Raw genomic sequence first — 45677 nt, forward strand, 5'->3', positions numbered from 1 at the left:
TGTAATCCAAGGGACATAACAATTCATGCGAGTTGCGATCGCAGGTGGAGGTCTGGCAGGTCTCTCCTGTGCCAAATATTTAGTTGACCAAGGGCATACTCCCATCGTTTTAGAACGGGCCTCTGTCTTAGGGGGCCTAGTAGCCGCCTGGAAAGATGAAGATGGAGACTGGGTAGAAACAGGTCTGCACGCTTTTTTTGGGGCTTATCCCAATATGCTCCAGTTGCTCAAGGAGCTGGATATCGAAGATCGGCTGCAGTGGAAAAAGCATGCCTTGATTTTCAATCAGCCCGAGAAGCCAGGGGTGTTGTCACGGTTTGATGTGCCGGACCTACCGTCCCCCATTAACGTGATTATTTCGATTCTCCGCAACAACGATATGTTGAGTTGGGAGCAGAAGATCCGGTTTGCGATCGGGTTGCTACCGGCGATTGTTCGAGGGCAAAAATACGTCGAAGATATGGATCGTTACTCCTTGCTGGAGTGGCTGCAAAAGCAAGGCATCGATGACCGGGTGAATTCCGATATTTTTATCGCCGCCTCCAAAGCCCTAACCTTTATCAATCCCGATGAAGTCTCAGCTACCATTCCCCTAACGGCGCTCAATCGATTCTTACAAGAGCGTTACGGCTCCAAGATTGCCTTTTTGGATGGTGCGCCACCCGAGCGGCTTTGTCAGCCCATCGTCGATTATGTGACGGAACGGGGAGGCGAAGTCTTGGTTAATGCCCCGCTAAAGAAGATTGTCCTCAACGAAGATGGCAGTGTGAATCATTTCTTGATGAAAGGATCGGCTGATGCGGAAGAGTACACCATCACCGCTGATGCTTATGTCTCGGCCATGTCTGTTGACGCCATGAAGCTGATGATGCCCGATGAGTGGAAAGCCAAACCCTATTTCCAACAGCTCCAGGAGCTGGAAGGAGTGCCCGTCATCAGCATTCAGCTCTGGTTTGATCGCAAGCTCAGCGACGTAGACCATTTACTCTTCTCTCGGTCACCCTTATTAAGCGTCTATGCTGATATGAGTAACGCTTGCCGAGAATACTCTGATCCAGATAAGTCGATGTTGGAGCTAGTGCTGGCCCCAGCAGAAGACTGGATCAGCCGATCCGAGGAAGATATTATTGAAGCCACTCTAGGGGAACTCGCCAAACTTTTCCCAGATGAAATTCCCGATCAGGCCAAAGTTCTGAAAGCCCGAGTAGTAAAAACGCCTCGCTCGGTCTATAAGGCGATTCCAGGTCGGCAACAGTTCCGTCCGGTGCAAACAACACCTATCTCCAACTTCTTTCTGTCTGGAAGTTACACCATGCAACGTTATCTGGGCAGTATGGAGGGGGCGGTGCTTTCTGGTAAGCTGACAGCACAAGCGATTAACAGTGCCAAAGCTCTTTCGTCCTCAAATAACGCTTCTGTAACGTCCAAGCCAGTTTCCCAGTCAATCCCGAATGCTGCAACTGCCTGAAACTCCAAGACCCACAAAAAAACTGGCGTCTCTTGAAGACTCCTACGAACAATGTCGGCAAGTGACCGCCGATTATGCCAAGACCTTTTATCTGGGTACTCAGCTGATGTCGCCCGAAAAGCGGCAAGGCGTTTGGGCCATTTACGTCTGGTGTCGGCTGACGGATGAATTGGTTGACGGTCCCCAAGCGGCCTTTACCACCTCTGAGACCTTAGATAAGTGGGAAGAACAGCTTGAATCTGTGTTTGCAGGTCATCCTGTGGACGATCCGGATGTGGCCCTTGTGGATACCGTAGAACGCTATGGGCTGGATATCCAGCCGTTCCGGGATATGATTGCCGGACAGCGGATGGATTTAGTCCGCGACCGCTACGAAACCTTTGAGGATTTGCGCCTTTACTGCTACCGAGTGGCCGGAACAGTCGGTCTAATGTCAGCCCAGATTATGGGGGTAGAACAGTTTTGCGATCGCCTGCAGGCGCCCTGGAGTCCTCCTAGAATTCTCAACAATCCCGTCAATACCATTAACAAGGCTGTCGATTTAGGCATTGCTAATCAGCTCACTAATATTCTCCGGGACGTCGGTGAAGATGCTCGACGCGGGCGAATCTACCTGCCTCTAGAGGATTTGGCTGCCTTTGACTATACCGAAGCGGACCTATTTAATGGCGTCGTCGATGATCGTTGGCGAGCCTTTATGAAGTTCCAAATTCGTCGGGCACGCCAGTATTTTGCTCAAGCTGAGTCAGGCATTGGCACCCTGCAAAGGGATGCCCGCTGGCCCGTATGGTCGGCCCTGGTGCTCTACCGCCAGATTCTAGATGTGATTGAGCAGAACCAATATGACGTCTTTACCCGCAGGGCCTATGTTCCTAGTCGACGTAAGTTGATGTCCTTACCCCTGGCTTGGCTTAAGTCCTTGTAGGGGTTCGGTTTCCCCCAGAGAATCTAAACCATAGGTTAAAATATTAAGAAATATTATCAGTGCCGTGTCTCTAACTGAAGAACGGCTGTTGCTACGGTGTGCCTTGTTATGAAATGTGTCATCCACCGACGAGCTGAGTTTTCTGCCAGCCATCGGTATTGGTTACCTGAGCTATCTGCATCAGAAAATCAGGAAAAATTTGGGCTATGTACGCGTTCCCCTGGCCATGGCCACAACTATGAACTGTTCGTGTCCATGTGGGGCGAACTCGATCAATATGGGATGGTCTTAAATCTCTCGGATGTCAAACAAGTGATTAAGCGAGAGGTCACAGACCCTCTCAATTTTTCCTATCTAAATGAGGTATGGCCCGAGTTTAAGGAAACGCTGCCCACGACCGAGCATCTGGCACGGGTGATTTGGCAACGGTTAGAATCTCACTTGCCGATCGTAAATATTCAACTTTTTGAACATCCCAAACTTTGGGCCGACTACAAAGGAGCTGGCATGGAAGCCTATTTAACTGTTGGAAGTCATTTTAGTGCTGCGCATCGATTGGCACTTCCCGAACTAAGTTTTGAAGAAAACTGCGAAATCTATGGCAAATGCGCTCGCCCCCATGGTCATGGCCATAACTACCACCTAGAAGTGACCGTCAAAGGTGAGGTGGATGCCCGGACAGGCATGATTGTGGATTTAGTCGCTCTCCAAAGCCTGGTCGACGATGTGGTCCTAGAACCCTTTGACCATACCTTCTTGAATAAAGACATTCCCTACTTTGAAAAGATCGTTCCCACGGCTGAAAATATTGCCTTCTATATCGCCAAACTCCTGCGAGAGCCGATCCTCAAAATTGGGGCGGAACTTCATCGCATCAAGCTGATTGAAAGTCCGAATAATTCCTGTGAAGTGCTGTGCTCTGACTTATTTGATACAGCGCCAGTACTCTCCGATCGAGTGGGTGAACCTGCATTAGTGGGCTAATTTTCGGACATTAAGTTCCCGCTGGCTCGGATCGCCTGCCCTACAACGGTTCACCAGCCAGATACTCATCAGATTCAATTTGGCCATAATCGAGTTTGATAATTCGATCTGCCAGATGGAAGAAATGGTCATCATGGCTGATCACCAGTAGGGTTTTGCCTCGCTGTTTGAGTTCAGCCAACAGTTGCGTGTAAAAGATCTCCCGAAAAATGGGATCTTGGTCCGCTGCCCATTCATCAAATAAGTAGATGGATCGATTTTCTAGATAGGCAGACAACAGGGCTAACCGTTTTCGCTGGCCTTGAGAGAGTCCTGTAGTGGATAGCTGTCCATCCTGTACAGAAACCTTCTTCTCTAGCTCTAGCTTGCGCAAATAAGTCTGGGCTTGTTTATCTAGAGTAGAGAAATCTTCGCTGATTAACCGCTTAAAGAGGTAATAGTCCGAAAAAACCGTCGAAAATAGCTGCCGATACCACTCACGATTGGTGTCTATGATGGGTTTTGAATCCAGACAGATCTCTCCTGATTCAGGGGTATACAACCCGGTAATCAGTTTGGCCAAGGTAGATTTACCACTGCCATTGCCCCCAACAATAAATATGAGTTCTCCTGAATTGATGGTCAGATCAATCGGCCCAACCGTGAACAGATGGTCGACTTCTGGGTCATGGTAGGTATGGACGACCTGGGCTAGTTTCAGCTGGTGCCACTGCTTGAGAGTGGGTTGTGTCACCACCGTGTCTATTTCTGCATTCTGAGACAGTGTTAATCCCATCTGGTTAACTTTCTGAATCGAAACATTGGCAGTTGCTAGATTCGGTAAGCGCTGGATAATATTGCCCAATGGTCCCATTAAATAAGTGAGGGTGAGGATATAGGCGGGTAACACGGCTTGAGTTGAGGGTAATACTTCGGGTACGCCAAACAGAAGTACGCCAATCAAAAGAAAGAATAGAAATTGCCCCCCGCCGCTGGATAATGCTGCAAACTTAAAAGCCGTTTTTTGTTGTCGACGGAAGGTTGCTGCACTGACCGTCAGATCTTCTTCAAAAAAGGTATTGCGACGGATAGCATGTAGCTTTAATTCTTTAATGCCATCGGTGATGCTGCGAAAATGAGTAAATAATTGATCTACTTCCTGGCGAGATAGGCGAATATGGCGATAGGCAAGACCAATCAAAAGCTGGACCAAGGCAATAGAGACCACCATAAAGGCCACCACAATCAAGAAGACCCAAACTGATAGCCAACCTAGATAGATTAAACAGCCACCCATCACTGCTAAGTCAATACAAAGGAAAGGAATGACAAATACAGTATTAGCAATCGCTTCTACGTCATTTGTCAAAGCCGCGAAGATTTGGCTCGGGCCTAATTGCTCCAACTGTCGTAAGGGAGCAGCGAGGATTTTCCGGCTGAGACGTAAACGCAGTTGATAAACAGAATTTTGAGACAGATCAATAAGTAAAAACTGGGATAGACTCCCGGTTACAAAAGCTAGAATGGCTAACCCTGCGAAGGCGATTAGCATTGGCTGGGTGGCATTTTGGCTAATCGCGGTATTAATTAGAGCAATTAGTCGTGCACTACAAACGCCACTGATAACTCCCGTCAGAATAGCCAAGGTTGCACTCAGCCAAGAAGCCTGAATGAGGAGCCAGATAATCCGCATGGAGGTCTCTAATAAAGTGCAATACCCACTGTACAGAAGCTAAGCCCAATCATGCCGTCGGCCTGAGCTAGCTGATGAAGATGGGATATCAACACAAATATATTGTATTCAAGACTCAAGGCTATTCTTTCAAGGAGGGATGCTGATTAAACAAATACCCCTTACTAAGGAGACTCTGACTTTTGTAGATGCTAACTGAAGGGGGATGAATTTATTAATGGCTATGTCCATAGCCATGCCCATGACTGTGCCCATGGCTATGCCCGTGACTGTGTCCATGGGCAAGATCATGCTCTTCAAAAGGATCAACTAATTGTCTGGAGGGCGGGCCAAAAGCTACGTAGATAGCAATACCAGTGAAGACAATTGTTACAACCAAGATGGTTACGATTAGAACTGATGCAGGATCAGAAATTATCATTATCTTTAGAGGTTAACTACTCAATAAAATATACAGTTTAATCTAGAAAAACTCTGTATTTTAAAAGGCATTGATTCATAAAAATCGAATGCAAAATAGTTAGCTTTTTAGCGCAAAAAAAGTATTAAAAGTTTTGGCAAATATCGCAAGATTAAACAAGGAAATCATGAATCCATATCTGTTGAAGAATCTGATCTTCATGTTGCTGAAAGAGATTCTAGAAAGAATTGTAGCTTATGCTATCCAAGGCTTCTAATGCATGAAGTCAATAAATTGCTTTTTGATTTTCTGATTAGTACAAATAACAAGCATGGACTATTTTATACATAAAAAGCGAGAGAACCCTCTCGCTTTGAATATAGACAGATTTTGGTGGTAAAAGCAGGAAGAACTATGTTGATTCGAAAAGCAAAAAAATATTGTTTAAAACCTGACTTGCTTTATGAATTCACCCTGAGACTTAGCTTTTTTAGTCAAGAGTTATAGTAAAGATCCTGAAAGAAGGTAGGCAACACCGATACCACAGATTCCTAATCCTGGATAAATTAAATTTCTATTGGAGGGGAGTAACTGTCTAGTGGCATAACAAATGATGTGACCAACCGCTAGTTGGGTAAGGGTGAAACTAATCAAAAAATTGATTTGAGTAGAGGCAGGAAAAGTCTCAAGTAAAGCTGCATGGGGATAACCATGGCAAAATCCTGCGATCGCAACTCCCGCTACCAGCAAGCCAGTTGTTACCGTATCTACTTGAGTCAGTAAGACTCCAATGAGAAATAGTGAGATTGAGATTACTAACATACTGGGAATCTGAACGCCGAGGATCGCAACCGCAATTCCCATCAGTGATGAACTGGTAAAAGCCCAAATCATCCCTTCTTTTTTACGAGATGCCAATAACCCTGCTGATGCGATTAAGGCCAAGTGATCTAAGCCCATTAGTGGATGAGTTATACCCACCCAGAAACCATTAACAGTGGTGATCTCTGCGCCATGGTGAGCAAATGCTGGTTTTATAAGCCCTCCAATTAGCAAGCTGATCACAATACCTAAACCGATCAACATCAGTCGAGCTATGGAATTAGCGTGTTGGGAAGCAGGCTGTTTCATGATTTATGACCTAAAATTTATTTGCACCTAAAATTGGAAAGCTCAAAAATTAAACCAGCAATTGCTCTAGCTGGAGAGAGCATTAAAGTAGCATTGTTCTTGCATATTTTTACTACAAGCTCATTGTCTTTAAGGCAATATGGGATCTTCAGAAAAAAATTGGTTCTTGGGCATGGAGAACTCAATTGGGATACGGAGAAATAGTCCATCCTTATCTGTTCCCTGCGACATCATCGATATCTCTGAGGTGAATAGCTGGCATAAATGTGATCTCACCTGAGGACCACATCAATGCTGCAATCAACCTATGGTTTATCAGCCACAGAAAGGATTTGCTGAAACCTTTAACTATTGAGAATATTCTTAATTCAAGATAAGGTTATTAATAAATTTTTTCAATAAGGCCGCATATAAGATTTCTGTTCTAAATTGAAAATTTCATAAGGAGAAGCTATGTATCACAGAATTATCGCCTTTTAGGCCACTACTTTAAGAGCTCTATATAAATATGAGTGTAAAATTTAGTTTTTATTTTATTGAGAATTATCTTGATAAAGAACAGGCTCGATTCAAGATTGTAACCATCTTGTTGGCATCAGAGGATGGAATAAAGAGCCGGTGTGTGGATATGGGTAATCCACACAGTGCAATGAGTATCAAAGCTTAAATACGACCATCAGTCATCACTCCTGCAAAATTCTAAGCAGAAATGATAGTGAGGAGAGGTTAATAATGCTGAAAAGTCGGGCTAGGAGACCAGCCGATAACCGATACACCTTATGTTGGCCAGATAACCGATACACTATGACTAACACCTAACAAGTCGTTTTTGGATATGGCTACAGACGCTATTGTGGTGATGGTTACCACCTCTTCCGAGGATGAAGCGGTTGCGATCGCAGCCCTTCTCGTTCGTGATCACCTGGCGGCCTGTGTCAGTCTATTTCCCATCTCATCTATTTATACCTGGGATAAAAAGGTACGCCATGATCAAGAATGGCAGTTGATGATCAAGACTCAACAGGATAAATTTGCGGATTTAGAAACGAAAGTGCGTGAATTGCACACCTATGATGTGCCAGAAATTATTGCCTTGCCCGTTACGGCAGGTTCGATGCCTTATCTCAACTGGATTTCAACCCAAGTCCAACCCTAATTACTCCAGGGAGTTTTTCTAATGCAGAATACCCGTCTCAATACCTTGGTTTCTGGTTTAGGACAGCAACTGAAGCAGGAGCTGCGCAACCCCTGGCGACGGATTTCGGTGCTGGTGATTGCGTTGTTGTTTGGGATTTATATTGGCGTATCTTTTGCTGCGATCGCAGGTCAGCTAGCCTACCTGGATATCACCGTAGCGGCTTTAGTTCTGCTGTTTACAGAAGTGGTGAACTGGATCTTTTATCGCAATCGAGGCAATGCTCGCAAAGCGCTCTGGGGAGAGGCCCTCAATACCTTCAAGTTGGGACTTACCTATGGTTTATTTGTAATTGCCTTTATGTTAGGGAGTTAAAAAATGCAGTATTTACCGTACTGTCGTGCATGCCAATTGATAGATTTCCATTAACAACTTGTAGTTTTCCTCTGCCGTATACTTTGTAAGGAATTCTGCTCTCGCGGCTTTCCGCATCCTTTGCCGCTGCAGTGGATGATCTACTGTCCAATTGACTTGATGGATTAATTCAGCATGATTGCCCGACTGAAAATGGAGACCTGTACGACCTGAGTCCACTAACTCTGCGATTGCACCAATATTTGAGGCAATCACAGGGGTGCCCTTAGAAAAAGACTCAATAACGACTCGCCCAAAGGTCTCGTACCATTCCGAGGGCATAACCAGAACCATTGCCCTACCCATCAGCTCGTACACTTCAGCTAAAGTTTTGGTGCCCAGCCACTCAACAGAATGACACTTAGAACTAGCAGCTTGAACCAAAGGAGCGAGAGGCCCCTCACCCACAATTTTTAAGGGAATCTTTGTATGCAGAGACTCCCACGCTGTTAACAATGTCCGTATCCCTTTCTCCGGTGTCAGCCTTCCCACAAATAAGGCATACCCCCCTTCCCCATCTCCCATACTGCGATCAGGATAAACAAAGTTCGGTTTGACAAAAATTTTATCTTCGAGAAAACCGCATTGGATAAACTTCTCACGCACAAAGTGGGTCGGTACAACGTAGAGATCCACCATACTTTGCCAAGTATTTAGAACATTGTGAACCCCGATTATTAGTGCAGCGGCAGAAGTAGCAGTCCAACTATTTCGATAGCAACGATGCAGAATGCTAGGCCATGGCATGATTTTCCCTTTGCAATCTTCACAAACCGCGCCTTTTCGAAAGAAAAGTCCACTAGGGCAAGAAAGACGAAAATTTCTCAGGGACTGGACGACAGGAACACCTTCAGCCCTAGCAGCAAAATAGACCGATGGAGATATCAGGGGAAAAAAGTTTTGAGTATGGACTACATCGTAAGTGGATTGTTGGAGTAGCGCCCGAATCGCTCGATAGCTGGGTTGAGACCAGATTGCATTCAAGCCTGTCTTCCAAAGTCCTAAGCTACTGATCGTTTTGTTATTTTCGACATAAGTTCCAACCTGATGTCCCCTCTGTCGTAGCAACTGGCATTCGGCAGAAAATGATTCGTCTTCTCCACCCCGAGCTAGGTAATGATTATGAATTTGAAGAATGTGCAATACTTTAACCGAATCTTTGACAGCTAAATGTTGAGCATTGATACTTGCTCGCACAAAAGCTCAAAAGACAACTAAATTGCAGTAGCCAATTTTTCTGTCAAAGAGTAATACTACTACTCTAGGACATTCATACCCCAATCACCCATAAGGTATAAATCCCCCTAGAACATTCTAAATTTGTTGTTAATTAAGGATTATTCATGATTAAAAAACTCCAGCAAGCTAGAAAGTTTTTTGCTTCAACTTTTCTCTGTAGAAGATAGGCAAGACGAATGCTTTCAATAACACCTCTTTGATGCCTTCTGGATCAATATGATGAGCTATGATCTCCACCAACTACAGAATGAAAAAAGCTAATAAGACTATCTGTTTGCCAATGCATTGCTTAAGGTCTTGAGCTTAGATGGTCTTTTCGCTAAGGTATTTCAAGTTTTAATAGAATTTATTCAAGGCATTTCAATTAATGCCAGTATATAATGACTCCTATTGTATAAAATAACAACCTTTATTGAAAAGGATTATCAATGTTTCTTTACAAAGGTACTGTAAATTTGTTCTAGTGTCCTCGTCTGTTGATATAAGTCAAATTTGATTAATACTTGTTTTCTCCCATTCGCACTGAATTCCTGACAAAGCATCGAGTTTTGTAAGAGATATAAAATATGTTGAGCAAGATATTGACAATGATGCTCAGGCACTAAAAAACCAGTTTTGCCATGAATAATCGCTTCAGGAATACCACCATGATCAGAAGCGACAATAGGTACTCCCATCGCTTGAGCTTCAAGGATGACCATTGGCAGACCTTCAGAATCTCCTACATCAGATGTCACACTCGGCACTACTAATAGTCTTGCTTTCTTCATCCATTCACGGACAACATGAGACGGTTGAGAACCCAGAAATTGATAGCATTTCAACGTATTGGCCGCTAAGTGTTCCAGCTCTTTCCTTAACGGTCCATCCCCAATAATGATAAGAGAGGCATCAGCGACGGAATCTTTCACCCACTTCATTGCCTTAATCAAGTATTCGCATCCCTTTTTCTCGATCAATCGCCCATTAAATAGAACAATCAATTGCCGGTTTGCCGTAATGTCTGCTTGATATAAATTTGTATCTACCCCGATATAGTGTACAAGCAATCTATCTTCTGGAAATCCTTGGTTGATCAGTTTATTTTTAATAAATTCGGATACACAAAGAAATAATTGAACCTTTGCCTTCAAGGTTTCTCTGCGACGTAAGTAAACACGAGTGCTGATAGAGTTCTGTCGAGCAAATTGATCACTCATCGTCGCATCCAGACCATGGTAGGTAACGACTAATGGGATATGTAATCTGTTTGCTAGTGGCAGGGCTAGGGTCCCGCAAACGCCAAAATGCGCATGCATCAGCACAGGGTCTATTTGGTGGACCCTCCGAGATAGGCTAGGAGAGATGCCCAACTCCTTGAACAGCAATTCAGCCCCTATACCTAACAGTCCGCCTCGATTGACGACTTGGGTGCGTTCCTGGGGTAAAGAAATGCCTTGAACAAAGCGAGTGCCCACATAATGGGGTCTAAAACTTTGTAATCCTTCTGCCTGTTTGTGGATAAACGTTTCTGAAATCGGCAGCAACCGACCACAAAAGATAGCCACAGCAGGGGGAGGACTCATATCTTGCCGCTATTGAGAATGTCGGCATAGCATTCGGCCCAGTATTGCCCTTTAGCGGTCCAGTTATAGTAATCCCGAACTCGCTGCTGCCCTGAATTGCCTAGGCGCTGTCGCAATGCCCCATCACTTCCTAAGCGAACCATCGCGTCAGCCAAATCTATAACCGCTTGATCGGGAGAATGAGCAGGGACTTTAATGCCCGTGGTATCGGTGACTTGCATTTGAGGACCACCCAAGTCTAGACAAATCACAGCCCGACCCATCGCCATGGCTTCTAGACAAACCCACCCACCAGAATCATGCAAACTGGGGTGAACAAGAACATGGCATGATTGCAGTTTCTGCAGGGCTTCGGAGCGGGGAAGTTGTCCCCAGAATCGAACTTGGTGCTCAATCCCCAACTGTTGAGCTAGAGATTGTAAACGATGATATTCAGGACCTTGGCCAACAATCCAATATTCAACTTGAGTAGGGAAATGAGCTGCCGCAAAGGCTTGCAACCCTAAGTGAAACCCTTTCCAATGCAGAAGCCTCCCCATACTGATGATCCTGAAGGGGGACTCCGCTGGTGTAGGTATTTGAGAGAACCCGGTTATTTCCTCACTAGAAAGACCTGCTTCAGAGGTAATACACACCTGGCTTGCCCCTAAATAGCGCAGACGCTCTGCAGTTTCGGCAGTGGTAGCACCCGCCCATTGCGATCGCTGAGCAGTCAAACGCACAAAGGGATCATATTCACCTAATCTCCTGGCCCAATTTCTCAAGTTTTCATAGAGTTTACCCCTCATGCTCCAGTCTTGGTAAAAGGGCTTTGGTGCAGACTCCGCTCCACCCACTGGTCCCCAGATAAAGGGAATGGGTAAAAGGGCTAAGAAACTAGGAGACCAATATTTTACATAGGTCACATGATGAATCAGATCAAAACCGATCTCGCGGTCCAGTCGACGAATTAACCCATAGGTTTTGAATTGCCAGAGGTAATAATGCAACTGAACTCCAAAATTCCACCAGCGTGTCCAAGGGAGATTGTGATAAATAAATTGAAGTTTTAGATCAGGCTGCTTCGCCAACTCAGCTTCGATAGCCCTGCGATTATCACTGCGAGTCACCACCCAAACCTGGCAATATTGGGCAATTTCCCAAGCTGTACTCCAGCCCACCTCTGCTTCAGAGCCCATATGAGGTCGACAGGCATAAGCAGAGATGAGAACTTTTTTATGACTTAAGTTAGTCATTTCCCAGTTCGATACATAGCAAAGAGCCGAAGTCTAGAGCTGCATAGGTTGTTTTAGCGAGCAAAGCATACCTTAACCTTATTCTGGCCTTAAGTGATTGAGATGCTCCATTGCGACTTTACTGATAATAAATCTATGTTTGTTCGCGGCAGTTGATTTTATCTGGTCAACTTGTTTCACCTGAACCTCAACCTGATCACCCAGAATATTGGCAAATTTTGTATTAATTTTATGTCTATTTGCTTCACTCAAAACAGGAGAACAAACCACCTTAATGAAAACCTTGTGCAGCGATTCTTGAATCGCCTGATATTGAATAATTTCTGGGAATGTTCGAAAGAACTCACTGAGTTCGACGCCGTTAATGATGGTTCCTGACGGACTGATAAAAACATCTCGCACTCTGCCGATAACGGGTGATAATGTGGCGGTACCCTGCTCAGGGAAGGATAGAGGATCCGTAACGAAGTCGCCAATCCGATAGCGAATTAACGGAAAGTCCGGGTTTCTAAGATTAGTTAAAACGAGTTCAAATAAGCCATCGGAGCTAGGGAGGGTCTCCAGCAGAGTCCCTCGTTCACAAACATGCAGTTTAGAATCTGGATAGGAAGCGGCGATTAGCCCTGCCTCAATGGTTCCATATTCGATCGCAACTGGGCATCCAAACACCTTTTCCATCAATTCTTGTTGATAGTCAAACAACGGCTCTCCCCCAACCATCACCAATTTAAGACAGGATGGTGGAGGTTGATCCTCGTTAGCTCTGGCCAATAAATAGGCTAGATTCGGCAAAGCATATAAAAAGATGATTTTCTTTTGGTTGAGTTGCCGATACCATTTCCTTAATTTATCTCGATCAATTCGATCAACAGGAAAGGCAATTTTATTGCGAATTTTTTCAGAAATTCTAATTTTTAGATACTCTATTTTCTGCTCGAGACTTCTTCCCCAAAAGCGTGAATAGCCCCAAAGATTAGCAGTTTTGTCCCACACACTTAGGCCAAAAAGACTTTGACAGTAATATTTATCTCGTTGACTTTCTAGATAGGCATCTTGCCCCCAATAACATTTCATCGGTGTCCCCGTTGATCCACTGGTGCCTGTCCAGAAACCAGTGGACGGTCGATCAGCTCGAAATAACTCGGGGGCCTTCTGTATCTCTGATTTTTCCAGAATGGGAACTTGTTGAGAAATATTTTCTAAGGCACTGAAGTGAGACGGCAGATGATGACTAGCCTTTAAGGCTCGATAATAAGGAACATGGGTACAGGAAAATTCCCACAATTGATTAAACCGCTGAAGCTGATAGTCTCTAATTTGCTGGCGAGACTGCTGCTCAAACGATACGCGCTTCTGGATTTCTAAGTCAACCGCTTTAAATCTAGAGAAATGCTTAAAGTATGCTCGGATAAACCACCACATCGATAGATCTAATTTCACCCAGCGATAAACATTTAAGTCTATTACACCATGGATGGACGATCGAACTGGTATGCAGAGCGATCCATAAAACTGGGAGAAGCGACATTGCTTCCCGACCTGAAATTCATCTCGTATTGATGCAACACCAAATAGAGCACTGCATTATAGGATATAGGAAATATAGCGTTCGTTAACTTTAGGTAGAGTTCCTGGAAAATATTCGAACTGCATGGATGTTAAAAAGGGCTGCTTTCTACTGGCAGCCTGTTGTGCGCGAATTTAGCAAACTCGTCCCGCAGACAAAGCTCTTTACTGGGAGTTGGCCAGGATATGCGTATGGCTGCGAAAAGTCATTTAAGTACGAGATCGTTGGCCAAAGAAAGCTGATTAAACTAAAGCCCAATGCCAGTGGGTATGGTACAACGCTGATGTACCTATCTCCTAAGATTCTTATCTCACTGCTCAAGTACCAGCCCCACGTGATTTTTGCAGATGGCTTCAGTCTATGGACTTTACTAGTGCTGGTATTCAAACCCGTTTTTCGATGGCAGGTTATCGTTTTTTGCGATGGTAGTTCGCCGAGTACGGACCATATTAATTCTCCGCTGCGGTTGCAAATCCGCCGTTTAATGGGGAAGGTGGTGGACGTTTTTATCGCTAATAATAGTGCTGCGAGTAAGTACCTTGCGGCAAAGCTAATGGCTGAAGATACAAAAATATATTCTTGTCCATTTCTAGTGTCTGATGGCCGGGCATTACAGCAGATCTCTGGTCAAGGCAATTCTCATCTAGATAAGCTCCATCAAATCGCCCAAACACGACCGATCTTTCTATACGTCGGCCAAATCATTCCTCGGAAAGGGATAAAAGAGCTTTTAGATGCTTGTTTGATTTTAAAAAATAAAAAAAACTGCAATTTTACGCTTCTAATTGTAGGCGATGGGCAGCAACGCAAAACCTTAGAAGACTATACAACTCGTTGTTCTTTAGAACGTTATGTAAAGTGGATAGGGGAAATTGAATATAGCAGCTTAGGTGTATATTTTGAGTATGTGGACGCATTTGTTTTCCCAAGTCTCGAAGACGTCTGGGGAATGGTTGTTTCTGAAGCAATGGCATTTGGAAAGCCAACTCTATGCTCAGATAAAGCAGGGGCTAATGAGCTGATTATAGAAGGCAAGAATGGACTTTGTTTCAATCCTCATCATCCTTCAGAATTGGCAGATGCGATGTTTAAACTGATTAGTGATCCAGGCAGAATAAGCGAGATGGGAAAACAAGCAAAAAATATGTCTAAACAATATAACCCTAGCCAAACGGCCAAGATGCTGGCTCAATTGATATCCTCACAATAAAAAACATCTACTACGGGGATTGATATGGTTTGCCTCAAGAGAACTGTCGAAAATTGTTTCGAGGTTTAGCCAGAAATCTTAGAACAGGATGACTGTGAGCAGTTTCGAATCCTCCTTAATCCAGCGTTTTACCTTGCCTATGGTCTGGGGCTAAAGGCCCCTCCTTATCCTCAGAAAAGCCATGGGGATGTTGAGCCAAAATCTTTCCAGTCGCATCAGTAACCGTACCGTGAGCAACCAAAGGCCTGTGTTTTTTTTGGTAAATCGCACAATCGCCATCTAATACTAGGGTATTCCCTAAATCCACAGGATCGGTCCCCGCGAGACGAACCGCCACGATGTCCCTGGGGTGCCCTGGCCTGTCAATACCCAGCGAAATAGCTTCCTCAGAGATCGATAACAATTGCACGGTTGGACAGGAGACAGGCCCCAGGGCTGGCAACAAGATCCAGGCAAAGGTTGTGGGGCCACTAATTTGGGCAGAATAGACAGCGGTGGTACTCGGTAATTTTTGGTTATACGTTCCACTCCACCATCCCTGCACAGGCTCCTCTTGCCCTCGCACTAATTCAATAGACCAAGACAAGGAGGCACAGGGAAGAATTCGTAAATTACCCACCCCCCGATCCGTGGAGACCGCAGACTCTCCTTGTAGGGTCACCGTGCAGTCTGGATGGAAATGCCATAGTGGCGTTATCTGTCGCGGGCAGTGCGTGATCACTTGATCTACTACAACCCAATATTGTCCTCGCAGATAGACCACCGCTCGCCGATGTTTGATAGTGCCGTCTACCTCTGTAAAACCGTGCTCAAAAGTTCCTCGACTAAAGTCAAACTGGGGTTCAATGGCCCAGCTAGAAACAGGCTGTAAGGACTCTCTATGATCATGTTTCTAGCCTTGACCGTCCATCAAAATCACATTGTGACTCGCAGACCCCCGGAAATAATGCCAAAATTTTGAGCGGATATAGCTATAGCGTCCCCCATCCACCAATAAGTCTCGACCATAGGCGGCTACAGATAAATGCAGCTTGTCATTGTGAATGTGATAGTAAATTCCCATAGGGCCAATATCAAACCAGGCCCAGTGAGCTGTTTTCTCCCACCCACTGCGCATCACCATTTGCCCTGCCCGGGGAAACATTCTAGAGGGTTGCCCCTTGGGAGAAGCTCCCTGGGTTCCGTTCGAGGCAATAAAAGTCCAATCTAATCGCTGGTATTGTGCTGCCGCTTTCAGAACTAAATCACGGTTGTCGTTGCGATCTGAATCATTATTTAAGACCCCATACCCCTCTGGGCGCATTGAATAGGCCAAATAGTTCCACATATTAACCAACACCTGATGAAGTTGCTGGGGAACTGGTAAGCCAGCTTTCTCTAGGAGATTCCCTAACTGCTGCAAATCCGAGAGAACAACGGTGTGGTAATGGCTTGTGAGTTCCTTATGAGTACCATCTGGGTAGATTTGATTGGGCAGATCTTGCAGCAAGCGGTCTAGGGCAAAGGTTAGCCATTGCTGGGCATTGGTAAACTCTGGCCAATAGAGGGCAATAGTGGCCAGTCCATACATTTCTTTGATTAACCAATTGGCCCCCCAAGAATTTAGATGCCGTAGGTAGTAAGCATGATCTTGAATGCTAGATAGCATCAAAATACGGGCGGCCGGTGTAAATTCTTCTACTTGCTGCAGGCCATAGAAAATCTCAGCCCAATGAACAACCCTGAACACCACTTCTAGCCCTCGCCATTGAGCCCAAAGGGAAGCATTATCTGTCGAGGGATTAAACAGAATCCAATCTACGATTTGGTCATTTAGATAGCGCACATAGATCGGATTACCTGTGAGCTTGTAAGCCACAAACAGGTCTCGTAGATGGTAATGTCGATTGAGGAACCAAGCCCATTCTCTATCAGCATTCGGTCCCCTATGCATCCAGTCTAGGTGTCCGTCATCTCTTAAGGGCACCTGATCTTCGCATCCCTGAAAGGACAAGGTATTTTGGAGAACCCGATCTCCCCATTCGACGGTGTTACCGCTTGGTTCGATTCTAGAAATTCTTAACCAAGGGATAGATGGGGACTCTTGATAGTAGTGCAATAGATTTTGGCAATGCCAGACGTCGCGTTCCTTAGAAAAAGAATGTCTCTTGAGGATGGAATCATCTGCCAAGCTGATATTTGCCAACAGTTGCTTTATCCGCTGAGGATAGTGAAGGCAATACCAAGCTAGATCAGCTTTTTCTTGGGCGATCAAAGATTTCTTCTGATGCCTATTTTTAATGAGAAGCGTCGTTAGCAAGAATGGATGAAGCGATAATTTCTTGCCTTTGGCTAAAGCCATTTTAGTGATATTGACGGCTTTACTCAAACTTTGTGACCAGAATAACGATGGATTCTCTCGCATTGTTTTAGTCCAAAAGATACTCTCGCGTTCCAGGGCAATTCATGCCAGATCAATGGTTTAATTGTTGTGGAATATACATTGTGTAGATTTACATGGCTCTGTTAACTGTAGATAAAATCGAGCAGCTGCGAGTTCAGCTAGAAGCATGTACCAATCACCAAACCGCTGCTGCCCTCAAGGTTGCGATCGCAAGGCTAGAGTCTCAGCTCCATCCTCCGACGGCCCATTCCCCCAGCCTTTTTACAACAGACGAAATTCTCCAACCCCTGATTGATAAAGGGAGCATCAAGATTTACAACCCCTGCTGTTAGCACGTCAAACGACCGACTCTAATCAAACATAGGCGATCAGGCTTTAAGGCGTCTGCTGCTCTTGTAAAACACAAACTGACTTAACAGGGCGTACCGCCGATTCCCCAGCAGACCCCGGTCTTCCTGGATAAGTCTTGCCTTGATAAACCAAGGCAGAAGAACCGCCTCCATCAAGATTCAGCGCTTGTGTCGCTCCTTGCTGTTTCAGGAAATCAGCCAGCTCTGGCAATGAAAGGCCTGGCTTGTCAAGAGACTGTTGCTCCACCATCACCCAGAGAAGATCACCCGATTGAGTGAGGCCAATGGCACTTCTAGCATTGGGTTGCCGACTGCCAATCGCATCCCGAATCACCTGGCCATCGACGGAATCGGTAAAGGCTTCTGCTTGCAAAGTTAGTTGAGGCAGTAACTGTGGACCCGCACCCAGAGAATAATTCAACTTACAGTCCTTAGGAATGGGATGCTGATGGGACGTAATGGCATACTTCACCTGCGTTCCACATTGATACTGACGGAACTCTGAACGATTGAGGATTTTCGGTAGGTAGCGGTTGAGATCAGGATTGTCTACCAGCCTGGTGTTCTTCCGGGGATCTGCTTGGACTTGGCCGTTAATGCGAATATGGGACGTGGTTTGCTGATTCACCGGATCAAAGAACCCCGCATTAATCACAGCGATAGGCTGAACACTCGTTTTCTGCGCAAATTCCTCTACGGTCATCAGTCCATCAGCTACCATCGGGCGAAGGGTGTATTGCTCATGCTGGGGAATTTTAATTAGATGAACCACCGCACCTGGCAAATCATAGGTTTGATGTAGAACTGAGGGCGGTGGACTGGACTGAGGGGATGGCTGGGGAGACGGCTGGGACGATGGTTGCGATTGGGATGTATACAGTCCTAAACCCAAGGCCAGCAAAAAACTGATCAAAACGATACTGAGTTTCATACTCATCTCCTTTTCTCGGGAATTCGAATTGATTTGAGGCGGGAGTAACAGCGACAATGGGTAGGACTGGGCAATTGCAAAAAGTCCAGTTTTAAGGCACTGTCATCAGTCCCAAAAAAAATGGTAGAACCTTACCCTCTCCAGCGGCATACCATCCAGTAGGATGGCTGGTATGCCCCAATAAGAATGACTTTGCCTTTTGAAAACTGATTCTATCTTCTATCGTATCTTTCAGACTGATCCCGGCACCCTTTTTGAGTTACTTGGCCAATCTGCAAACATCGCCCAAGGCTATGAATTTAAATCAGTAGAGATCAAGCAAGTTGCCTTTCGCCTAGATGGCATCTTTCTACCCACACCCAATGCCCCCGATCAAACCGTCTGGTTTGTAGAAGTCCAATTTCAACATGACCCTCAGTTTTATCAGCGCCTCTTCTCCGAAATTTATCTCTACTTGGGGCTGCATCCCCACACCGTAGATTGGCAAGCCGTTGTTATCTATCCTCGCCGCAGCGTAGAACCCACCTCCCCCCATGTCTACCGTGCCAATCTCAACAGCGATCAAGTCCATCGTATTTATCTTGAAGATCTAGACAACACAAGTCCTTCTCTGGGAGTGGGGTTAATGCAACTGGTAATGGCCAACACCAAAGATGTGGTCCCTCAAGCCCAAGTACTGCTGGCAAAGTCTCAAACCCAAAATCGGACAAACCCGAAAATAGCAGCGATAATAGATTTAATTGAGACGATTGTGGTCTATAAATTTCCCCACCTCAGTCGAGAGGAGATAGAGCGTATGTTGGGTGTAGGTGAACTCAAGCAAACTAAAGTTTATCAAGAGGCCCTGCAAGAAGGACGTCTAGAAGGACGCCAAGAAGGACATATTGAAGGACGCCAACAGGGGCGTATTGAAGGCGAAAGAGCCTTAATTCTCCGCCTACTCAGTCGTCAGATCGGCTCCATCCCTCCTAATCTCCAAGCTCAAATTGAGTCATTATCGGCGGAAAAGCTGGAAATATTAGGCGAAGCTCTACTCGACTTTGTCAAGCTTGCTGATTTAAGAGCCTGGTTAAAGCAGAATAGTGCGAATGAGTAAATATAGCGTCCTCAGCTTGCATCTTTGATGTTGTCTGAGCCGCTGCCTACCCTCTAGATTACAGCCCCCTTTAAAAGGGTAATTCAAACTGCTGGTTTTGCTCCTTAGCAGTCTCAGTCGACTTACGAGGGCGAGATGGCGCATTCCCCTTACGAAGGCCCACCGCAATTTTGCTATGTTGCTCAATCTGTTTCATCACTTGCTTGGCTCGCTTAATCACTGACGGGGGCAAGCCTGCCAACCGACCTGCTTCAATCCCGTAGGAGCGACTTGCTCCACCGGGACAGACTTGATGGAGAAAAATAATTTGATCGGGGAGTTCTTTAACGAGGACTTGATAGTTAGCGACATTTTCCACCAAACTCGCCAGTTCATTTAGCTCATGGTAATGGGTGGCAAAAATGGTACGGGCCTGGATAACGGTGGCCAGATGTTCCGCCACAGACCAAGCAATCGCTAGACCATCGAAGGTGGCCGTGCCTCGACCAATTTCATCTAGCAGCACCAAAGAGTGGGACGAAGCATGGTTAAGGATATTGGCGGTTTCGTTCATTTCCACCATAAAGGTAGACTGGCCCGTGGCTAGATCGTCCACCGCACCGACGCGAGTAAAGATGCGATCGCACACTCCCAACCGAGCCGACTGAGCGGGCACATAGCTACCAATCTGGGCCATCAGTTGAATCAGACCCACCTGACGCAGATAACAACTTTTGCCGCTGGCATTGGGGCCGGTTAAAATCACCAGATCGGGTGCTGCCTTAGAGGTAGGAGAACGACCCAGCTCAGTAGCATTAGGGACAAAAAAGCCCGGTGGCAGGGACTGCTCCACCACCGGATGGCGACCGTCCAGAATTTGAATATCGCGACTATCGCTCATATCAGGACAGCAGTAGCCCTGATACACTGCCACTTCCGTCAGGCCCACCAGAATATCCACCGCAGCGACGGCAGCGGCAACGGTGCGAATTAGGCTGGCCTGTTCACCCACTTCGGTGCGGAGGGCGACAAACAAGTCATATTCCAGCTGGAACTGTTCTGTTTGGGCAGTGAAAATGCGGGCTTCCCGTTCCTTCAGTTCTGGGGTGATGAATCGTTCTTCGTTGGTCAGAGTTTGTTTGCGAATATAGTCGTCGGGGGCCTGGTCGGCTTTGGCCCGAGAGATACTAATAAAGTAGCCAAAGGCTTTGTTAAATCCCACCTTGAGGGTGGAAATACCCGTGCGTTCTCGTTCGTCTTTTTCTAGGTTGGCGATCCACTGTTGGTCGCTGACGATTTGCTGACGCATCTGATCCAGCTCACCATTGACGCCGGGTTTAATAATGCCCCCTTCGGTTAGGGAGATGGGCGGCGATTCCACTAAATGGGCGCGCAAGCGCTGAGCGAGCTGATCGAGAATGGGGGGGACGGTTTGTAAGGCCTGCAAATACTGGGCTTCGCATTTGGCGACTTTGTGAGATAACTCCGTCAATTGGCCGAGGGATTCTGCTAAGGCCACCAGGTCACGGGCATTAGCCGTGCCAGACCCCGCCCGCCCTGCCAAGCGTTCTAAATCGTAGATTTTCTGGAGTTGGTTTTGCAGTTCCTTGCGAAATCCGGTTTGAGGTAGGAGTTCAGTAATCGTCGCTTGACGAGCTTGAATATCCTGGAGGTCGAGGAGAGGCTGCAATAACCATCGACGGAGGGCGCGACTGCCCATAGCCGTGCGAGTCCGATCAATGGCCCATAGCAAAGACCCCCGAAAGGTGCCATCGCGAGAGGTTTGGGTGAGTTCCAGATTGCGCCGACTTTGATGATCGAGCACTAGGTATTGGCTAAGGGTATAGGTAGCCAGGGGCTGTAGAGGAATATGGGTGTCTTTTTGGGTGGCTTCTAGATAGGCCAGTAACCCCCCTGCGGCCCGCACTGCTAGGGGGAGATGCTCACAGCCCAGTCCTTCTAAGGAGCGCACCCCATAGACTTCTTGGATGCGTTGACGCGCTTCTGCCTGGGTGAAGGAGGTTTGCGATCGCAACGTATAACAAAACTGATTGGGCAACCCTTCTGGCAACAGATCCGAATTCTCGCCCGGTCGCAATATCTGCTGAATATCGGGAGCATCCGTTGGAAACAACACTTCCGAGGGCTGGAGGCGCAGCAGTTCCTGGGCCAAGGTTTCCCGTTCACTAAACTGGGTGGTCAGAAATTCCCCAGTGGAAATATCCGCATAGGCCAAGCCCCAATGGTTACCCGCCAACACAAACGCTGCCAGAAAGTTATTACTGCGGGCATTCAGCATTCCCTCTTCTAAGAGAGTGCCGGGGGTAATGACGCGGGTGACTTCTCGCTTGACGAGTCCCTGGGCCTGGGCGGGGTCTTCCATCTGGTCGCAGATGGCGACGGCAAAGCCCTTTTCTACCAGCATTCGACTGTAGCGATCGAGCTGATGGTGAGGAATGCCTGCCATGGCCACGCGGCCAATATCATTCCCCGCCTGCCGACTGGTCAGCACCAGCTCTAGAGCCTGGGCAATGGTGCAGGCATCTTCAAAAAAGGTTTCATAAAAGTCTCCCATCCGATAGAGCAAGATGGTCTGGGGGTATTCGTCCTTCAGATCCACGTAATGACGCATCATCGGGGTAAGAGCGTCCCGGTCTACGGTGGTGCGATCGCGATGTTGGGCAGGGTTTTTGCCTTCTCGTAAAACGGGGATGTCAGCGGAATCGCTCATGGAGGATCGTCAAGTCCAAATCGTACTGATTACGACTCTATCGTAGTGACCAGACCGTCTCAACTCGCTGCGTCATATTCTGTCGACTGATTGTATAGACTTGAGCCGGGGCTGGTTGACGAAGTGACCGACCACTGACACACTCTCTGTGATGGACTCACGCTTTATGGTGAAATGACGGAACAGCGTGCAGATTATGACGGGCCTTGGAAAGAGATTCTGGAAGCCTACTTTCAAAATTTCTTACGGTTCTTCTTTCCTAAAATTCATGCTGATATCCATTGGGACCAACATTATGAGTTTCTAGATAAGGAACTGCAGCAGGTGGTCCGTGATGCTGCAATTGGAACGCGCTACGCGGGGATATAAGCGTCAAGACGTTCTGAATCTGTTCCGCTTTATCGATTGGGTGATTACGTTACCGCAAGAGCTGGAAACGAGCTTTCGACAAAATTTAGAGGAATATGAGAGGGAAGTACAGATGCCTTATGTCACAAGTGTTGAAAAGATTGCCAAGCAGGAGGGCTTAAGAGAAGGGCTACTAGAGGGCATCAAACTCGGTTTGGAGTTGAAGTTTGGCAATGAGGGCTTAGAACTTCTAGCAGAAATATTTCAAATACAAGATATAGAAATCATTAGAGAAATTCAGTCTGGTATTAAAAAGGTAAGCTCGCCCAAAGAGCTACGTTCTATTTATAGTCGTAGTCTTCCTCGTAATCAATGGTGCCAAACAACTCTGTAATCTCAAGCTGCTGACGACGCATCACATATTCACGCAAAGCTTCTTCAACCACAGCACGTTTCGTTCTATGCCCACTTAGCTTTAAGGCAGCATGCATTAAGTCTTCGTCAATTTGCAAGTGAGTAACCATGCGTAAAGTGTCACACATAACCTTGCACACATATATATGTCTCAGTGGTTTGGGAAGAGTCTTCAGCTTTGTAAGTCACGTATTTTTTAATGGAGTAAACCACTAGCTGAAATTCCGTCTAGATCCTAGATTAAAGAATCGGTATGAGTGTTGAGGACTTGGGGGAGATGAGGCGGTGCAATTCTCAGAGATCGGCTTTCAGCCATCGCCAGCAGTTGATTCAGGCTCCTTTAGAGACAATTTCGGATCAAATAAAGCAGGTTGTCCGCCCGTATGCCAAAACAGAATGGTTTGTGGAGATTGAAACTGTCCACTTTGAATTAAATCTAGTAACCCTCCCATGGCTCGCCCCGTATACACTGGGTCCAACAGAATTCCCTCAGTTTGTGCGACTAAAGTAACGGCAGAGCGCTCTAGGTCGCTAACAATGCCATAGCCTGCTTCTTGGTAAGCGGTTTCTACTCGAAAGTCTGCGGGTTGAAACTGACAATCGGATAATTCGAGAATCTGAGCGGTCGAAGTCGCCAATTGGGCTAATTGCGCCTTATAGCTTAATGGTTCATCTTCAGCTTTATCAATCCGTATCCCAACTAATTCCACCTCCATTCCCAAGAGTGCCTTACCCACGGTTAGTCCTGCTTGCGTCCCCCCAGAACTAGATGCAAATGCTATGGCATCTATAGACCGCTCCATCGTTTGCATCTGCTGCTGAAGTTCAGCCATCGCCACTACAAAGCCAGCGGCACCAAGGGCATTTGAGCCGCCATAGGGAATCCTATAGGGATGTTTGCCTTGGCTGGTCAGTTGGGCTGCAATGGCACTCAGTTGTTCCCCTTTCCGATCTGCTCCTGTCCAGTGAAGGGTGGCTCCCAGGAGTTCATCTAACAGCAAGTTGCCATTGGCCTGGATAGGAGGCGTTCCTCCTAAAACCAGGTGGCACTCTAAACCCACCATTGCTGCTGCCGCCGCTGTTTGCCGACAATGGTTGGATTGAGCAGCCCCTGCTGTGATCACACAGTCACATTGTTGCTGTATCGCATCTGCAACTAAAAATTCTAACTTGCGGGTTTTATTTCCCCCGAGGGCTAATCCTGTTTGATCGTCTCGCTTCATCAAGATTCTAGGTCCCCCCAGAGACTCAGACAGACGGGATAGCTCCACAATCGGGGTGGGGAAGAAGCCTAAAGAAAGTCGAGGTAAGTTAGGAAACATACTGTTAGTCATCCGTTCTTTGGGCGGTTCGACTGGGTTTTGACTTGGTCAAAATTATAAATACAACGATTCATCACACAAGGTTATAACCGGCCTCGCTGGGTTGACAGTTCAGATTCTGACAGACTAAGTCACCTCTATCCTGAAATTCGATGGACCATCATAAGTCGCCAAATTGTGTAGCTCAATGACTAAGGGTAAAGAGATTGAAATATTTATAACGAAGCTATGACCCTTGCTTAGCCTGTATTTTTAAGGTTTTACCTTAAGGATGGGTAGTTTAATTGCCCATCAGTATATGGCTTTGTTAGCGGGACATTATGGTTTATCAACTGTGGGCTAGTTATTCCCCTCTCTTGCATCCTTTATTTGTGGGAATTGGCTTTTGTTTGGCCTGGGGAATTGTGGGGTTGTTAGTGTGGAATATCGGATCTGCGATCGCATATAGTGTCCGAGTCTCAAATCGGATGCATCAAATCCCCTGTAGCAACTGCCAATATTTCACAAACGATTATCATCTCAAATGTTCGGTCCATCCTGATATTGCTTTATCCGAGAAGGCGATTGACTGTAGAGACTTTGCTGCACCGCCTACTTTAACCCTAGATATCCAAGATATATAGGTGCATGGTGAGTGAGGATGGCAATATAATCGTTTCTTGGCCACACGAGTCTGATCCAAACTGGACTCAGGATGTTTGGATTCAGCTCAAGTCTGCTATCCCCATTCTTAAACAGTATGGATTCACACATACTGCCACGACCTCAGGCACTTTTCTACTATGGCAAGGAAACCAGCAAAGCGCTAAAGCTCTTGCCAAGGAACTTCAGCACTCCTATCCTCTTCTGAAGGTTGAATTTGAGCTTGAACAGCCCTGAAGCTATTAGACCTCTTGCATGAATTTTGCTTAAAGCTACTGTCTCTTACCCTTTATGGATTGCACTTGCCCCCCCATTCTGATACTGCTGGCAAAATTCACGTCCAGCTATATTGGGCGATCATGTCGATGGCTTTTACCCTTGCGCTCGCCCCCTAAATCCCCCACCAGTGGGGGACTTTACCTGTTTCTCCACACAGATATGCAAAATCAGATTTGAGAGAACAATGCTTGAGGTTTTCGGCCCTATTATCCAGCTTAGCTATAGGCTCAAAGTCCCCCAGAATGGGGGATTTAGGGGGCTGTAAAAGACTTTGCTATGTAAACAAATGCTTATTTCTCCTGGCATGGGGGCGGGGGGCCACGCAGGATTGGGGGCTATTCATGCAAGAGGTCCATCGAATCGTGTTCTCAATACCCAAGTTCAGATGGCTTGCAGAACAGCATTGTCATTCTCAGGCCAGCGCAGAAGAGCCTAAATCAGGGGGCACATCCTGCCAGCGACCCGGACCCACGGCCCGGAGGGCTTCAGGTAAAGCGATATCTTCTGTATATAAAGCCTTACCCACAATTACGCCCGTTACTCCGATCTCTTCTAATGCCAGCAAATTCAGCAGATCCGTAATTGAGCTAACCCCACCGGAAGCAATCACTGGAATCGTAATCGCCTCAGCCATTTCTCGCAGCATCGGAATGTTGGGGCCTTGTAGGGTGCCATCCCGTTGAATATCCGTGTAAATAATCGCCGCTGCTCCCGCCGTCACCATGCGTTTGGCTAGGTCTACTGCCAGAATCTCGGAGGTCTCTAACCAGCCTCGGGTCGCGACTCGGCCTTCCCTCGCATCAATGCCCACCACAATTTGATCGGGAAATTCCTGGCACAGCTCCTGGACCAGATCAGGATTTTCGATCGCAACCGTACCTAAAATACCCCGTCTTACACCTAAATTTAGAAGCTGGGTCACCCGAGTGCGATCTCGCAAGCCGCCCCCCACCTGTACCGGAATCTCTAGGGCGTCTACCACCGCTGCAATGGTCTCTAAATTGACGGGCTGGCCCGTTTTAGCACCATCTAAATCCACCAAATGGAGCCACTGGGCTCCTTGAGCTTCCCATGCCTTGGCCACTTCAACCGGATTCTCAGAAAACACTTGAGATTGGTCATAGTCCCCTTGATACAGACGGACACAACGGCCTTCCAGTAAATCTATAGCAGGGATAACATCCATTGGCTTACCTTCGTTGACTAACTTCTCCAGAGATGGCTTGGCCCCCTCCGATCTAAGCATGATTTGCATCCTTAGGATTGCCTTGCCCTTTGATTGTCCATGTAAAGTGGGACAGCGCAGTCACAAATCTCGATGCTTAATCAGGCAGTAGAGAAGCGTTCACAACTGTATCATCCACTCGAAATGATAGATTACAGCCGCCGTGATCAGCCACACGAATTTCAGAGAGGTGGTGCGTTTCGCCTTGAGGCAGGAACCCGAGAATCACAAATAAGTCAAGGTATGTGGGTATGCTGGTAAGAGAAAAAGGTAATCACCGCATCATTATGAGTTCAACAACATCACAGACCAACCACACTTGGCATCAATATCTTTTAGGAAGTTGTGCAGCTGTGCTGTTGAGCGCATTGCCCGCTGGGGCCGCAGAACGGGTTGTATTCAAATATGGTCCGATTGCTCGTTCCGTGCCAGTTAGTTCTTTGCGTCAGCTGGCAGATACGGGTCGGGCCCCTGCTGACCTCAAAGCCTACTTGGAGTTGGCAGACCAAGATCCGCAAAAAGTCAGTGAGACCTTGACTCGCCCCTTTGCGATCAGTCCGACTGAACTCGATCGACTGCTGAATAGCCCCATTGGAGATGTCATGCTGGATGAAGCTGGGGAAATTGTTCATCCCCCCTCAGACCGGGCCAATCGAGAGGCCATTCGTTCCGCTTTAGTCCTGGATGCAAGCCGGGATGGAGAAATCACGATCCTCGACACCCTCGAAAACTATCCCACCGACACCGTTGAGGTCGAAGGCGAACGCCTACTAGAGGCCTACCAGAAATATGGTCCCGTTATTGCCAAGGCCAAACAGTTTGCGCCTGCAGTGGGTGCTGCAAGTCCCTTGCTCAAGGAAGCTGCTCCTTTCTTGGAAGAAGCGAGTCCCTTCCTAAGAGAAGCTCAGCCCTATTTACAACGTTCAGGGGCTTTAAATATTCTCACGGACACCATCCGTTCTTTGCTTGAATAAGCCTGCCACGTCTTCTCAAGACTATCGGGGCGGCAGCCTAAACCACTCCCCCTGGCCCACTCTATCTGTAGGATCAGAGCTACTTTGGTCTGTTCCACAAGGGGCAGTACGGTTCTCTACCCAACCTCGGACCCGAAACATGTCAGAATATTAGCATTGTTGCAGAGGGTTGAGCGATGTCATGGCCCGTAACCTCTCACTCTCTGTCTTTAGCAATATTGGTGTGTAGCCATATCTGGGTTTGCCCTTATAGAAGTTAATCATTCTTTCTAGAGGTCTGGGTTAGATCTGCTCCATTGATTTGTATGACTAGAGCGAGGGAAACGCATGGTGCTTTCTAAAGGGTTTGAAGTTGAAATTTATACGGGACAGCCAACCGGCGAAATTGTTGGTTTGTCAGACCGTATTGTCCGCGATCTAGATGGATTTGTGCGGGAACCCGATAGCCGCAATGTTGAGTACACAACAGCACCGGCCCATCATTATGATCAGCTGCTGTGCGATCTGGTTAGACCGCGGTTGCAGTTACGCCAATATCTCCAAACCCTGGGTAATTACACCCTGATCCCCGGTAGTACCTTGGCTCTTGCCGATCACCAACAGTTCTATCGCTCTGACCCCAATAATCCCTACCACTCCTATATCGAGCAAACCTACGGCACAAGTGTGGTCACCGCTAGCATTCACATCAATATTGGCATTGCTGATCCCGAAGAATTGCTGCGTGCTTGCCGACTTGTCCGTATGGAAGCCCCTCTGTTTTTGGCACTGAGTGCTTCGTCACCTTTTTTGGGCGGACAAGTGACGGGATATCATTCGACTCGCTGGGCGGTTTTTCCCAAGACGCCGACTCAGGTTCCTCTTTTTACCAGTCATCAGCATTTTATTGATTGGACGGAATCTCAGCTATTGCAGGGGACGATGCAGAATGTTCGCCACCTTTGGAGTTCTGTGCGCCCGAATGGGAATTGTCGGCCCTATGACTTGAATCGTCTAGAGTTGAGAATTTGCGATCTAGTGACTCATCCGGTGCATTTGCTGGCCATTACGGCTTTGCTAGAAGCCCGAATCTTACAACTGATGGATGATCCCAACCTTGATCCTCTGATGGGTAGTTATCTTAGCTCTAACCCCGATCATCTGATGGCCCTTGCCGATGCCAACGAAGTGGCAGCTGCCACCCATAGTCTGGATGCGACACTCATCCATTGGCAAGATGGACGCCGCATTTTAGCCCGTGACTGGATTGAGGAGCTGTACACAGAGGTTTGGCCCACGGCTAAACAGGCTGGTTTTAGCTGTTTTCTCTCGCCGATCCATCAGATCTTGACACAGGGAAATGATGCCCAGAAGTGGCTGGCTCAGTCCGAGCAAGGGCAGTCGATCTCACAGACGGTCCAGGCTGCGATCGCAGAAATGACCCAAACTGAAATTGATCTTCGCGACAAATTATGTGAGCCTATAGCGGTATAGCGCCCAACCAAAGTCCAGACTGTTTATGCTCCGGGTTGTTCTTGTTTATCCCGAGATCCCTCCTAACACAGGCAATATTGCTCGGACCTGTGCTGCCACTCAAACCGAGCTGCATCTTGTAGAACCCTTGGGATTTGAAATTTCTGATCGGTATTTAAAGCGAGCAGGATTAGATTATTGGCCCTATGTAACGCTCCACACCCATCCCTCGTGGCCTGATTTTCAAGAGTGCCAGATGCGGCAAGGGGGACGTTGTGTCAGCTTTAGCACCTCAGGCACCCATAGCTATCTAGAATTCCAGTTTCAAGAGAATGACTGGTTGATCTTTGGCAGTGAGTCGAGTGGCTTACCCCGAGATATCCTGCAAACTAGTGCAGCAGTCCTACGGATCCCAATGCCCCAACCGCAAGTTCGGAGTTTGAACTTATCAGTCAGTGCTGCCGTTGGTTTGTTTGAAGCCCGGAGGCAGCTAACCTTGAAGTTGTAGCCTCATTCTCCTGCAGTTTTGTGCTGTCTGTTCTGGATATGGGGCAGAAGGGAGTGCATTGTGTTTATCAATCATTCACATCGGTAGATATTTATTGATGACTGAGGATAAGTGGTGCTATTTTTATCTTTCTGCGCCATAAAAATGCCAAATTACTATTTGAGGAGGCTAACAAAGATCAGAAAACTTTATTAGTGTAATAGCTATCGATTATCGGCTTAAGTCCTATTCGGTGGAATTTGCGTGTTTATACGCAAGCTTTTCTATGGATAGTTAGGCTATTGATTTGAATTCAGTAGTTATACGCAGGATATGTGCGATTGTTCCTGGGCAGATTAAATGAAAGACACTTAAGAGATATCAGTTCTCCCAGTAAATGACCATAGCTTGCGATTGGAATAACCCATCTTTAGGGGATATACCCCCGAACAGTATCAAGTGATACATTGTTGGGGGCAAAAATATGTATTGATGCTGGAATGTATTTCCTAGTCTTGACCTCGCCCCCTTTGAAGGCTTGTTTAATTTAAAGAAGCAGGGTATTTTTTCTTAATGCACGTTTGCGATCGCTCTCATTTAGATCACAGCTTTTCGCGCAATGTTATGAGATAATTAAAAACTTATAAATATTTTTAATTTCAAGCTTAATTTTACAAGTTCATTGTCTGAAGTTATCGAAGAGACACGTTAAGGATTCAGGAGGTCTTCATTGAAACGAGAAATTCCGCAGAAGATTGATACTGTCTTGTCAGGAGTATCAACTCTCCTTCGTCGAACTCGTTCTGCCAGTGTTCTAGGTTTTATGATCACGGTCAGTGCCCTCGGCGGACTTATAACCGAGCAATCAGCTCATGCTGTTGCTTCTACTCACTTCAACTCATCTGCTCGTCAGCCCTTACAGTTGCCGGACCTGATCGGTTCTTCTCGGTATAAGGTATCGACATACCAGGCTAGAAATACCTCAAAGCGCTCAACGTTTCTGCGAGATAAAGTTTCGCAGCGCAAAGCGATCCTTGTTGCCTCCAAATCGGAGCAGATTGAGCAGCCTACACCGTTTGCCACTCAACCTGGCAGCCCCCTAGCTGTAAAAACAGCAACTACACAGCCTAAGACCTTATCAACCGCTCAGTTGAACGAGGTTGAGGTTTCTTTCCCCCGTCGTCATTGGGTAGGATCTTCGCAGGGGTTAGTCAGTGATCTAGGGACACCTTTAGTTTCTGAGCATTTGTTTAAATCTATCGATCTGCTTGATTTAGGCAATAATTTAGAACTAGGTACCTCTGATATTTTAGACAGCGTTGCCATCAAAACTCGGGTTGCAGAACCCATTCTACTTGCCGGGTCACCCCAGCAGTCTTTGTTGAACTTAGATACTGCGCTTCCCCAATCTCTGGGTTCCGAGGAGGTTTCTGAGAGTGGGTCTCTGCTAACCCATCCCTTGAATCTATCGGCAGCCCTTGAGGACTCGCCTGACGCTTCTGAGCCGAAGAACAATAGCCCCAAGGTACCTCAGCCTACCTCTGTCGATACAGAAGAAGCCCTTGCGGTTTTACCGGATATTGACTTATCCCAAACGATTATCCCCAATGATCGAAATTCAGCCTTAATCGACTCTGGGGCGATTGTGCATCAAGTTAAACCTGGCGAAAGCTTAGAGGACATAGCTCGTCTGTACCAAGTGTCTGCCAATGAAATCGCTAAAGCCAATCGGGTTAGCGATCCAAGCTCTGTTGGTCCTCAGACTAAACTTCGGATCCCGGCTCACCAATCTCTTTCTCTGTCTCTAAGCACGGTCCAAGATATTGTCGCTCTCAATGATGCAGAGGCTAGCGATCAGGCTAGTGGTTTGACGGGTAAACGTGATCAGAACGTTAAAGCTAAGGACAAAGTTGCAGCTAAGGACACCAGAAAACCATCCGCCCCTCTGGCTGTCCTACCGCCGCAGCCTGCTTCTGAGACACAATTGAATCGTCGTCAAAATATTGTCGCGACTCGTAACCTTTTGCCCCAGGTTCCTAGCTTGGAACTCCCCCCCTTGTCTTCTGTCGATCGTTATTTGCCTAGCCAGATGTTGCCGGGGCCTCAAAAATATGTGTGGCCAGCTAAAGGCGTTTTGACCTCTGGGTTTGGTTGGCGATGGGGACGTCCTCATCGTGGGATTGATATTGCTGCACCTGTGGGTACACCTGTTGTTGCAGCTGCTCCCGGTGTTGTCAAAACGGCGGGTTGGAATCGTTGGGGTTATGGCAATTTAGTTGAGATTCGCCATCCTGACGGTAGCTTAACGCTCTACGCACACAATCATCGGATCAGGACACGTGTTGGGGAATCTGTCTCCCAAGGTCAGCAAATTGCGGATATGGGTAGTACAGGCCGGAGCACTGGACCCCATACCCACTTTGAATTGCATCCTGCAGGCAAAGGCGCCATTAACCCTGTTCCTTTGTTGAGAAAACTATGATTCCTGTCTTGTAAGGGCTTAAATCAACTATCAATATCATAAGAAGGCCGAGGGTTAATCCCTCGGCCTTCTTGATGGGAGTATTCAGGCAAATCAATCAATGGTTTGCCTGAAAGATCTTTTATCTTTTAGACAGCAACGGTTTTCTTGGTCGTTGCGTCTAGCTCACCTTTTGCATACTTGACTGCAAAAATGTCTAAGGGCTGTTGCTTAATCTTGCTGGCATTGCCAGAAGTGCCAAAGGACTCATAACGAGCTAGGCAAACTTGCTTCATGTACTTGATAGAAGGCTTCAAGAAATGACGGGGGTCAAAGTTGCTAGGATCTTTAAATGCTGCTTCCCGAATAGCGGCTGTAATCGCTAAACGGTTGTCAGTATCAATATTGACCTTACGAACACCACTCTTGATTCCCTTTTGGATTTCCTCTACAGGAACACCATAGGTTTCAGGAATTTTGCCGCCATGGGCGTTGATCATGTCGATCCACTCTTGAGGCACAGAAGAAGACCCGTGCATCACCAAGTGAGTGTTGGGTAAGCGGCTATGAATTTCTTCAATCCGGCTAATGGCTAGAATTTCACCGGTGGGCTTACGAGAAAACTTATAAGCACCGTGGCTAGTGCCAATAGCAACAGCTAGGGCATCCACTTGAGTCTGCTCAACAAACTCAACGGCTTCGTCAGGGTCAGTGAGAAGCTGATCACGGCTGAGCGTTCCTTCAAAACCATGACCATCTTCCTTGTCACCTTGACCGGTTTCTAAGGAGCCTAAGCAACCTAGCTCACCTTCAACGCTAACGCCGATGGCATGAGCAACTTGCACAACTTTACGGGTTACGTCAACGTTGTACTCGAAGCTGGCAGGGGTTTTGGCATCTGCTTCCAAGGAGCCATCCATCATCACGCTGGTAAACCCGTTTTTCATGGCGGAATAGCAAGTGGTTGGGCTATTGCCATGGTCCTGGTGCATGGCGATGGGAATATGGGGGTAGGACTCAACCGCAGCTGTAATTAAGTGGCGGAGAAAATGCTCACCCGCATAACTCCGGGCACCACGAGAAGCTTGCAAAATTACGGGGCTATCTGCCTCATCTGCAGCTTGCATAATGGAGATGATTTGCTCCATGTTATTGACGTTATATGCTGGAATGCCGTAGCCGTTTTCGGCGGCATGATCGAGCAAAAGCCGCATTGGTACAAGCGCCATAGTTGATCCTCCTAAATGTTTGTCGTCGATAAAAAAGCGAAAACTGCGCCGAATTCTTACGCTAATCTTTAGATATCCTACCCTGTCTAGCGGGTTCTCAGGTAGCTTTATCTAAAGTTGAGCAAAGACGAGCGATAAAATATGGGTCGCCCGGGATTCGAACCCGGAACTAATCGGTTAAAAGCCGAGTACTCTACCGTTGAGTTAGCGACCCTTAATGAGCTTATGTATCCTAGCATGGAAACCCACCCTAACATATCTTTACGGCACCTGTAAGGGGAACTTTTGAACCTGCGAATATTAAGTTGGCACCCGTGGGGAACTGCCGCTTAAAACAAGGGGATAGTGTACAGGAACAGAATAGCTGGGCTAATGGCATCTGCAATAGCGTACACTAAGGGCTGGCAGGATTTGTTTGAATGGCCCAGGGCCAATCGCCTGTTCATGCTCTCCAGGGGCGACCTGTTATGGATTAGCCAGCAGACAGGTGATTCATCAAAATGAGAGGATCTGGCTTGACTGAGCATTCTGATTCCAGATTACAAGTGGTTCCCCGCAAGGAGTTGCGGGAGCTGGTGCGATCGCAACTTCTGATGTTGCTGGAGCAAGGCAATTTGGGCGGGGCCAAGGCCCTATTAGTGCCTGTGCAGCCTGCCGATATTGCGGAGGCTATCGAAGAGTTGCCAGAGGCTCAACAGGCCATTGCTTTTCGTCTCCTTTCTAAAGATGAAGCCATTGAAGTCTATGAAAACTTAAACTCCAGCGTTCAGCAGTCCCTGATCGAAGAGTTTAAGCGTCAGGATGTATTAGACATTGTCGATAAAATGTCTCCTGACGATCGGGCTCGACTATTTGATGAATTACCGGCCAAGGTCGTCAGCCGTCTGCTCGATCAGCTGAGTCCCATCGAGCGTCAGGCCACAGCCCTGTTGTTGGGGTATGAGGCAGGCACGGCTGGCCGAATTATGACGCCTGAGTACGTGTCGCTGAAGGAGAATTTAAATGTTTTTCAGGCGTTGGAGCGGATCCGGAGTTTAGCGCGCTTTACCGAAACCATTTATTACCTCTATGTGGTTGATGTTGCTCGTCACCTAACGGGCATTATCTCCTTGAGAGATTTGGTGACGGCTCAACCAGAACAGACCATTGGTGAAGTGATGACGCGAGATGTGGTGTCCGTCAGTACGGATACTGATCAAGAAGAAGTGGCCCGTATTATTCAGCGCTACGACTTTTTAGCAATGCCCATTGTTGATCGTGAGGCACGTCTGGTAGGGATTGTCACGGTCGATGATGTGATCGACATTTTTGAAGAAGAAACCACGGAAGATATCTACCGTATGGGAGGGGTGCAATCGGGAGGCGATGACTATTTCCAAACGGATCTGATTACCGTTGCTCGTAGAAGAGTGGTGTGGCTATTGGTGCTGTTGTTGACGAATACAGGAACAACGGCAGTGATTCATAGCCAAGAAGATATGCTTAAAAAGGTGGTGGCGCTGTCTAGTTTTATCCCGCTCCTGATCGGGACAGGTGGCAATGTGGGGGCCCAATCCTCAACAGTGGTGATTCGCAGCCTCAATGTTGAGCAGCCTCAGGCGAATCATCCCCTATGGGTGATCCAACGAGAAGCTTTTGCTGGTGCGATTTTGGGTCTGATGTTGGGGGTAATTGTCGTTATTTGGGCCTATGTTTTGCAGGGGAGCTTTGCGGTGGCGATCGCAGTGGGGTGCAGTCTCGTTGCCATTTCGATTTTGGCTTCGGTTGCTGGGTCGGCCCTGCCCTTTGTCTTTAGAGCCATTGGATTTGATCCAGCGTTGATGTCAGCTCCCTTTATTACCACAGCGGTGGATGTGTTAGGGGTCTTAATTTATTTTGCCGTTGCCCGATTTATTTTGGAACATACTTAGGTGTGAAAAAGCTCAAGCTATCCACCAGACCGTTGCTGGTCGTGGGACTTGTTCTGCTGGGCAGTGTGGGAGTATATGGTGTTTTCACCAGACTGGGGTATGTATTTCCCCCTCTCGCAAGCGCCTGATGTTTTATGTGGGGAGAGTTGTACTGCCCAGCGGCTGCATCAACCGCCTGTAGGGAATGCACTGGTTAATGGCGATCGCGAAATCGCAACCTTGACGAATCTCTCTACCCTGGAAGCCGATAAACTCACCCTGCTGATTGAAAAATCTAAATTGAGGCTCACGGTTTACTACGACCAAAAACCACTCAAGTCCTATCCGGTGGTATTGGGAAGTGCGCCGACAGGGGACAAGTTACGAGAAGGCGATCGCAAAACGCTAGAAGGTTTGTTTCAAATTCAAGATAAATACCCCCATCCCATCTGGTCAAAATTTCTTTGGATAAATTATCCCACTGCCGATTCCTGGCGCAAACACTTGGCAGCTAAACGTCAGGGCAAAATCAAGATCAGCGATACCGTTGGCAGTGAAATTGGCATTCACGGGGTGCCATCAGGATCCGATCACTTAATTGATCAGCGTCAGAACTGGACTTGGGGCTGTATTTTTCTCAAGAATAAAGACGTTGATGAGCTATATGCGATCGTCAGCAAAGGAACTTGGATTGAGATTTTGCCTTAATCCGAAAATTTAGAATGGACATAACATTTGTTAGCCCTCGAAATCTCTATCCAAATTTATACTTCGTTTCCAACTTTTGAAGCTGCTATTTTGAGACATTATCTTTCTTGAGAATTATGAGTAGCGATATTGATCAGATAATTTGGCAACTTGCAGAGCACTACGATGACATGATGCTGCTTGGGCTTCATCAATTGTTGCTTACCAGAAATTTATTTATCCCATCGCAAGATCGCACTATACGGATTGCAGAAATATCAAACATGAAGCTAGCTGAACTCTATACCGGAATGCATCCTAACTGGGGAGGTACTGGCTTCTCAACACTTTCATACGGCGAGGCACTCGATATGGTCCTTACGCTTGATAATGTAGATGGTGCTCTTCTCCACAATAAACAGGACTCATGGGTTGGCTTTGATAAAAGAAAAATCTTATGGCTTCGGGAACAGTCAAAATGAATGATTTCTACATAATCTGAATACTGAATAAGTTGACATCTTCATTCTCTCGTTGGTTGGAATTACTATGTCTTCAACGAACTAAATTAAGTACTCCACCACAACGGACGTTAAGTTACCTGTTTCTGATTCGTTCTAAATGGAGCCAATGGAATAATGGGGGCAGGCAAGCAAGGAGTTGAGTGATGACAGTGGCCCACAATTCATCCTCTGGTTTGGCGACTCATTTGATCAATGGCGTTTTAGCCATCAAACCTCTGGCTAACTTTGCCAAGCGCCAAGCTCGATCCATGATGATCAAACGAGCAGAAGCTATCGGTATTGACTGGCGAGGAGAGGTACAGCGTCTGCGTTCTCGGGGCGGAGCGCTAGCGTTTGATCCGGCTTGGGAAAAGGATTTGGAGCAGATCCGAAATCCTGATTTGGTCTATCCAGACTATTACTTACAGCCGTTTCACGCCTATGCACAAGGAAACTTGAGTTGGGACGCCGCGACAGAAGTGGAAGTGGCCACCAAAGCAGTTCATGCTCAACTGTGGCCCGAAGCCAGTGCCGAACATACGATGAAACTGCGGCGCAATTATCTCAGCGCGCTTAATACCCAGCTTGCAGTTGCTCCCGAAATGATTCTGGATATTGGTTGTAGTGTTGGTGTGACCACCTTTGCCTTACAAAGGGCCTATCCCCAAGCACAGCTTACAGGCATTGATTTATCCCCTTACTTCCTGACCGTGGCTCAATATCGTTCTCGCCCCAAAGCCAATGGGGTAGAGACTGCTTCAGCGTCTGAGCCGATTCGCTGGGTACATGCCGCAGCCGAAGCGACGGGCTTGCCGGATAGCTCCTTCGATCTAGTATCAGCCTTCCTGCTGCTGCATGAATTGCCGCGCACCGCCACACGGGCGATTCTGCAAGAAGCTCGACGCATCCTGCGCCCTGGCGGTTATTTCGCCATGATGGATTCCAATCCCAAGGCTGAAGGATATGTCAAGATGCCGCCCTACGTGATGACATTACTCAAAAGTACGGAACCTTACATTGACGACTATTTCACCTTTGATACGGAACAAGCCATGGTGGATGCTGGTTTTACTCGGCCCACACGCACCGTCACTAGTCCACGCCATCATACCCTCATTGCCCAAGTTCAGTGAGGCAGCGCGGTGGTGGGAAATTGTCAGGTTATGAGCGATAGATCTTTGAAGTGGGCTCGCAATTCATGTGTGTGAGTTGACCATGTGTAAGATCTCCCCCTCCTCACTAGCGCTCCCAAGGTGGCACGGGCTGGAACCGTTCTAATAAAAAATCAATCATGGCATAAACTTTCGGAGCAATGATCCGACGACTGGGATACAGAAGCCAAATTGAGACATCTACCATCAGCGGGAAGTCTGGCAGTACCTCGACCAACAGCCCAGACTTCAAACTTTCGCTGGCATTCCAGACAGACTTGATGCCAATTCCCAATTCCTGCTCCAGCATTTTACGCAGGGCCTCACCGTCATTGACCATAAACGAGTGGGGAACGCTAATAGCCTGTCCGTTTTTAAACTTCCACTTCGTCACTTCAGCCAAGCTGACACATTGATGGTTTACCAAATCATCCGGTGTTGCAGGTGTACCATACCGCTCAAGATAGGCAGGAGAAGCAACCAGAATCCGCCGATCAGAGGCTAGCTTTCGCAGCATCAGGCTACTATCGGCCAAGGGGGCATTGCGGATAATTAGGTCATAGGCCCCTTCCACCACATCCAAGACTTCATCCGATAGCCGTAAATCCAGGCTGACTCGCGGATGGTGGGCGTGAAAGTCAGCCAGAGTAGGAATGATATACATCCGGCCAAAGGAGCCAGGCATGGTGATTCGCAGTACCCCTTCCGCCTCTGTCCCCTGTCCCTTGACGGCACTCAGTCCCGTTTCTAGGGTTTCAATCATCTGCTGGGCATAGGGCAAAAATGCCTCACCATCCGTGGTTAAAGAAACGGCTCGGGTCGTGCGGTTAAACAGCCGAAAGCCGACTGTTTCTTCGAGTTTCACCAGACGGGCACTAGCACTGGCAGGAGAAAGAGAAAGATCCTGCGCCGCCGCCGAGACCCCGCCACGCGCAGCAATCCTGAGAAATAACCGGAGGGATAAAATATCCATTTATCAAAAATATCCGAATTATAATTTCGCGAAAAGCCTGTTTATCTTTCTAATTTAAATAATTATCATGCGGATAACGGTCTAGTGATTCGATAGAAGGCGAAATAATGAAAGCCATTGGGTATAAGGATGCGGGGTCAGCAGCAGATGTCCTGATTGAATTTGAAACAGTAACGCCCCAACCGGGTCCAAAAGACTTACTTGTGGAGGTCCGAGGGGTTTCAGTGAATCCGGTGGATGTCAAACTGAGGGCCAGTGCTCAACCCGATGGTGAACCTCGCATTTTGGGGTTTGATGCTGCTGGGGTCGTACAGGAAGTAGGCTCAGATGTGACCTGGTTTCGACCCGGTGACGAAGTGTTCTATGCAGGCGACATTACTCGCCCGGGGACCAATGCCCCGTTTCAGGTCGTCGATGAACGAATCGTGGGTCGCAAACCCTCCTCCCTGGGGTTTACAGAAGCTGCTGGCATCCCCCTGACCAGTATTACAGCCTGGGAAATGCTATTTGATAGCTTCGGACTCAAAGAAGGTGAAGGCAGCGGGGAAGCGCTCCTCGTGATCGGCGGTGCAGGGGGAGTGGGTTCGATTCTGATTCAGCTTGCCAAGAAACTCACAGGGCTGACCGTCATCGCGACAGCCTCTCGCGAGGATACCCATGCTTGGGTCAAGAAAATGGGGGCAGATTATGTGGTCAATCACCGTAACCCCCTAGATGAAGAGTTGAAGTTTCTGGGCATTACCCCTCGATATGTGGCGGCTCTGACCCACACGGACAAGCATTTTGCTGCCATTCGGGAACTGATTAAACCCCGGGGACATATGGCGCTGATTGATGATCCGGGCGCTCTGGATGTGGCTTCTCTCAAAACCAAGGCGATTTCTTTGAGCTGGGAATTTATGTTTACCCGATCAATGTTTCAAACCGAGGATATGGACGTTCAGCATCAGTTGCTGAATCGAGTCTCAGAGCTACTCGACAATGGCACGCTGATCTCGACAGTCAATCATCATGGTGGCAGTCTCAATATTGAAAATCTGCGTGCTGCTCACGAATTCCAAGAAAGCGGCAAGGCCATTGGCAAGACAGTGTTGGATGGGCTGGCGGCAACTGGTTAAACCTTATTCCGGTTGCTAAGGAGGGAGAGTCCACTGAGGTTGATCGCGGACCCCTGGGAACCTCGGGGACTGCATTTTTTCACACGCTTGGAGGGATCAAAATGCTCAAGAACATCAAAACAGTTTTCATCCTGGCACTGGCCTTCGCCCTTACCGTCCTGGGTAACACGCTGGTTTCATCCCAAAGCCTTGCTCCAAAACTGAAAGCTACCACCGAGATTCTCCTAATGTCTGATGTTCAGTGGGGACCACTTAACCCCGCCCGTGGCGACAAAAGCCCAAAGGCGGGGCAGCTTTGGGGCGATCGTACTGGCTCAGGGCCATCTGGATTTCTCGTGGAGTTTGTGGATGGCTTCTCGTCGCCCCCTCATATTCACAATGTCACCTATAAGGGCATGGTTATTCAGGGTCTCCTTCACAACGATGATCCAGGTGCCCATAAGATGTGGTTGCCAGCAGGGTCTTTCTGGACCCAACCCGCTGGAGAAGTGCACGTTACTGCTGCCGACGATAGCAATAACCTGGCGTATATAGAGATTGAGGAAGGCCCCTATCTTGTTCGCCCACCGGAAGCAGCGTTTGACAATGGTGAACGGCCTGTTAATGTTGATAGATCGAATCTGGTGTGGCTAAATGCATCGAATATTACCTGGGTCGATCAGCCTGAAATGCTGGCCGGAGCCAAGATGGCCTTTCTCTGGGGTAACCCCCAAGACGAACAGTTGAACGGCACCTTAATTAAGCTGCCCACCGGATTTACGGGAGAAATACAAAGCCAAGCCTCCACCTTCCGTGCGGTTGTGATTCAGGGGCAACCCAGCCTCCACTCGGGTCAGACCAACGTCCTAGAGCCAGGCAGCTATTTTGGCTCGGAAGGGGAGACAGTGCATCAAGTCTCCTGCGAAGCCAAAGAGGAGTGCGTTATCTACGTGCGCGCTCAGGGCAAATATAACGTCGTTTCGTCCTAGCCCAAGCAGTAACCGTGCCAATTGACACGGACGACCCTCAGTAATACTCCCATCGATTCACGAAAAGCCTGAAGTCGTGGAGCGGTTACCCCTGCTTCAACGAAGGCTTCGGGTCTGATGGTCGGAAAGAATTGCAGGTGCGATCGCAAATCTTTCACCTCCAAACAACTCATCCCAATTCATCACTAAATAAGGAAATCGCAAATGAGTTACACCACGTTTAACGTTGAAATCAAAAACGCCATCGCTTGGGTCACCTTCGACTATCCCCCTGTTAATATTCAGGGCCTGCCGATGCTAGCCGATCTCAATATGCTGGCCCAAAGGCTAGAAACAGATCGCACCATCAAAGTCGTGGTGTTTCAATCCGCCCATCCCGAAATTTTTGTGGCCCATGCCGACACGAATTTCCTCAAAGACATGTCTGCGATCCCAGTCTCTCGCGACGAAGTTAAACTCCTCGATTTACAGGTGGTACTAGAGCGAATCAGCAAGCTACCCCAGGCCACCATCGCCAAGATTGAAGGCTTTGCCCGCGGTGGCGGTCACGAATTTGCCCTGGCCTGCGATATGCGATTTGCCGCCCGAGGTAAAGCTAAATTTATGCAGATGGAAGTTGCCATGGGCATCCTCCCCTGTGGGGGTGGCGCATCGCGGATGGCCCGTCAGATCGGCTTAGGGCGAGCCCTGGAAATTATTTTAGGGGCCAAAGACTTTGATGCCGACCAGGCCGAAGCCTATGGCACTATCAACAAAGCCCTCGACCCAGAGGAGATTGGCCCGTTTGTGGAAGCTTTGGCGAACCGGATCGCCCTCTGGCCCGCAGAATCGATCAACGCCTGCAAACAAAGCGTCTACGCCTCCATCGACAAACCCATTGACGAAGCCCTGCAGGAAGAAGCCTATTGGCTGTATCAGGCCACCAGCCAAACCCCGGCCTTAAAGCGCTTTACCTGGGCAGATGAAAACGGTGCCCAGTTCGATATGAACAATCAACACAATTGGCAAGAGATGGTTATTAGTGTGCAGGAGATCAAATAATGAATACAGAATGCAAGACTCACAAGCCTGTGGAAGATATCGGGTTTCAGCCCATTAATCGGGCCTACAACACCGTATTCCGTCCCAACCGATTAAGCCTCGGTCTCGTGGTCCCCATCGAGACCTACTCAAGGGGGGCAGTCCCCACCCTGGAACGTCATCTGGAGCGGATTCAGCTCGCCGAAGCACTCGGGTTTGCGGCGGTGTGGTTACGGGATGTGCCCTTCAACGTGCCCTCCTTTGGAGATGCGGGGCAGACCTACGACCCCTTTGTTTATCTAGGGCTATTGGCAGGCCAAACTCAGCGCATTGCCCTCGGGGTTGCCAGCATCATTCTGCCCATACGACATCCGGCCCATGTAGCTAAAGCTGCTGCTACTGCTGATGTCCTGTCAGGGGGACGGCTCATTCTAGGGGTGGCTTCGGGAGATCGACCCGAAGAGTATCCAGCCCTTAATCTTTCCTTTGAGCAGCGTGGAGCTATGTTTCGAGAGAGCTTTGACTACATCCGGCAGATGAGTCAAGCATCCCCCACCTTTGACAATGCATTTGGCAGCCCGAATAGTGGGATGGACATGCTGCCCAAACCCACCTCTGGGAAACTACCCCTCCTGATTACCGGAGGCAGTCAGCAAGCCCCTGAGTGGATTGCCCGGAACGGAGACGGTTGGATGACCTATCCACGCGATACGGTGATGCAAGCACGCGTCATTCGCGATTGGCAGGCACGGGTGGAAGCGATTGGCGGTGCTGACAAACCGATCATGCAGCCGCTGTATATAGATCTAACCGAAGACCCCGATACCCGACCACAACCGATCCATCTGGGATTCCGGTTAGGCGTAAACCATCTGCGGGCTTATCTCAAATCCCTGGAGCAAATCGGCATGAACCATGTAGCACTGAACCTGCGATTTAACCAAGCGGATATTGAAACAACTCTAAAACGTCTGGCCGACGATATCTTGCCAGAATTCACGGCCTCCAGTAATTGAGAAAGCCAAAACCATGACAAAAACGATTTTAATTACCGGTTCTACCGATGGTATCGGCTTAGAAACAGCCAAACTATTGGTCTCACAAGGCCACAGAGTACTGTTGCATGGACGCAACCCCACTAAGCTGGAGGTAGCCGCAAAATCCTTCTCCGCTTTGCCAGACAGTGTTGAAACCTATGTTGCTGATTTGTCTCGAATAACTGATGTGGCATCATTGGCTCAGGCGGTGGCTAAAAACCACCCTACCTTGGATATTCTGATTAACAATGCAGGGGTCTTCAAAACGCCTAATACGGTTACACCAGAAGGGTTGGATGTCCGCTTTGTTGTAAATGCGATCGCACCCTATCTCCTCACCCAGCAACTTCGTCCTCTGATGACACCCTCTGGACGGATCGTCAACGTATCCTCCGCAGCCCAGTCTCCAGTGAATCTAGAGGCCTTGACTGGACGAGTCCAGCTCACCGAAGACTTCACTGCCTATGCCCAAAGCAAGCTAGCCCTGACTATGTGGTCTCGAAGGTTGGCTCTTTCACCTCAGGGGGATGGCCTTACCATAATCGCGGTCAATCCTGGGTCCATGCTGGGCAGCAAGATGGTGAAAGAGGGCTTTGGCGTAGCTGGAGGAGATCTGCGGATTGGCGCAGATATATTAACTCGCGCAGCCCTAGCAGATGAATTTACGGCTGCCTCAGGTCAGTATTTCGATAACGACAAAGGTCAGTTTGCTTCGCCCCATACCGATGCCCTCGATCCACAGAAATGTCAGAAAGTTGTAGATGCTATGGAGGCAATTTTGGAAATATTAAAGAATAAGCATGGTTAGCTTGTGATGAGAATAAATCCCTATTGCTGTATCTAGTCGATCATCCACCCTCCGATTCAGACTCAGACAGCACGACCACCTCAGTGATATCAACTGTTCTCGCGCCCTTAGTGTTTTTGACTAGCTCAACCATTTTGTCTAAAGCACCCTGCTCAGGAACTTCACCGCTCAGCAATACTTTGTCTCCTTGTTGTTGAATATCCAACGTTGCTAATAAGGGTTTCAGGGCTGGATCTGCAACCATCCCTAAGATCACCCGCTTAGCCAACCCTTGGTGATCGTATTGACCCTCTGGACCGATATGTTCTGGCGCAATATAGGAGCGCCGACCGGGGAAGGTAGAGCGATACAGGAACAGCCTCCGTGAGGAAGGATAGTAGTAGGGAGAGTAATGGCGATACCGTCTACGATACTGAGGGTAGTGTCGAAAACTAGGATAAAAGCGTCGACCAAAACGACGACGGTGAATAGATCTATGGTGAGACCGTCCCGGGAAAGATCTAAAATTACGATGCCGAAAATTGCGATGAGGAAATCTTCTAAAACGACGTGGATAAATCCGTCGCCGATGTTTAAATCCACCACGACGATGCCTACCGGCTAATAAAATGGGTTCGTCAGGTTGAACTTGCGCAACGTTTTCTGCTTTAACAACGGCCACATCAACAGAGAAGGCTGTTAGCAGGGTTGCTAATACTAGAGTTGGGTACTTCATACGGTTACCTCCGTTTGAGGTCAGCCGTGGGGAATCGTATCAGTCATTCCCCCGTACATTACCCCATGACTGATTACAGAACATCATGTTTGGCTAAATTTGAGTCGCTTAGCCCTTGGTAATGAACTTCACCCAAGCTCAGTACTTATAGAGTAACGTGAAAACCTGAGAGTAGACTGAGCTATCATTCAATTTGTCTTATTGTGTAGATCGGTAAGGATCACTCGCGCAGGAAGCAATTTAGCATCGAGTTCTCCACTACAACCAATGTCAAGAAAATCGGTTGCATAAACTTGGTCAACGCATTTTGCCATTGTTTCGTTCCTTTAAGGAATTCAGCAATCCGACCACTCTACACTGAAGCTTCAGAGCAGTATGTTGCGAGTAGCACCAAAAGTATATCTTCCGCTTTGACACCACGCACCAGAGCCGCAATGTCTGAATCTACAAGCTAAAAGTCGACCATGCTTGATACTCTACATTGTCTGCGCTGCATGGTTGTAGTGACAGAGGTCGCATCACATGAACAGGTGTTGCGCCCCGCCCCTCTTTCTTTTCAGTGCTGCTAACTGTGACACATAACTCGGGAGCTGCCTGCAAAGTTAGGTTTCCGTTAGACTCTAGTGAAAACTTTTGTGTATCTGTACTGTCACAGGTAGCCAGCTCAAGATTAGCACCGGCTTCTGTGGATGAAGCTGTCATACAAACATCGAAGTACGGTATCTTAAATTGTCCTTGTTCAATAAGCGAAGCATCAAAACTTTGATCTTCTAGAAGACCTCCCGTGTAATCGTAGCAGGTGTGCGCTTGCAGTCCTTTTTCTATAGGTGCTTTGGTACCGCGTCCACCAGCGATATCTAGGCAATAGCCTCGGGATTCGTCAATATCATCGTTCAGTTTAACTTCCACCAATTTTTCTGCAGACTGATTGTTGGCCGCTGATTCTTGTGTGGATGGGTTATTGTCTGCCGATTCTTCTGCAGGCTGATTATTGTCGACTGATTCTTGTGTGGATTGACACGCTGATGTCGCACCGACCATTAGACCACAGGTAATGATGCCCCAGATGACAAGTTTATTCACTAAAAACTCCTTTAGAAAAGGTTCATGCAATAAATTTAAGTCGACGTAAGAACTTCTGGGCTTATGATAATACTTGTGGCTGGATCATATTACAAATGTTCGACCGAACAAGCACGATAACAGTGACAAAAAAATGTGAAAACACAGTGAAATGACGCGTGTATGAAGTCGTAAGTTGGTAACAGGGAAGTAAATGTTTTCATGGGTCACTCGGAAGCCTAAGAGGCTATGGCGCACTGGACTTTAATTACGCCAAATTTGGGTATGACAGACAAGCCGATCAACAGGATAGGTTCATCATTGGAAGACATATCCCTCTTTTATCTACCTAAAGTGATAAAAGAGGGATACATGCTTTGAGTGGGATTCTAAAATAATATCAAATCCGTTTAATCACCCATAATTAACTTACTGCCTCCTGCCACCAATAGAAGTTCGTCAACCCATGAATCAGCTCCCGACGCTCTAGCAATACTT

40 protein-coding genes, 1 tRNA gene and 2 pseudogenes are annotated in these 45677 nt (G+C 47.5%); 24 read left to right on the forward strand and 19 right to left on the reverse strand.

Annotated features, from left to right (window positions below; genetic code table 11):
- Positions 1-25: 25 nt before the first annotated feature.
- The 3 genes from pds to Q0986_RS13070 all read left to right on the forward strand — a co-directional run bounded on the left by pds (position 26) and on the right by Q0986_RS13070 (position 3377).
- A complete protein-coding gene (gene pds, locus Q0986_RS13060; protein ID WP_299410936.1) occupies positions 26-1468 on the forward strand; it encodes a 15-cis-phytoene desaturase in 1443 nt (480 codons plus the stop codon).
- Complete coding sequence (locus Q0986_RS13065; RefSeq protein WP_299410938.1) at positions 1452-2393, forward strand: phytoene synthase; 942 nt, start codon at positions 1452-1454, stop codon at positions 2391-2393. The genes pds and Q0986_RS13065 overlap by 17 nt, the downstream gene beginning before the upstream one ends.
- A gap of 108 nt (positions 2394-2501) precedes the next feature.
- A complete protein-coding gene (locus tag Q0986_RS13070; RefSeq protein WP_299410940.1) occupies positions 2502-3377 on the forward strand; it encodes a 6-carboxytetrahydropterin synthase in 876 nt (291 codons plus the stop codon).
- A gap of 40 nt (positions 3378-3417) precedes the next feature.
- Here the strand turns inward: Q0986_RS13070 and Q0986_RS13075 are convergent, their stop codons facing one another.
- The 3 genes and pseudogenes from Q0986_RS13075 to Q0986_RS13085 form a co-directional block, all read right to left on the reverse strand.
- Positions 3418-5049, reverse strand: a complete 1632-nt coding sequence (locus Q0986_RS13075; RefSeq protein WP_299410942.1) for a cyclic peptide export ABC transporter — start codon at positions 5047-5049, stop codon at positions 3418-3420.
- Positions 5050-5335: 286 nt separating this feature from the next.
- Positions 5336-5470 (reverse strand): annotated as a pseudogene (gene psbN / locus Q0986_RS13080) (photosystem II reaction center protein PsbN); the annotation flags it as partial.
- Positions 5471-5950: 480 nt separating this feature from the next.
- On the reverse strand, positions 5951-6580 hold the full coding sequence (locus tag Q0986_RS13085; protein WP_299410945.1) for a HupE/UreJ family protein: 630 nt from the start codon (positions 6578-6580) through the stop codon (positions 5951-5953).
- Between the two features lie 835 nt (positions 6581-7415).
- Between Q0986_RS13085 and cutA the strand changes: the two genes are divergently transcribed.
- Together cutA and Q0986_RS13095 are read left to right on the forward strand one after the other, a co-directional pair.
- Positions 7416-7736 (forward strand): divalent-cation tolerance protein CutA, encoded by a 321-nt coding sequence (cutA, locus tag Q0986_RS13090; RefSeq protein ID WP_299410947.1) that lies wholly within the window; start codon positions 7416-7418, stop codon positions 7734-7736.
- Positions 7737-7757: 21 nt separating this feature from the next.
- Positions 7758-8090 (forward strand): DUF565 domain-containing protein, encoded by a 333-nt coding sequence (locus tag Q0986_RS13095; protein WP_299410949.1) that lies wholly within the window; start codon positions 7758-7760, stop codon positions 8088-8090.
- Positions 8091-8102: 12 nt separating this feature from the next.
- Here Q0986_RS13095 and Q0986_RS13100 read toward each other — a convergent pair whose 3' ends face one another.
- The 4 genes from Q0986_RS13100 to Q0986_RS13115 all read right to left on the reverse strand — a co-directional run bounded on the left by Q0986_RS13100 (position 8103) and on the right by Q0986_RS13115 (position 13608).
- The gene (locus Q0986_RS13100) at positions 8103-9326 is read right to left on the reverse strand and encodes a glycosyltransferase family 4 protein (RefSeq protein ID WP_299410951.1); all 1224 of its coding nucleotides are present in this window, start codon (positions 9324-9326) and stop codon (positions 8103-8105) included.
- A gap of 467 nt (positions 9327-9793) precedes the next feature.
- Positions 9794-10933 carry a glycosyltransferase gene (locus Q0986_RS13105; protein WP_299410953.1) on the reverse strand — a complete coding sequence of 380 codons (1140 nt, stop codon included), beginning with the start codon at positions 10931-10933 and terminating at the stop codon, positions 9794-9796.
- A complete protein-coding gene (locus tag Q0986_RS13110; RefSeq protein WP_299410955.1) occupies positions 10930-12168 on the reverse strand; it encodes a glycosyltransferase in 1239 nt (412 codons plus the stop codon). The genes Q0986_RS13105 and Q0986_RS13110 overlap by 4 nt, the downstream gene beginning before the upstream one ends.
- Before the next feature lie 78 nt (positions 12169-12246).
- A complete protein-coding gene (locus tag Q0986_RS13115) occupies positions 12247-13608 on the reverse strand; it encodes a hypothetical protein (protein WP_299410958.1) in 1362 nt (453 codons plus the stop codon).
- Between the two features lie 215 nt (positions 13609-13823).
- Here Q0986_RS13115 and Q0986_RS13120 point away from each other — a divergent pair, with 215 nt between their 5' ends.
- Positions 13824-14945: a glycosyltransferase family 4 protein gene (locus Q0986_RS13120; RefSeq protein WP_299410960.1), complete on the forward strand. Its 1122-nt coding sequence runs from the start codon at positions 13824-13826 to the stop codon at positions 14943-14945.
- Positions 14946-15060: 115 nt separating this feature from the next.
- Here the strand turns inward: Q0986_RS13120 and Q0986_RS13125 are convergent.
- Positions 15061-17349, reverse strand: a pseudogene (locus Q0986_RS13125) (alginate lyase family protein).
- Positions 17350-17441: 92 nt separating this feature from the next.
- Between Q0986_RS13125 and Q0986_RS13130 the strand changes: the two are divergent.
- Positions 17442-17660, forward strand: a complete 219-nt coding sequence (locus Q0986_RS13130) for a hypothetical protein (RefSeq protein WP_299410963.1) — start codon at positions 17442-17444, stop codon at positions 17658-17660.
- Positions 17661-17703: 43 nt separating this feature from the next.
- On the opposite strand, the gene Q0986_RS13135 is transcribed toward Q0986_RS13130, so the two are convergent.
- Positions 17704-18609, reverse strand: a complete 906-nt coding sequence (locus Q0986_RS13135; protein WP_299410965.1) for a phosphodiester glycosidase family protein — start codon at positions 18607-18609, stop codon at positions 17704-17706.
- A 199-nt stretch (positions 18610-18808) separates the two neighbouring features.
- Between Q0986_RS13135 and Q0986_RS13140 the strand changes: the two genes are divergently transcribed.
- Positions 18809-19705: an Rpn family recombination-promoting nuclease/putative transposase gene (locus Q0986_RS13140; RefSeq protein ID WP_299410968.1), complete on the forward strand. Its 897-nt coding sequence runs from the start codon at positions 18809-18811 to the stop codon at positions 19703-19705.
- A gap of 70 nt (positions 19706-19775) precedes the next feature.
- On the opposite strand, the gene mutS is transcribed toward Q0986_RS13140, so the two are convergent.
- A complete protein-coding gene (mutS, locus tag Q0986_RS13145; protein WP_299410970.1) occupies positions 19776-22415 on the reverse strand; it encodes a DNA mismatch repair protein MutS in 2640 nt (879 codons plus the stop codon).
- A 174-nt stretch (positions 22416-22589) separates the two neighbouring features.
- Here mutS and Q0986_RS13150 point away from each other — a divergent pair, with 174 nt between their 5' ends.
- The gene (locus Q0986_RS13150) at positions 22590-22784 is read left to right on the forward strand and encodes a hypothetical protein (protein ID WP_299410972.1); all 195 of its coding nucleotides are present in this window, start codon (positions 22590-22592) and stop codon (positions 22782-22784) included.
- Positions 22750-23157, forward strand: coding sequence for a hypothetical protein (locus Q0986_RS13155; protein ID WP_299410975.1), 408 nt, complete (start codon positions 22750-22752; stop codon positions 23155-23157). Before Q0986_RS13150 ends, Q0986_RS13155 begins: the two co-directional genes overlap by 35 nt.
- Here the strand turns inward: Q0986_RS13155 and Q0986_RS22990 are convergent.
- The gene (locus Q0986_RS22990) at positions 23105-23287 is read right to left on the reverse strand and encodes a type II toxin-antitoxin system VapB family antitoxin (protein WP_366918583.1); all 183 of its coding nucleotides are present in this window, start codon (positions 23285-23287) and stop codon (positions 23105-23107) included. The two genes, Q0986_RS13155 and Q0986_RS22990, sit on opposite strands and share 53 nt — an antisense overlap.
- Positions 23288-23485: 198 nt before the next feature.
- Complete coding sequence (locus Q0986_RS13160; protein ID WP_299410978.1) at positions 23486-24499, reverse strand: D-cysteine desulfhydrase family protein; 1014 nt, start codon at positions 24497-24499, stop codon at positions 23486-23488.
- 320 nt (positions 24500-24819) lie between these two features.
- On the opposite strand from Q0986_RS13160, the gene Q0986_RS13165 reads away from it, so the two are divergent.
- On the forward strand, positions 24820-25122 hold the full coding sequence (locus Q0986_RS13165) for a hypothetical protein (RefSeq protein WP_299410980.1): 303 nt from the start codon (positions 24820-24822) through the stop codon (positions 25120-25122).
- A gap of 710 nt (positions 25123-25832) precedes the next feature.
- Here the strand turns inward: Q0986_RS13165 and hisA are convergent.
- Entirely contained in the window at positions 25833-26606 is a 774-nt protein-coding gene (hisA, locus tag Q0986_RS13170) for a 1-(5-phosphoribosyl)-5-[(5-phosphoribosylamino)methylideneamino]imidazole-4-carboxamide isomerase (RefSeq protein ID WP_299411012.1), read from the reverse strand.
- 290 nt (positions 26607-26896) lie between these two features.
- Here hisA and Q0986_RS13175 point away from each other — a divergent pair, with 290 nt between their 5' ends.
- The 4 genes from Q0986_RS13175 to Q0986_RS22995 all read left to right on the forward strand — a co-directional run bounded on the left by Q0986_RS13175 (position 26897) and on the right by Q0986_RS22995 (position 32040).
- The gene (locus Q0986_RS13175; RefSeq protein WP_299410982.1) at positions 26897-27619 is read left to right on the forward strand and encodes an alpha/beta hydrolase; all 723 of its coding nucleotides are present in this window, start codon (positions 26897-26899) and stop codon (positions 27617-27619) included.
- 327 nt (positions 27620-27946) lie between these two features.
- Positions 27947-29092 (forward strand): glutamate--cysteine ligase, encoded by a 1146-nt coding sequence (gene gshA, locus Q0986_RS13180; protein ID WP_299410983.1) that lies wholly within the window; start codon positions 27947-27949, stop codon positions 29090-29092.
- A gap of 25 nt (positions 29093-29117) precedes the next feature.
- Positions 29118-29579 (forward strand): tRNA (cytidine(34)-2'-O)-methyltransferase, encoded by a 462-nt coding sequence (locus tag Q0986_RS13185; RefSeq protein ID WP_299410984.1) that lies wholly within the window; start codon positions 29118-29120, stop codon positions 29577-29579.
- Between the two features lie 709 nt (positions 29580-30288).
- Positions 30289-32040, forward strand: coding sequence for a M23 family metallopeptidase (locus tag Q0986_RS22995; RefSeq protein WP_366918582.1), 1752 nt, complete (start codon positions 30289-30291; stop codon positions 32038-32040).
- Positions 32041-32168: 128 nt separating this feature from the next.
- On the opposite strand, the gene fba is transcribed toward Q0986_RS22995, so the two are convergent.
- Both fba and Q0986_RS13205 read right to left on the reverse strand, forming a co-directional pair.
- Positions 32169-33248: a class II fructose-bisphosphate aldolase gene (fba, locus tag Q0986_RS13200; RefSeq protein ID WP_299410985.1), complete on the reverse strand. Its 1080-nt coding sequence runs from the start codon at positions 33246-33248 to the stop codon at positions 32169-32171.
- Between the two features lie 142 nt (positions 33249-33390).
- A tRNA-Lys gene (locus Q0986_RS13205) sits at positions 33391-33462 on the reverse strand.
- Positions 33463-33748: 286 nt separating this feature from the next.
- Between Q0986_RS13205 and mgtE the strand changes: the two genes are divergently transcribed.
- From mgtE to Q0986_RS13225, 4 genes are all read left to right on the forward strand, one after another.
- The gene (mgtE, locus tag Q0986_RS13210) at positions 33749-35158 is read left to right on the forward strand and encodes a magnesium transporter (protein ID WP_299410987.1); all 1410 of its coding nucleotides are present in this window, start codon (positions 33749-33751) and stop codon (positions 35156-35158) included.
- A 75-nt stretch (positions 35159-35233) separates the two neighbouring features.
- Positions 35234-35845, forward strand: a complete 612-nt coding sequence (locus Q0986_RS13215) for a L,D-transpeptidase (protein ID WP_299410989.1) — start codon at positions 35234-35236, stop codon at positions 35843-35845.
- A gap of 116 nt (positions 35846-35961) precedes the next feature.
- Complete coding sequence (locus Q0986_RS13220) at positions 35962-36306, forward strand: hypothetical protein (RefSeq protein WP_299410991.1); 345 nt, start codon at positions 35962-35964, stop codon at positions 36304-36306.
- Positions 36307-36491: 185 nt separating this feature from the next.
- Positions 36492-37460 (forward strand): class I SAM-dependent methyltransferase, encoded by a 969-nt coding sequence (locus Q0986_RS13225; protein WP_299410993.1) that lies wholly within the window; start codon positions 36492-36494, stop codon positions 37458-37460.
- A 106-nt stretch (positions 37461-37566) separates the two neighbouring features.
- On the opposite strand, the gene Q0986_RS13230 is transcribed toward Q0986_RS13225, so the two are convergent.
- Positions 37567-38451, reverse strand: coding sequence for a LysR family transcriptional regulator (locus Q0986_RS13230; RefSeq protein WP_299410994.1), 885 nt, complete (start codon positions 38449-38451; stop codon positions 37567-37569).
- 107 nt (positions 38452-38558) lie between these two features.
- On the opposite strand from Q0986_RS13230, the gene Q0986_RS13235 reads away from it, so the two are divergent.
- Together Q0986_RS13235 and Q0986_RS13240 are read left to right on the forward strand one after the other, a co-directional pair.
- The gene (locus tag Q0986_RS13235) at positions 38559-39569 is read left to right on the forward strand and encodes a zinc-binding alcohol dehydrogenase family protein (RefSeq protein ID WP_299410995.1); all 1011 of its coding nucleotides are present in this window, start codon (positions 38559-38561) and stop codon (positions 39567-39569) included.
- A 95-nt stretch (positions 39570-39664) separates the two neighbouring features.
- Positions 39665-40537 carry a DUF4437 domain-containing protein gene (locus tag Q0986_RS13240; RefSeq protein ID WP_366918584.1) on the forward strand — a complete coding sequence of 291 codons (873 nt, stop codon included), beginning with the start codon at positions 39665-39667 and terminating at the stop codon, positions 40535-40537.
- Here Q0986_RS13240 and Q0986_RS13245 read toward each other — a convergent pair.
- Positions 40534-40710: a hypothetical protein gene (locus Q0986_RS13245; protein ID WP_299410999.1), complete on the reverse strand. Its 177-nt coding sequence runs from the start codon at positions 40708-40710 to the stop codon at positions 40534-40536. The genes Q0986_RS13240 and Q0986_RS13245 overlap by 4 nt on opposite strands.
- Before the next feature lie 31 nt (positions 40711-40741).
- Here Q0986_RS13245 and Q0986_RS13250 point away from each other — a divergent pair, with 31 nt between their 5' ends.
- From Q0986_RS13250 to Q0986_RS13260, 3 genes are read left to right on the forward strand one after another with little or no spacing between them, the layout of a single operon-like run.
- Positions 40742-41578: an enoyl-CoA hydratase/isomerase family protein gene (locus Q0986_RS13250; RefSeq protein ID WP_299411001.1), complete on the forward strand. Its 837-nt coding sequence runs from the start codon at positions 40742-40744 to the stop codon at positions 41576-41578.
- Positions 41578-42573 (forward strand): LLM class oxidoreductase, encoded by a 996-nt coding sequence (locus Q0986_RS13255; protein ID WP_299411003.1) that lies wholly within the window; start codon positions 41578-41580, stop codon positions 42571-42573. Before Q0986_RS13250 ends, Q0986_RS13255 begins: the two co-directional genes overlap by 1 nt.
- Before the next feature lie 13 nt (positions 42574-42586).
- Positions 42587-43402 carry an SDR family NAD(P)-dependent oxidoreductase gene (locus Q0986_RS13260; protein WP_299411005.1) on the forward strand — a complete coding sequence of 272 codons (816 nt, stop codon included), beginning with the start codon at positions 42587-42589 and terminating at the stop codon, positions 43400-43402.
- A 40-nt stretch (positions 43403-43442) separates the two neighbouring features.
- Here the strand turns inward: Q0986_RS13260 and Q0986_RS13265 are convergent, their stop codons facing one another.
- Entirely contained in the window at positions 43443-44117 is a 675-nt protein-coding gene (locus Q0986_RS13265) for a BON domain-containing protein (RefSeq protein ID WP_299411007.1), read from the reverse strand.
- Between the two features lie 444 nt (positions 44118-44561).
- A complete protein-coding gene (locus Q0986_RS13270) occupies positions 44562-45200 on the reverse strand; it encodes a ricin-type beta-trefoil lectin domain protein (RefSeq protein WP_299411010.1) in 639 nt (212 codons plus the stop codon).
- Between the last annotated feature and the right edge of the window lie 477 nt (positions 45201-45677).

The sequence above is a fragment of the Acaryochloris sp. IP29b_bin.148 genome (assembly GCF_028285565.1).
In the GTDB taxonomy this organism is placed as follows: domain Bacteria; phylum Cyanobacteriota; class Cyanobacteriia; order Thermosynechococcales; family Thermosynechococcaceae; genus Acaryochloris.

What these genes read in the sequence shown, in the direction of transcription:
- pds (WP_299410936.1), top strand. Translation starts at nt 26, where the DNA reads ATGCGAGTTGCGATCGCAGGTGGAGGTCTGGCAGGTCTCTCCTGTGCC.
- Q0986_RS13065 (WP_299410938.1), top strand. Translation starts at nt 1,452, where the DNA reads ATGCTGCAACTGCCTGAAACTCCAAGACCCACAAAAAAACTGGCGTCT.
- Q0986_RS13070 (WP_299410940.1), top strand. Translation starts at nt 2,502, where the DNA reads ATGAAATGTGTCATCCACCGACGAGCTGAGTTTTCTGCCAGCCATCGG.
- Q0986_RS13075 (WP_299410942.1), bottom strand. Translation starts at nt 5,049, where the DNA reads ATGCGGATTATCTGGCTCCTCATTCAGGCTTCTTGGCTGAGTGCAACC.
- Q0986_RS13085 (WP_299410945.1), bottom strand. Translation starts at nt 6,580, where the DNA reads ATGAAACAGCCTGCTTCCCAACACGCTAATTCCATAGCTCGACTGATG.
- cutA (WP_299410947.1), top strand. Translation starts at nt 7,416, where the DNA reads ATGGCTACAGACGCTATTGTGGTGATGGTTACCACCTCTTCCGAGGAT.
- Q0986_RS13095 (WP_299410949.1), top strand. Translation starts at nt 7,758, where the DNA reads ATGCAGAATACCCGTCTCAATACCTTGGTTTCTGGTTTAGGACAGCAA.
- Q0986_RS13105 (WP_299410953.1), bottom strand. Translation starts at nt 10,933, where the DNA reads ATGAGTCCTCCCCCTGCTGTGGCTATCTTTTGTGGTCGGTTGCTGCCG.
- Q0986_RS13110 (WP_299410955.1), bottom strand. Translation starts at nt 12,168, where the DNA reads ATGACTAACTTAAGTCATAAAAAAGTTCTCATCTCTGCTTATGCCTGT.
- Q0986_RS13120 (WP_299410960.1), top strand. Translation starts at nt 13,824, where the DNA reads ATGTTAAAAAGGGCTGCTTTCTACTGGCAGCCTGTTGTGCGCGAATTT.
- Q0986_RS13130 (WP_299410963.1), top strand. Translation starts at nt 17,442, where the DNA reads ATGGCTCTGTTAACTGTAGATAAAATCGAGCAGCTGCGAGTTCAGCTA.
- Q0986_RS13135 (WP_299410965.1), bottom strand. Translation starts at nt 18,609, where the DNA reads ATGAAACTCAGTATCGTTTTGATCAGTTTTTTGCTGGCCTTGGGTTTA.
- mutS (WP_299410970.1), bottom strand. Translation starts at nt 22,415, where the DNA reads ATGAGCGATTCCGCTGACATCCCCGTTTTACGAGAAGGCAAAAACCCT.
- Q0986_RS13150 (WP_299410972.1), top strand. Translation starts at nt 22,590, where the DNA reads ATGACGGAACAGCGTGCAGATTATGACGGGCCTTGGAAAGAGATTCTG.
- Q0986_RS13155 (WP_299410975.1), top strand. Translation starts at nt 22,750, where the DNA reads ATGCTGCAATTGGAACGCGCTACGCGGGGATATAAGCGTCAAGACGTT.
- Q0986_RS22990 (WP_366918583.1), bottom strand. Translation starts at nt 23,287, where the DNA reads ATGGTTACTCACTTGCAAATTGACGAAGACTTAATGCATGCTGCCTTA.
- Q0986_RS13160 (WP_299410978.1), bottom strand. Translation starts at nt 24,499, where the DNA reads ATGTTTCCTAACTTACCTCGACTTTCTTTAGGCTTCTTCCCCACCCCG.
- Q0986_RS13165 (WP_299410980.1), top strand. Translation starts at nt 24,820, where the DNA reads ATGGTTTATCAACTGTGGGCTAGTTATTCCCCTCTCTTGCATCCTTTA.
- hisA (WP_299411012.1), bottom strand. Translation starts at nt 26,606, where the DNA reads ATGGATGTTATCCCTGCTATAGATTTACTGGAAGGCCGTTGTGTCCGT.
- Q0986_RS13175 (WP_299410982.1), top strand. Translation starts at nt 26,897, where the DNA reads ATGCTGGTAAGAGAAAAAGGTAATCACCGCATCATTATGAGTTCAACA.
- gshA (WP_299410983.1), top strand. Translation starts at nt 27,947, where the DNA reads ATGGTGCTTTCTAAAGGGTTTGAAGTTGAAATTTATACGGGACAGCCA.
- Q0986_RS13185 (WP_299410984.1), top strand. Translation starts at nt 29,118, where the DNA reads ATGCTCCGGGTTGTTCTTGTTTATCCCGAGATCCCTCCTAACACAGGC.
- fba (WP_299410985.1), bottom strand. Translation starts at nt 33,248, where the DNA reads ATGGCGCTTGTACCAATGCGGCTTTTGCTCGATCATGCCGCCGAAAAC.
- mgtE (WP_299410987.1), top strand. Translation starts at nt 33,749, where the DNA reads ATGAGAGGATCTGGCTTGACTGAGCATTCTGATTCCAGATTACAAGTG.
- Q0986_RS13215 (WP_299410989.1), top strand. Translation starts at nt 35,234, where the DNA reads ATGGTGTTTTCACCAGACTGGGGTATGTATTTCCCCCTCTCGCAAGCG.
- Q0986_RS13220 (WP_299410991.1), top strand. Translation starts at nt 35,962, where the DNA reads ATGAGTAGCGATATTGATCAGATAATTTGGCAACTTGCAGAGCACTAC.
- Q0986_RS13225 (WP_299410993.1), top strand. Translation starts at nt 36,492, where the DNA reads ATGACAGTGGCCCACAATTCATCCTCTGGTTTGGCGACTCATTTGATC.
- Q0986_RS13230 (WP_299410994.1), bottom strand. Translation starts at nt 38,451, where the DNA reads ATGGATATTTTATCCCTCCGGTTATTTCTCAGGATTGCTGCGCGTGGC.
- Q0986_RS13235 (WP_299410995.1), top strand. Translation starts at nt 38,559, where the DNA reads ATGAAAGCCATTGGGTATAAGGATGCGGGGTCAGCAGCAGATGTCCTG.
- Q0986_RS13245 (WP_299410999.1), bottom strand. Translation starts at nt 40,710, where the DNA reads ATGAGTTGTTTGGAGGTGAAAGATTTGCGATCGCACCTGCAATTCTTT.
- Q0986_RS13250 (WP_299411001.1), top strand. Translation starts at nt 40,742, where the DNA reads ATGAGTTACACCACGTTTAACGTTGAAATCAAAAACGCCATCGCTTGG.
- Q0986_RS13255 (WP_299411003.1), top strand. Translation starts at nt 41,578, where the DNA reads ATGAATACAGAATGCAAGACTCACAAGCCTGTGGAAGATATCGGGTTT.
- Q0986_RS13260 (WP_299411005.1), top strand. Translation starts at nt 42,587, where the DNA reads ATGACAAAAACGATTTTAATTACCGGTTCTACCGATGGTATCGGCTTA.
- Q0986_RS13265 (WP_299411007.1), bottom strand. Translation starts at nt 44,117, where the DNA reads ATGAAGTACCCAACTCTAGTATTAGCAACCCTGCTAACAGCCTTCTCT.